This window comes from Enterococcus sp. DIV0436a, from assembly GCF_051711605.1.
Taxonomy (GTDB): Bacteria; Bacillota; Bacilli; order Lactobacillales; family Enterococcaceae; genus Enterococcus_B; species Enterococcus_B faecium.
In genome coordinates, this window is sequence record NZ_JBIONA010000001.1 from 1,849,115 (window position 1) to 1,902,500 (window position 53,386).

51 protein-coding genes, 4 tRNA genes and 2 pseudogenes (2 of these 57 cut by a window edge) are annotated in these 53,386 nt (G+C 35.6%); 14 read left to right on the top strand and 43 right to left on the bottom strand.

Annotation, left to right across the window (positions count from 1 at the left end):
• A protein-coding gene (locus tag IGL15_RS09000) for a glycoside hydrolase family 3 N-terminal domain-containing protein (RefSeq protein WP_086299760.1) crosses the window boundary here: on the bottom strand, window positions 1–396 show its beginning. The gene continues 1,809 nt to the left of window position 1, outside the view; the window shows 396 of its 2,205 coding nt (coding positions 1–396); the start codon lies at window positions 394–396; its stop codon lies beyond the left edge, outside the window.
• 206 nt (window positions 397–602) lie between these two features.
• Here IGL15_RS09000 and IGL15_RS09005 point away from each other — a divergent pair, with 206 nt between their 5' ends.
• Together IGL15_RS09005 and IGL15_RS09010 are read left to right on the top strand one after the other, a co-directional pair.
• Window positions 603–1,748 (top strand): helix-turn-helix transcriptional regulator, encoded by a 1,146-nt coding sequence (locus IGL15_RS09005; RefSeq protein ID WP_002306298.1) that lies wholly within the window; start codon window positions 603–605, stop codon window positions 1,746–1,748.
• Window positions 1,749–1,867: 119 nt separating this feature from the next.
• Window positions 1,868–2,617 (top strand): LytR/AlgR family response regulator transcription factor, encoded by a 750-nt coding sequence (locus tag IGL15_RS09010; RefSeq protein WP_002306297.1) that lies wholly within the window; start codon window positions 1,868–1,870, stop codon window positions 2,615–2,617.
• Window positions 2,618–2,700: 83 nt separating this feature from the next.
• On the opposite strand, the gene IGL15_RS09015 is transcribed toward IGL15_RS09010, so the two are convergent.
• The 8 genes from IGL15_RS09015 to IGL15_RS09050 form a co-directional block, all read right to left on the bottom strand.
• Entirely contained in the window at window positions 2,701–3,960 is a 1,260-nt protein-coding gene (locus IGL15_RS09015) for a GHKL domain-containing protein (RefSeq protein WP_081156819.1), read from the bottom strand.
• Between the two features lie 74 nt (window positions 3,961–4,034).
• Window positions 4,035–6,134 (bottom strand): lectin-like domain-containing protein, encoded by a 2,100-nt coding sequence (locus IGL15_RS09020; protein ID WP_025481064.1) that lies wholly within the window; start codon window positions 6,132–6,134, stop codon window positions 4,035–4,037.
• Window positions 6,135–7,151: a DUF916 and DUF3324 domain-containing protein gene (locus tag IGL15_RS09025; RefSeq protein WP_002331508.1), complete on the bottom strand. Its 1,017-nt coding sequence runs from the start codon at window positions 7,149–7,151 to the stop codon at window positions 6,135–6,137. It lies immediately after the preceding gene.
• A gap of 13 nt (window positions 7,152–7,164) precedes the next feature.
• Entirely contained in the window at window positions 7,165–7,875 is a 711-nt protein-coding gene (locus IGL15_RS09030; RefSeq protein WP_002306293.1) for a WxL domain-containing protein, read from the bottom strand.
• Between the two features lie 41 nt (window positions 7,876–7,916).
• The gene (locus tag IGL15_RS09035) at window positions 7,917–8,576 is read right to left on the bottom strand and encodes a WxL domain-containing protein (protein WP_002332509.1); all 660 of its coding nucleotides are present in this window, start codon (window positions 8,574–8,576) and stop codon (window positions 7,917–7,919) included.
• Window positions 8,573–8,893 carry an LPXTG cell wall anchor domain-containing protein gene (locus IGL15_RS09040; RefSeq protein WP_002332510.1) on the bottom strand — a complete coding sequence of 107 codons (321 nt, stop codon included), beginning with the start codon at window positions 8,891–8,893 and terminating at the stop codon, window positions 8,573–8,575. Before IGL15_RS09040 ends, IGL15_RS09035 begins: the two co-directional genes overlap by 4 nt.
• Window positions 8,894–9,284: 391 nt before the next feature.
• Window positions 9,285–10,166: a LysR family transcriptional regulator gene (locus tag IGL15_RS09045; RefSeq protein WP_002331511.1), complete on the bottom strand. Its 882-nt coding sequence runs from the start codon at window positions 10,164–10,166 to the stop codon at window positions 9,285–9,287.
• A gap of 20 nt (window positions 10,167–10,186) precedes the next feature.
• The gene (locus IGL15_RS09050; RefSeq protein ID WP_002331512.1) at window positions 10,187–10,564 is read right to left on the bottom strand and encodes a MerR family transcriptional regulator; all 378 of its coding nucleotides are present in this window, start codon (window positions 10,562–10,564) and stop codon (window positions 10,187–10,189) included.
• Between the two features lie 222 nt (window positions 10,565–10,786).
• Here IGL15_RS09050 and IGL15_RS09055 point away from each other — a divergent pair, with 222 nt between their 5' ends.
• Window positions 10,787–11,980, top strand: a complete 1,194-nt coding sequence (locus IGL15_RS09055; RefSeq protein ID WP_104765594.1) for an MFS transporter — start codon at window positions 10,787–10,789, stop codon at window positions 11,978–11,980.
• A gap of 193 nt (window positions 11,981–12,173) precedes the next feature.
• Here the strand turns inward: IGL15_RS09055 and IGL15_RS09060 are convergent, their stop codons facing one another.
• The 4 genes from IGL15_RS09060 to IGL15_RS09075 all read right to left on the bottom strand — a co-directional run bounded on the left by IGL15_RS09060 (window position 12,174) and on the right by IGL15_RS09075 (window position 18,807).
• Window positions 12,174–13,346: a class C sortase gene (locus IGL15_RS09060; protein ID WP_104765593.1), complete on the bottom strand. Its 1,173-nt coding sequence runs from the start codon at window positions 13,344–13,346 to the stop codon at window positions 12,174–12,176.
• Window positions 13,347–13,553: 207 nt separating this feature from the next.
• Window positions 13,554–14,984: a SpaH/EbpB family LPXTG-anchored major pilin gene (locus IGL15_RS09065; protein ID WP_181045233.1), complete on the bottom strand. Its 1,431-nt coding sequence runs from the start codon at window positions 14,982–14,984 to the stop codon at window positions 13,554–13,556.
• The gene (locus IGL15_RS09070; RefSeq protein ID WP_086319011.1) at window positions 14,981–16,483 is read right to left on the bottom strand and encodes a SpaH/EbpB family LPXTG-anchored major pilin; all 1,503 of its coding nucleotides are present in this window, start codon (window positions 16,481–16,483) and stop codon (window positions 14,981–14,983) included. The genes IGL15_RS09065 and IGL15_RS09070 overlap by 4 nt, the downstream gene beginning before the upstream one ends.
• Window positions 16,480–18,807, bottom strand: coding sequence for an MBG domain-containing protein (locus IGL15_RS09075; protein WP_104765592.1), 2,328 nt, complete (start codon window positions 18,805–18,807; stop codon window positions 16,480–16,482). The genes IGL15_RS09070 and IGL15_RS09075 overlap by 4 nt, the downstream gene beginning before the upstream one ends.
• A 573-nt stretch (window positions 18,808–19,380) precedes the next feature.
• Here IGL15_RS09075 and IGL15_RS09080 point away from each other — a divergent pair.
• Window positions 19,381–20,037: a CPBP family intramembrane glutamic endopeptidase gene (locus IGL15_RS09080; protein WP_002306282.1), complete on the top strand. Its 657-nt coding sequence runs from the start codon at window positions 19,381–19,383 to the stop codon at window positions 20,035–20,037.
• 87 nt (window positions 20,038–20,124) lie between these two features.
• Here the strand turns inward: IGL15_RS09080 and IGL15_RS09085 are convergent, their stop codons facing one another.
• Window positions 20,125–20,418, bottom strand: coding sequence for a DUF2087 domain-containing protein (locus IGL15_RS09085; RefSeq protein ID WP_002332518.1), 294 nt, complete (start codon window positions 20,416–20,418; stop codon window positions 20,125–20,127).
• Between the two features lie 502 nt (window positions 20,419–20,920).
• On the opposite strand from IGL15_RS09085, the gene IGL15_RS09090 reads away from it, so the two are divergent.
• Both IGL15_RS09090 and IGL15_RS09095 read left to right on the top strand, forming a co-directional pair.
• Window positions 20,921–21,151, top strand: a complete 231-nt coding sequence (locus IGL15_RS09090) for a hypothetical protein (protein ID WP_002293960.1) — start codon at window positions 20,921–20,923, stop codon at window positions 21,149–21,151.
• A gap of 5 nt (window positions 21,152–21,156) precedes the next feature.
• The gene (locus IGL15_RS09095) at window positions 21,157–21,456 is read left to right on the top strand and encodes a DUF5960 family protein (RefSeq protein ID WP_181045232.1); all 300 of its coding nucleotides are present in this window, start codon (window positions 21,157–21,159) and stop codon (window positions 21,454–21,456) included.
• A gap of 538 nt (window positions 21,457–21,994) precedes the next feature.
• Here the strand turns inward: IGL15_RS09095 and bsh are convergent.
• Window positions 21,995–22,969 carry a choloylglycine hydrolase gene (gene bsh, locus IGL15_RS09100; RefSeq protein ID WP_002295271.1) on the bottom strand — a complete coding sequence of 325 codons (975 nt, stop codon included), beginning with the start codon at window positions 22,967–22,969 and terminating at the stop codon, window positions 21,995–21,997.
• Window positions 22,970–23,131: 162 nt separating this feature from the next.
• Here bsh and IGL15_RS09105 point away from each other — a divergent pair, with 162 nt between their 5' ends.
• A complete protein-coding gene (locus tag IGL15_RS09105) occupies window positions 23,132–23,389 on the top strand; it encodes a hypothetical protein (protein ID WP_002295273.1) in 258 nt (85 codons plus the stop codon).
• Between the two features lie 370 nt (window positions 23,390–23,759).
• Here IGL15_RS09105 and IGL15_RS09110 read toward each other — a convergent pair.
• Window positions 23,760–23,832 (bottom strand) — tRNA-Ile (locus tag IGL15_RS09110).
• A gap of 402 nt (window positions 23,833–24,234) precedes the next feature.
• On the opposite strand from IGL15_RS09110, the gene IGL15_RS09115 reads away from it, so the two are divergent.
• Window positions 24,235–25,188, top strand: a complete 954-nt coding sequence (locus IGL15_RS09115) for an IS30 family transposase (protein ID WP_002286097.1) — start codon at window positions 24,235–24,237, stop codon at window positions 25,186–25,188.
• Between the two features lie 15 nt (window positions 25,189–25,203).
• Here IGL15_RS09115 and IGL15_RS09120 read toward each other — a convergent pair.
• From IGL15_RS09120 to IGL15_RS09145, 6 genes and pseudogenes are all read right to left on the bottom strand, one after another.
• A pseudogene (locus IGL15_RS09120) lies at window positions 25,204–25,347 on the bottom strand (acyltransferase family protein); the annotation flags it as partial.
• Window positions 25,348–25,632: 285 nt separating this feature from the next.
• Window positions 25,633–27,078, bottom strand: a complete 1,446-nt coding sequence (locus IGL15_RS09125; RefSeq protein ID WP_002330244.1) for a PTS mannitol transporter subunit IICB — start codon at window positions 27,076–27,078, stop codon at window positions 25,633–25,635.
• Between the two features lie 13 nt (window positions 27,079–27,091).
• Window positions 27,092–27,522 (bottom strand): annotated as a pseudogene (locus IGL15_RS09130) (PTS sugar transporter subunit IIA).
• An 11-nt stretch (window positions 27,523–27,533) separates the two neighbouring features.
• Window positions 27,534–28,673 carry a mannitol-1-phosphate 5-dehydrogenase gene (locus tag IGL15_RS09135; protein ID WP_002330245.1) on the bottom strand — a complete coding sequence of 380 codons (1,140 nt, stop codon included), beginning with the start codon at window positions 28,671–28,673 and terminating at the stop codon, window positions 27,534–27,536.
• A 7-nt stretch (window positions 28,674–28,680) separates the two neighbouring features.
• Window positions 28,681–29,238, bottom strand: a complete 558-nt coding sequence (gene hxlB / locus IGL15_RS09140) for a 6-phospho-3-hexuloisomerase (protein ID WP_002307014.1) — start codon at window positions 29,236–29,238, stop codon at window positions 28,681–28,683.
• 39 nt (window positions 29,239–29,277) lie between these two features.
• Window positions 29,278–29,976 (bottom strand): ribulose-phosphate 3-epimerase, encoded by a 699-nt coding sequence (locus IGL15_RS09145; protein ID WP_002330246.1) that lies wholly within the window; start codon window positions 29,974–29,976, stop codon window positions 29,278–29,280.
• Between the two features lie 185 nt (window positions 29,977–30,161).
• On the opposite strand from IGL15_RS09145, the gene IGL15_RS09150 reads away from it, so the two are divergent.
• Window positions 30,162–30,911 (top strand): DeoR/GlpR family DNA-binding transcription regulator, encoded by a 750-nt coding sequence (locus IGL15_RS09150; RefSeq protein ID WP_002307017.1) that lies wholly within the window; start codon window positions 30,162–30,164, stop codon window positions 30,909–30,911.
• A gap of 183 nt (window positions 30,912–31,094) precedes the next feature.
• Here IGL15_RS09150 and IGL15_RS09155 read toward each other — a convergent pair whose 3' ends face one another.
• Window positions 31,095–31,340: a hypothetical protein gene (locus IGL15_RS09155; protein ID WP_002307018.1), complete on the bottom strand. Its 246-nt coding sequence runs from the start codon at window positions 31,338–31,340 to the stop codon at window positions 31,095–31,097.
• Between the two features lie 320 nt (window positions 31,341–31,660).
• Between IGL15_RS09155 and IGL15_RS09160 the strand changes: the two genes are divergently transcribed.
• The gene (locus tag IGL15_RS09160) at window positions 31,661–32,422 is read left to right on the top strand and encodes a formate/nitrite transporter family protein (RefSeq protein ID WP_002295324.1); all 762 of its coding nucleotides are present in this window, start codon (window positions 31,661–31,663) and stop codon (window positions 32,420–32,422) included.
• A 170-nt stretch (window positions 32,423–32,592) separates the two neighbouring features.
• Here the strand turns inward: IGL15_RS09160 and IGL15_RS09165 are convergent, their stop codons facing one another.
• Window positions 32,593–33,765 carry an IS256-like element IS256 family transposase gene (locus tag IGL15_RS09165; RefSeq protein WP_000195429.1) on the bottom strand — a complete coding sequence of 391 codons (1,173 nt, stop codon included), beginning with the start codon at window positions 33,763–33,765 and terminating at the stop codon, window positions 32,593–32,595.
• Window positions 33,766–33,981: 216 nt separating this feature from the next.
• On the opposite strand from IGL15_RS09165, the gene IGL15_RS09170 reads away from it, so the two are divergent.
• Together IGL15_RS09170 and IGL15_RS09175 are read left to right on the top strand one after the other, a co-directional pair.
• Complete coding sequence (locus tag IGL15_RS09170; protein ID WP_002289063.1) at window positions 33,982–34,176, top strand: hypothetical protein; 195 nt, start codon at window positions 33,982–33,984, stop codon at window positions 34,174–34,176.
• Window positions 34,177–34,444: 268 nt separating this feature from the next.
• Window positions 34,445–34,744, top strand: coding sequence for a hypothetical protein (locus IGL15_RS09175; RefSeq protein WP_002318954.1), 300 nt, complete (start codon window positions 34,445–34,447; stop codon window positions 34,742–34,744).
• A 96-nt stretch (window positions 34,745–34,840) separates the two neighbouring features.
• Here IGL15_RS09175 and IGL15_RS09180 read toward each other — a convergent pair whose 3' ends face one another.
• The 8 genes from IGL15_RS09180 to ulaG all read right to left on the bottom strand — a co-directional run bounded on the left by IGL15_RS09180 (window position 34,841) and on the right by ulaG (window position 41,118).
• Entirely contained in the window at window positions 34,841–35,275 is a 435-nt protein-coding gene (locus IGL15_RS09180) for a GNAT family N-acetyltransferase (protein WP_010776864.1), read from the bottom strand.
• Window positions 35,276–35,507: 232 nt separating this feature from the next.
• The gene (locus tag IGL15_RS09185; RefSeq protein WP_104765445.1) at window positions 35,508–36,218 is read right to left on the bottom strand and encodes an L-ribulose-5-phosphate 4-epimerase; all 711 of its coding nucleotides are present in this window, start codon (window positions 36,216–36,218) and stop codon (window positions 35,508–35,510) included.
• Window positions 36,208–37,068 (bottom strand): L-ribulose-5-phosphate 3-epimerase, encoded by an 861-nt coding sequence (locus tag IGL15_RS09190; RefSeq protein WP_081156997.1) that lies wholly within the window; start codon window positions 37,066–37,068, stop codon window positions 36,208–36,210. The genes IGL15_RS09185 and IGL15_RS09190 overlap by 11 nt, the downstream gene beginning before the upstream one ends.
• A gap of 4 nt (window positions 37,069–37,072) precedes the next feature.
• Window positions 37,073–37,711 carry a 3-keto-L-gulonate-6-phosphate decarboxylase UlaD gene (locus tag IGL15_RS09195; RefSeq protein ID WP_081156998.1) on the bottom strand — a complete coding sequence of 213 codons (639 nt, stop codon included), beginning with the start codon at window positions 37,709–37,711 and terminating at the stop codon, window positions 37,073–37,075.
• Between the two features lie 14 nt (window positions 37,712–37,725).
• Window positions 37,726–38,025 (bottom strand): PTS sugar transporter subunit IIB, encoded by a 300-nt coding sequence (locus IGL15_RS09200; protein ID WP_002299656.1) that lies wholly within the window; start codon window positions 38,023–38,025, stop codon window positions 37,726–37,728.
• Window positions 38,026–38,067: 42 nt separating this feature from the next.
• The gene (locus IGL15_RS09205; RefSeq protein WP_002288827.1) at window positions 38,068–39,552 is read right to left on the bottom strand and encodes a PTS ascorbate transporter subunit IIC; all 1,485 of its coding nucleotides are present in this window, start codon (window positions 39,550–39,552) and stop codon (window positions 38,068–38,070) included.
• Between the two features lie 19 nt (window positions 39,553–39,571).
• The gene (locus IGL15_RS09210) at window positions 39,572–40,033 is read right to left on the bottom strand and encodes a PTS sugar transporter subunit IIA (protein ID WP_002295331.1); all 462 of its coding nucleotides are present in this window, start codon (window positions 40,031–40,033) and stop codon (window positions 39,572–39,574) included.
• 17 nt (window positions 40,034–40,050) lie between these two features.
• Complete coding sequence (ulaG, locus tag IGL15_RS09215) at window positions 40,051–41,118, bottom strand: L-ascorbate 6-phosphate lactonase (RefSeq protein ID WP_104765444.1); 1,068 nt, start codon at window positions 41,116–41,118, stop codon at window positions 40,051–40,053.
• 217 nt (window positions 41,119–41,335) lie between these two features.
• On the opposite strand from ulaG, the gene IGL15_RS09220 reads away from it, so the two are divergent.
• Window positions 41,336–42,106, top strand: coding sequence for a DeoR/GlpR family DNA-binding transcription regulator (locus IGL15_RS09220; protein WP_002288823.1), 771 nt, complete (start codon window positions 41,336–41,338; stop codon window positions 42,104–42,106).
• Between the two features lie 272 nt (window positions 42,107–42,378).
• Here IGL15_RS09220 and IGL15_RS09225 read toward each other — a convergent pair whose 3' ends face one another.
• On the bottom strand, window positions 42,379–43,206 hold the full coding sequence (locus tag IGL15_RS09225) for a helix-turn-helix domain-containing protein (RefSeq protein ID WP_010829708.1): 828 nt from the start codon (window positions 43,204–43,206) through the stop codon (window positions 42,379–42,381).
• Between the two features lie 574 nt (window positions 43,207–43,780).
• On the opposite strand from IGL15_RS09225, the gene IGL15_RS09230 reads away from it, so the two are divergent.
• The gene (locus IGL15_RS09230; protein WP_104765443.1) at window positions 43,781–45,016 is read left to right on the top strand and encodes a glycosyltransferase; all 1,236 of its coding nucleotides are present in this window, start codon (window positions 43,781–43,783) and stop codon (window positions 45,014–45,016) included.
• A gap of 999 nt (window positions 45,017–46,015) precedes the next feature.
• Here the strand turns inward: IGL15_RS09230 and IGL15_RS09235 are convergent.
• The 10 genes from IGL15_RS09235 to IGL15_RS09280 all read right to left on the bottom strand — a co-directional run.
• Window positions 46,016–46,276 carry a diacylglycerol kinase gene (locus tag IGL15_RS09235; protein ID WP_002295336.1) on the bottom strand — a complete coding sequence of 87 codons (261 nt, stop codon included), beginning with the start codon at window positions 46,274–46,276 and terminating at the stop codon, window positions 46,016–46,018.
• A gap of 26 nt (window positions 46,277–46,302) precedes the next feature.
• Window positions 46,303–47,604, bottom strand: coding sequence for a PTS sugar transporter subunit IIC (locus IGL15_RS09240; protein WP_002318967.1), 1,302 nt, complete (start codon window positions 47,602–47,604; stop codon window positions 46,303–46,305).
• 291 nt (window positions 47,605–47,895) lie between these two features.
• A complete protein-coding gene (locus tag IGL15_RS09245) occupies window positions 47,896–48,354 on the bottom strand; it encodes a PTS glucose transporter subunit IIA (RefSeq protein ID WP_002288815.1) in 459 nt (152 codons plus the stop codon).
• Window positions 48,355–48,366: 12 nt separating this feature from the next.
• Window positions 48,367–49,698, bottom strand: coding sequence for a maltose-6'-phosphate glucosidase (locus IGL15_RS09250; RefSeq protein WP_181044017.1), 1,332 nt, complete (start codon window positions 49,696–49,698; stop codon window positions 48,367–48,369).
• Window positions 49,699–49,708: 10 nt separating this feature from the next.
• The gene (locus IGL15_RS09255; protein ID WP_181045227.1) at window positions 49,709–51,151 is read right to left on the bottom strand and encodes a PTS transporter subunit EIIC; all 1,443 of its coding nucleotides are present in this window, start codon (window positions 51,149–51,151) and stop codon (window positions 49,709–49,711) included.
• Entirely contained in the window at window positions 51,138–51,902 is a 765-nt protein-coding gene (locus IGL15_RS09260) for a carbohydrate deacetylase (protein ID WP_104765440.1), read from the bottom strand. The genes IGL15_RS09255 and IGL15_RS09260 overlap by 14 nt, the downstream gene beginning before the upstream one ends.
• A 104-nt stretch (window positions 51,903–52,006) precedes the next feature.
• Window positions 52,007–52,882, bottom strand: a complete 876-nt coding sequence (locus IGL15_RS09265) for a PRD domain-containing protein (RefSeq protein WP_002288809.1) — start codon at window positions 52,880–52,882, stop codon at window positions 52,007–52,009.
• A 254-nt stretch (window positions 52,883–53,136) separates the two neighbouring features.
• Window positions 53,137–53,221: transfer RNA gene (locus IGL15_RS09270), tRNA-Leu, on the bottom strand.
• Between the two features lie 17 nt (window positions 53,222–53,238).
• Window positions 53,239–53,310: transfer RNA gene (locus tag IGL15_RS09275), tRNA-Gln, on the bottom strand.
• Window positions 53,311–53,319: 9 nt separating this feature from the next.
• Window positions 53,320–53,386: transfer RNA gene (locus IGL15_RS09280), tRNA-His, on the bottom strand (it continues 6 nt past the right edge of the window).

Here is a 53,386-nt window from a genome sequence, read left to right on the forward strand (position 1 = left end):
TAGAACATGCAGTCCGCTTAAATAACTCTCTTTCGCTGTTTCTTGTGCGGCTTTTTGAATCAAGTCAAAATCATACGATCCAGCTTGTGCTAACGGAATAGGAAAAATGGTTCGGAAACCATAAATAACATCTGACATAAAGAGGAGCGGAATTTTTTTATTCCTTTCTTCCATTATTTTTTTTTGGATTTTTTTTAGTTTTTCAGGTTCATTTATATTATAAATGGAACCAATCTGACTTAAATCAAAATCATCAGGAAAGCCTAATTCCTTTGTTGGTCCGGTATTCATCACATTGCTATCAGTAAATAAGTCGCCGTTCAACTGGACAGTTTGTGCGATTTTTTCTTTTATTGTCAAGGAATCGACTAATTGCTTTAATTGTTTTTCATCCATTATTTTCTCCTTTTTTGTAACCGTTTTTACACTTTTAATTATAACGATAAAATTTTCTTTGTTATACAACAAAAGAAGACTTTATATAAAAATAGAAGAGAGATACCTGAAAAAATTAATATTCAACATGTTATTTTTGCGATACAATGGAAGAAAAAGGATAGACAGGAGGAAAATAATTGAAACAGACAGCGATTTCTAAAATAATGGATTTGTTATACAAAAAATATCTGATCCCCATGGTTTTATTCGATTCAAGCGGCGAAGTTTGCCACCCGAAGATTTCATGGGAGATACAGCCTATCATGGAAAAATTCATTTCGCCTAAAGAGAATCAATCCGTATGTTTATTTAATCACTTTCCTTTTATGTTTGCTAAACTAGATTTTATTACAGACAGCAAGCCCTATTCCTTATTGATCGGCCCTTGCGGTATGATCGGAGAATCTCCTGATACTTTCCTTTTCAAAGGACATAGCTATCACTATGGTATTCACTATACGAAAGAAACAACTGCAGCTTTTGAAGAATTCGTCCAGCTTACCTATGCTTTTCTAACACACGAACTCTTGAAAAAAGAGGAATTGCACTGGGTTTACCAAAAAGAAATCAAGCAGCGATCTACCACGGATCAACGGTTAGAGGACAGTTTGTACGACCGCCGGATGCAAGAAGCCACTTTTGATTCTTATCAATTCGAACTTCGATACACGGAGTATATCAAACGGAATCAGCCAGAAAAGATTGATTGGCTCTTCAAAAAGATGCAAGAAACGTATCATGTCGAATTGTCCGAAAATGAATTAGAAGGTTTGAAGCTGAAGTTCTCTGCTTTCGTTGCCATCCTGACGCGTATTAGTATCGATGAAGGAGTCCCGATCAATCAGGCCTTCAGTTTATCTGATGCTTTGATCCAAGGCTTGTTCCGTATCCATTCTTCTAGTGAATGGCACACATATATGAAAGAAGCGACTTATCGTTTCATGCAACTGATCCATCAGCAGCCTCTAGCCGATAAATCCATGCTAGTCAAGCAACTGATCAATTATATAGACAGTCATATTTACGATCGTGTAACGCTTGACGAGCTAGCTGAGACATTTGATAAGCACAAGACACATCTTTCTGCTTTATTCAAAAAAGAAATGGGACAAACGATCCACTCCTATATCCAAGAACGGAAGATCAATGAAAGTAAACATTTATTGCTTTTTACGGACAAGAGTTATAAAGAAATCAGCGTATTGCTTTCATTTGCGAGTCAAAGTCATTTTATTCAAGTCTTTAAAAAAACAACTTCCCTTACGCCAAGAGAATATCGCGATCAACATTATGCTTATTCCGTCCATTAAAAAGATAAAATGATATATTCTCTAATTAATAAAAAAACAAATATCAATTATATGATGAAATTTATAGAAAAAATCTGTTATACTAACCGTAATGAAATCTGTCTTAGGGGAATCGAATCATGAAAATCTACTACATTGAAGATAACTTGTTTCATCAGGAACTATTTAAGAAAGAATTAATGAAACATCAAGAGCTGAGTGTCATCTCTCTTCAAATATTCCCGAACAATGAGTTGGAAACGATTTATAAGCGCTTAGATACACTGGTCTTTTCTTCTTCTGATTTGTTTATTATTGACATTGATCTGAAGACATTGCATAGCGGTATTGATTTTGCTAAAAAAATACGGAACAAAAACCCAGAATGCTCCATTATCTTCCTATCAAATGATAATACACGCGGATTAGAAATCATTAATCAGCAGATTCGTCCCGATTGTTACCTTGATAAAACGAACCTAGATGAAGTTGCGCAAACATTGAAACAACTTCTCTTAGAAAAACTGGAAGCTCATAAACAATCGTCCTCTATCATTGAACTGCAAGGTGCCGCAAAAGTCTTTTTGATTGCGCCAGACGAAGTCAATTATATTTCAACGATCAATGGTTCTCGCTCCACATTAGAATTTTATGGAACAAACGAGAACTTCGTTATTCATGATAAAATGAAAAATATCAAACAAAAATTTCAAAATTATCATTTCTTTAATGACCTGAAAAGTTTTTCTATCAACCCGTTCAATATCAAAGAAGTAGATAAACAAATGATGGAAGTCCATTTCAAAAATAAAGATACGCTTTTTTTAAGTTCTTCTAGTGTAAAAAAACTATTGCGCCATATTGACCAGCTGAAACAAACGAACAGCTGACGATTCCTTTTTTCAAACATCAAAACGGGTAGGACATCTCTGTCCTGCCCGTTTTAACTTCAATAGGCTACTTTACTAGCTATTCAAACAATTTTACTGATAGATTTCTCATAGATTGCTAATTCCAAGACAAACATTTTCGTGCGCTTTAAATATTTGATCCCGTAATTGGCGTTTAGATATTTATCCGTGATTTTCGAGAAGTTATAAAGACCGAGCCCCCCATTTTTTTTCATTGAGCTTCCTCTTTTCATCAACTTAGATAAACTTGTTGATGACATATCAGCTGGATTCTCGATTTTGAAATAAAACCGTTCGTTTGTTTGATTGATCGTGATACTGACGGGCACTTCTTTTCTTGTTTTATCACAATGTTCAATGGCATTATTCAGTGCGATAGATAAAAGACGAAGAACATCGATATAATCTGCTTTGATATTATTGATGATATTTAGAACTTGGATATCATAAGAAACACCTGATTGATTTGCTTTTTCCATAAAATGATAAAAAAGCCCGCGTACCGCTGGATCGCCGATTCGCTTCAGAGGATTATGCCTGGCATCATCGATCGCTTCTAAAGAATAATCCTTTAAATGTGTCAATAGCTTGATAGAATTCTCCTGACTGTCATTCTTCAAGCTGTATTCCAATGCAGAAATATAATTCAAATAATCATGACGGAAATCATCCAATTTCTCGTAGTAGTCTTTTGTCTCCTGATTGTCTTTCAAATAAAGTTCGATCACTTGGAACTTTTTCTTGTATATAATAAAAACAATAAAAAAAGCCGTATAAAAAATACTATATAAAAGTGTGATGATCGAAGTAAGGATGTAATCCAATGAATAAAAACTAATACCTAAATGAAAGATGTAAATCAGCACATAAATAACAACGGATAAAACTGTCAGTCCTTTCAGTTTTTTCGTGTAACCGCTGAAATAATCGAATATATCATATTTTTGGTCTGCTTTTCTGATGATTGAAAATAAGCAAGCTGCTAAAGCTAGCTCTACTGAAAGGTTCAAATAACTTGTATAAAATCCCAAATATCTTGGAATATCGATTGCTAAGAAAAAGGAAATACCTATCACATTCAATAGAAAATTCTGTAGCAGGACCGATAAAAAAATATTTTCTACCAAAAGATACAAGAACCAGCATGTCACAATATAAGCGATTGCAAAGAAAAATGACGTATATGGAACAAAGAACATATTAGCCATCATCAACCCCAAATAAAATAAGATGAATCGCCATTTTGACGTCCCTTTAAATAACATACTCATCCAAATAAACAAATTTAAATAAGCAATAAGAACAAACATGATTGACTCCATCAACTAACCCACCCTTTCGTCCTTATCATAACAAAAATAAGAAGGAAAAACAGCCGCGTTTCCCCTTCTTATTATTATGGCGCTGTTTCGATCGTCCATTCCAACTGCGACTGATATTCACCAGCATAAGCACCTGGTAAAACAGCTAACTGGAATTGATGGTTCGCATCTTGATGCAAAGAATAATCTGTCGTATTGTTTTGGACTACTGGTAATTCTATTGCTGAACTATTCGTTATTGGCAATTTTTCTTCGCCATTTAGATAAGTTAATTGCGCAGGCAACTCTCTTGTTCCGTCAGAAAAAGAGGAGGTCTGTTTGACTTTAAGCTGCCAATCTTTCGTAATTCCTGTCGTATCTTCTACAACTACCCCAACAGTTGCTTGTGGTGAAGAATAAACAGTGCTACCGGAAATAACCATATTTTGAAATTGGATCTCCGGATCGATCGATTTAAAGCTTACCTTTCCTTGATTCAATATGATTTTAAAACTTTCGTGATTAGATAGCTGACCTTCTGCATCTTTAGCATAAACTTCTACTTGATTATCGCCAAGTTTCAAATCTGTAAGAGATATATCTTGTGAAAAAGGAAGCCATGAGTCTTTTGCTGTATTGCTAACGTTGTCTTGTAAGACTCTTTCTTGACCATTTAGTTTATAAAACAATGTAACCGTATTACTGTCTTTATCCTTCCATTCCCCATTGATCGTCAATGACTGATCTGTTGGAAAAACATTGACAGTAGCATTTGCCAAAGAATCAGAAAGTTTGATTTGTGGTCTCAAAGCTTCGTTATTTAAAATTTGGTAAGTAGTCTCATACGGTTGGACTGTATAATTATCCCCAATAAATTCTGTATAGTCCTCTGCTTTAATCGTTTTTTGATTAGAATCGATGTTTTTAACTTTTACATCGAATGTTATTTCTACACTTGTCCATTTGTTTTCATGTACGTCTCCTAAATCATTGGACAATGCAGGAACGATTAGCTGATTGTTAGATGTGATCTGTGGTTCTTCCTTCGTTATCGTGCCTGTTTCTGGGTACTTAACTGCTAACGTATGGGGGATATATTCTACATATGGATTAAGAAATTCCTCTCCTACTACATCTGTCCAATTTTGAATACCGCCTAAATAAGTTGCTTTTAAAGAATAGGTCAACGTGTCACCCATATTCACATTTTTGTTAATGACACTTTCGTTATTTTTTAATACATCTGTAGTAGTTTCCACGTCAACAGCTTTTGGCAGTTCTGAAAATACGACAGCGTTGACATTAGAATCATCTCCCGTAGCCCCTGTAAATCCCCAGTAAACATAGTCACTAGAAAACTCAATTCGTGGAAGATTACAAGTTCTGCTTTGTCCATCAAATGTGTAGGAAATCTGACTTGTAAGATGATCATAATGCACTTCAAAATCATGCCATTGTCCATTGGAGAGAGAACCATTTGGTAAATTGATCGGCTCTGTCAATACATTGTGACGTACTTTTACCTTCTGTGTAAGCCAACTTGAATATACATCATAGGTCTCTGAATTTCCTGGCATAGTTGCTGCAATATGATTTGGTCCAGGTTTATAGTTGTGGCTATTTTCGTCATATGCATTACCCTTACCTTCATTTTGATGCGTATCAAATTCAATAGAAAAACTATTATGGAGTGCTTCTTGCGCTGCTTCAGCGCTATTTCTAGCATTTTGTGAAGAATAAACACCTAAGGCTCCGCCTTCTATTGAACTTGAAAAAGCACTATTACCTCTTGGATCATTTTGGAGCGTGAAAGTAATCCCATCTGCAGCTGCTCTTCCTTTATTCCCTAAATACAATTTCATTTTTGTATCAAAGTCTTTATTCAAATCTATTTGATAGTTAGTTGCTGACCACAATGCGGCTCTTTGATTCCTACTATCATCGGTTAGAATACATACGTCATTTCCATTTTTATTTTTAGCAATCGTAGCATGACTGTTACTCCCAACTGGCACTAAATTAAACGCATCTTCTAAACTTGCTCCATCTGGCGCATTAAAGATAACGTCATTTACTGATTCGGCTCTAACCTCTTGTATTTCAAAAAGAAGAAAGAGAGAAACAAGACTAAGAATCGAAAATATTTGTAAAAATAGATGGATATTTTTATTTACCCTTTTTTTCAATATTCTCACCTACTTTTTTTGTTTAAGTAATTTGTAACTTAAAAATGCGATGATCAATAATAACAAAATTCCGACTGTAATGATAGCTGTGAGATACGGGATTCCTTTATCTTCTGTCACTGCTTCTTGATTGATCTTTTTGGCTTTTTCTGACTGGATCGTAAAATCAGTTGTCAAATGCCATGTTTTATCTGTGTTGCCTTCGCTGGCATCGATTGTTACCGTGTAATCTCCAGCTTCGATCTTCTCCTTATTCAAGCTGATCGGAAAGTCGAAGTTCGTATTAGGAGCGATCGACATGTTCTCTTTTTTTGTTTCATAAAGAACATCTTTTGATCCTTTTTTTGTGATCTTTGCATCGAATTTGACTTTGCTGATAATTCCAGGTGTAGGGTTTTGTACATTAGCAAACACAGTCGTATATGAATTTTGTAGACCTGCTTTTGCTGAGTTCAGCTTCAAATCAGGTGTGACAGCATCTGTATCGTTTTGCAATTTTACACCGATCACGTATGCATATTTATTGCGGATAGCTGTCCCGTCTACTTTTTCACTGACATTATCTTTTTTGCTGATGTGTATTCCGCCAAGGATAATTCCTTTGAAACGATTTTTTGGCATGTGAACTTGGAAAGTCACATCTTTGGATTCACCAGCTTGTAATTCGATTTCTTGATTTTTAGGAGTAACGAGCTGATTCAATACATATTTAGCAGAAGAGTCCTTCTTTAGATCTGTTTGTCCGTAATCAATGACCCCATTACTGTTTGTGGCAGCATTATTAACGTCTACGCTAAAAGTTGCTTTTTCTTTTGCTGAATTTGCTAAATGGATCGAAATCTCTTCTTTTTGATCTAGACCTAATTGCAAATCAAAATAAGAAACGTTCTTATTTTTTTGAAAGTCGGGAATATTCGCACTGACGCTGTACGCTGATTCATTCGAATCAGCGTATGTCGTCAGTGGCACGACTACAACACTTAATAAACTAAGAGCAGCAACAAACAATGATTGAAGTTTGTTCATTTTTCTCTCCATCCTAAACAGTTGGCCCTGCTGTTAGTGTCCAAGTGATCGTTGCTGTGTATTCTTTTGCTTGCGCAGATCCTGAAGGGACTGATAATTGAACATTTGTATTGTTTCCTTCTTCTCCTTTAAAGACATCCAACCATGTCCCTTGACCTTTCAAACTATCAGCTGTCATGACTGTTTTTGCTTCAGTATTATTAAAAATCAAATCACTTGTTGCGGGTGCTTCACTTGTATTATCCGAAGTTTTTTCTGCTACCCCATTTTTAAATGATAATTCTGCACCTTTTAACTCTGAATGGTCACTAGCAACAAATTTTGTAGCTGCGGCTGTCAATGTCCAACCACCTTCTACTCCACGTTTATCAGTGATCTGAACATGTGGCTCTGCATTTTCAGCGTTGTATACTTGGCTAGTCGTTGAGATATCTTGTGTGCCAAATGTAATATTTGAGACATAGTCAATTGACAAAGGTCCGTTATCTCCAGTCCCGTGGTTATCTGGGTCGTCCGGATCTACTGGATTCACTGGATTATCAGGATCATCTGGGTTTACTGGATCTACAGGATCAGTGTTATCTCCTGTAAATGTGATCTTTGCTGTCGAAGTGGTAGAATCTTTTGCTGGCTCTGTTTCATCTGCTTGTACGTTCAATGCGCTTAATAATGAGCTTGATAGCAATACTGTCGCTGCTAATGTGTAGAATACTTGTTTTTTCATCGTTGTTCTTCTCTCCTTATTCGTTCATGATAAATGTTTCATTAAGCTGGTGCGTCTGATAAAGTCCAGACAAGCGTAGCTGTGTAATCACCCACTAAGTTACCTGATGGGACTTTAAGCGAAACATTTGCTGTGTCCATTTCATCTGCCCATGTTCCTAATCCTGTATTCGCAGCCGCTGTCATAATGTTTTGTGCGGCATCATTAACTACTACTTCGCTTGTAGCAGGAGGTGTAGCCTTGTTATCTGCAACACTTTTAGCAGTTCCGCTAGGTAATGTTAGTTCTGCACCACTCAATGTTTTATCTTCTGAAGTAAATCCTGGTTTTTCTGTATCGTAATTTACTTGCAAATGCCAGCCAGCACCAGTTCCTCGTAAATCTGATACTTGTGATTCTGTTAGAGATGCAGGTTTTTCGGCAATATATGTTTCTGTTTTCCCAGAAATCGTTTGAGTACCAAAGTCGATGTTTGAGATATAATCGATACGCAAGTCCCCAGTATTTCCAGTTGGATCATTTGAAGGAGGATTATCATCAGGATCGATTGGATCGATCGGGCCTACTGGATTATCTGGATCTTGTTTCGTTAGACCGATTTTTGCTGTACTCTTACCACTTAGGTCATCTGCATGTACGGCCACTGTTCCCGCTAAGATTGTTGTGCTGATTAATATTGTAGCTAAAATTGTTTTTTTCATTCTCTACTCCTCTTTCTATTCCAAAATATAAATAATAAAATAACTACTAAAAGAAATACTCCACTCCATGTAATAAATGATTGCTGTTGCTCATTGGTCTTCGGGTATTTCTCTTGTCTGGATTGATCTGCTGATTTATCAGCATCTTGCGAGGATGGTACGGATGGATCAGTTGAACTTGGCGGAACGCTTCCTTCAAAAGTGATACCTACACTACTTTTTTCACTTGCAGCAAACACCACTTGCTTGAAAGCAGAAAGTTGTATCAAGCAACTCAACGTAAAAACCAATATCAAACTTTTTCTAAATCTTTTCATGAAAGCTCCTCCCATTTTTCTTTTCGAACACCTCCAAAGTTATAACCTTCATTTCTTTATAATGATTACAATCCAGAACAACGCTTATTATAGCCGATTCCGTTCTATCCTTTTTTTATTTGTAAGCGCTTATTTAATAAGTTGTGTAAATTTTTTGATTTTTTGATTCAAAATGAAAAATAAAAAAAGGAGTGTGACAATAGTTATGTCACTCTCCTTTTTTCAAATAAACGATGTTCTAAAGCTTGTATTTGAGGTAATAAGTCGAAATTATATAAAATATTTGAAAAGCTATTTTCGTACATCTCATCTTATTTCCTGAAACTGACCACTTTTGTCACAACCTTTTTATCAATTAATATTATTGAGTTTCCTTGATTAGAAATGGTTATTACTGTTCAAAAGCTTCTTTGAAACGGTGGATCAATTCATTGACTACAGGTGACAAGATCCGATTCTTTTTCCAGACTAGCATGCAGTTCGTTTCAATCAGCGGGTCAAGCGGAACAAATCTCACTTCCTTTGAATGATTACTTACAGCCCCTTCTATGACTAAAGCAGCTCCTACCTGATTCTCAATTAGCGAGAACACATTGAAAATCAAATTGTACGTTCCTGTGATCAACAGCTGTTCTTTTTTTATACCTAACCAGTCTGCAAACATTCGTTGTATTTCTGGACGCTTAGAAATCAAAAGAGAGACATTGGAAAAGTCTTCTTTTTTTATTGCATCTTTTTGTGCTAAATCAGAAGCTTTTGAAATGAGTAATCCCCATTTTTCCTTTCTTGGCAGCAAAATCGTTTCATATTTTTCTGTATCTACTGGATCTAGCAAAATCGCTAAATCTAACAGACCTTTTTCTAGCCGCTCCGTGATGTCATCACTTGTTCCGCTATGTATATGAAATTGAACGCTGGGATAATCACGGATCAACTCTTCTAGTAATAATGCCAATGTGTCTGAATTATCAGCTTCCACACATCCGATCGTAAATCGTCCGCTGAATAATTGTTTCTTTCTGTTCTCGAATTCTTGAGTCGTTTGATTCGTCAAATCTAAGATTTCTTCTGCTCGGCTTTTTAGAAAATAACCTGCATCTGTCAAGATCATTTTACGATTTTCACGTACAAACAGTTCTATTCCTAGCTCCTCTTCTAGTTCCTTCAATTGTCGGCTTAAGGTGGGTTGTGTAAGATGCAAAACTTCTGCAGCTTGGGAAATCGTTCCTTCTTCTGCAATTGTCCAAAAATATTTTAGCAAGCGTAATTCCATAACGATGCTCCTTGATTTTTTTACTTGATACATTCCATTTTATTTCTAGATAAAACATGATCATATTTCTTGATTTTACCTTGCAAACGTTCTAAACATTCTTGCATTTCAGCAATTTTTTTCGTCAAAAGTTCACTTTCTTCAATCAAAAGCTTACGTCGTTCAGACACAGTTGCTTCTCCTTCGCTAGATAGACGAATATATTCGATCAAAGACTCAATCGATAATCCAGCGTTTCGCATACAAATCGTAAAATCGACCCATTTCAGGTCTTCTTTTGTATAATCACGAATCCCGCCTTTTGTCCGATTAACTGGCGGAATCAGCCCGATTCGTTCATAATAGCGCAATGTATCGGCCGAAATTCCCTTTTCTTCACTGACTTGTTTGATATTCATTTGATCACTCTTTCTTTTATTATCTTACCACTTCTCTTATGTATCTTATTATTCTATAACTTTAAGTGTACTCTAAGTCAATAACCATTTCTATTAAAACTGAGCTGGATCATCTATATCAGCCGGATCTACTCTATTCGGAATAAAAAAGACTTGTTTTTTTATTCTTTTTTGGATATACTTTTAACAATTTAGGAAAATTTTAGGAAAAGGGGTATAAAAATGACAAAGTATCAGCGAAAGGTATTATTATCGACATCGGCGGGAATTGCATTAGAGAATATGGACATTATGTTTTTAGCTTTTTCATTATCTTCAATGATTGCTTCTTTTCATATTAGTGGTACGCAAGCGGGGTTCATTTCAACGATCACTAATTTGGGGATGCTCATTGGAGGTATTTTTTTTGGCATCATAGCTGACAAATATGGTCGCGTGAAAGTATTTTCTCAAACGGTCCTTCTGTTTTCGATTGCTTCTTTATTGATGTATTTTGCTTCAAATATCTACTTAGTTTATCTCTTTCGCTTTATCGCAGGTGTAGGAGCAGGAGGAGAATATGGTGCATGCATGTCCTTGATTTCCGAAAGTTTTTCCAAAAAACAAATTGGCCGAGCTTCGTCGGTTGCTGGTATTGGTGCGCAGGTTGGTGCGGCTTTGGCTGCGATTTTAGCTGCTTTGATCATTCCAGCGTTTGGTTGGAAGATGCTATATGTCGTAGGTGTACTTCCGGTACTGATGGTATTATTCATTCGTCGCGGTTTGACTGAACCAAAGGAATTCAAATCTATACAATCCGCCAAAAAGAAAACCAAACTTAGCCGACTATTTGAAACAAAACATCTTGCTTGGCAAACATGTGGCCTTAGTATCATGGTGACTGTCCAAATTGCCGGTTATTTCGGGTTGATGAACTGGCTCCCTTCGATTATGCAAGATCGATTAGGACTTTCAGTTTCTGGTTCTTCATTGTGGATGGTAAGTACTATTTTAGGAATGTCTTTGGGGATGATGACTTTTGGCATGATCATGGATAAGATGGGGCCTAAACTAGCCTTTTCTTTATTTTTGATTTGTTCTTCTTTATCTGTCTATCTACTTGTATTAGCTCATAGCCAGTGGAGTTTGGTAGCCGCAGCTGTGATAGTCGGCTACTTTATCAATGGTATGTATGGTGGATATGGCGCAGTAATCAGCAGTTTGTATCCAACGGAAATCCGTGCGACGGCGAATAATTTCATTATGAATCTTGGACGAGCTGTTGGTGGTTTTTCTTCTATCGTCATCGGTTTTTTGATGGATCATTATAGTTTAACTGCCGTGATCTTGTTTTTGAGTGGTATTTACCTAGTCAGTCTGCTAGTTCTGACAACTATTACTGGTATTACAGAATTAAAGGAAAGCTTGCAGCATTAAAATTCGATGATATAAAGAACCAAAAGGGAGACTGATTAAAAAGTTATACTATAATAATAAAAATCTTCTGAAGCATAAAAAATAGAAGCTGGCGTTCCAGATAGTAAACCAAAAATAGTAGTTTACACGTCCATTTCGTCAGCTTCTCTTTTTTTATTTAGTCGGTTTCCTCTGCTTTTTTGGACATCTTCATTCATTCTTTCTCAATCAAATAGTACGCCTCTTTTTCTTTTCGCAGTTTGTATCTTCCTTTTTTCAATTTCATTGAAAACTGTTTCGAATGTTTATGTTTTACATGGATTTTAAGTAGGATCTCCTCATGTTGCAAGCGATAGTTCCCGCCCTTCAAATCGGAAAACATGACTAATCCATATTCATCAGAAGCTTTCACGAATGGAACTTTTTCTCTAGTAATATAGTGTTTGCCGTTGAGTGTTTTTACAGAAAAGACCATTCCTTCGATTGGTCGTCCGTTTTTGTTCTTTACATAAAAAGATAAAGGATAGTTTCGCTTAGCAATGGCCAAAAAATCTAAATAAGCTATGATTAACCAAATTAAGCCGATCGATCCAAGTAGTATGCCGATTTTCAATGCAAAAAATTTCCATTTTTTCCATTGATCAATTCCTTGGATTGCTTTTTTTGCCTCTTTTGTATGATAAGGAATACGATGACCAGTCACAAGCAGTCGATGTGTATTGACCATGTAAGGAGTGCAGGTAAGCAAAGTCACGAGATCCCTACCTTTTTGGATACCCAAAGAATCTACTTCATCAGGTAAGACTACTTGGATTTTTTCTACTTGATATGCCAATGTCTTTCCATTGATCTGGATGAAAAATTGGTCTTCTTTCTTCAATTTAGGCAGATCTGTAAATAATTTTGCTTCTGGAAGACCACGATGCCCAGAAAGAACGGCATGGGTGCTTTTCCCGCCAGTCGGGTAAGAGCTTCCTTCCAATAATGACGTTCCTTTTTGCAAAAATATCTCCGTTGTCTGATCAAATATGGGTAAACTGACATTGATTTTGGGGATTTCGATGACTCCAAGCATGTGTGCCATAAAAAAGGCATTACTAGGTAAATCTTTTAATACTTTTGCATCAACTGTCTGGTTGAAACTGGCTATCCCTGGTGATACATTTTTTTCTGCCAGCTGCTGGTTTTTCTTTGTCATTTTTTCTTGCTGTTTTTTTATTTCTGTTGAATTCTTTTTCGATGCTTGCTTTTGATAATGGATGATCATCTGCTGGGCAAGAAAATCATTCAGTGAATCTTCTACAAAAGGATAGGAAAAGATCCCGATCCCAACGACTAAAATGATTGCCATGAAGATGTCCAGTATTCTTATTCTGTTTTTTTTCATCATGCCCACCTGTTTTCTAATATGTATATGAAGAGGTTGTGAAATCAGCGTCTTGACCTGAGTATTAGAGAAGCAAACGGAAAAATAGTTCCTCACATTTTTCCATAAATTTGACTTAATACCAAGAGAACGACCACTTCTGTCACAACCTTTCTCCCCATCTGATTCACTGTCGTTTATTATCGTATGATTTTTGTTTCCAATAGTTTATGCTTCTATTTCTTGATGACGTTTTTTGAAGTAGATTACTGCTCCTCCCGTTAAAGAAATACCTGCTAAGATGAACGCGATGATCCCTGTACCACCAGTTGAAGGCAAGATTCCTTTAGGCTGGTTATCAATCGTTGTTTTATCAGAAGTTGTTGGATCATCATCTACTGTAAATTCAGTGTACGCTGCTTCATTCTTAGGTAACGCATAGCCTTTTGGTGCTTTTATTTCTTGTAGGCAGTACGTTCCTTGTTTCAGTCCTTCGATTGAAAATTTCCCTTCTGAATCAGAAATCAATTTCACTTCTTCCCAGTCAGAACCTGAGACTTCACTTGACCAAGCATATAGGTATTCTCCTGAGACAAGGTTTGCTATTTTCTTCATCAATTTAACGGTTGGATCTTTTGCTCTTAGAATAGAAAATTCTGCCCCTCCTAATTTTTCTTGTGTATTCACGTCTTGTTTGATGAAGTGGAAATCACCGTATTTTTGGACGTTTTCTACAGTAATCGTGTTATCTGTAGTTGTATTTTCCCGATTGACTACACCGGTTGGATTCCCAAGATTTGCTTGATCTGCCCCATGGATGATTCCGGTTGTTTGTTGCAATTTTCCGTTTTTTACTATAAAAGTAGTTTCTTTTTGTGGATCGGTTAATTGATAACCATCTGGTGCTTTTGTTTCAACTAAAGTATAATTGCCGTCTAGTAACCCATTGACACTGATGGATCCTTCAGTATCAGTTGTGAATGTCAACGCTGACTCAGCAGGATCATAGAGAGCAACACCAGTGTTTTCATCAAAACCGGTCACGAATTGATTCTCTGAATTTTTGATCTGGAATTGCGCCCCTGCTAACTTATCTACCCCTGAAAAGTTCCCAGTTTTCTGGATTTTGATATTGCTTTCTTTGATGACATTTTTAGCATATAGATGAATCGTGTCTAAAGGTTTGTCAGGGTCTGATGAATTCGGGTTATAAAAGGGTAAGCTTAACACGATATTTGGCGACGTTTCGACACCAGGCTTTGGTGTTTCTACAAAGACGTATACAGCATCTTTCCCATCAGATTTACCTGGAAGAGTCAGGTTAGCTAATCCTTCACCAGAAGTCGTTACACTTGCGAAGGGTGTAGCGTCTGCTGGAACTGCTGTGTCTTTACTTGGATAGTACGTAGCAGTGATGTCATATACGTTGAATTCAACGCCGTTCAACGGTTCGCTATTCGGAAATGTCAATTCCGTTCCGTTGTTTATTTGATTTTCTGGTGCTGACGTGAATTTCAATTTATGCAAATTAACCGTAACATTTTCTGGTGTAGGTGATACGGCTGCAGAAACCTCTGCAGTTCCTAGGCCGAGAACGAAAGGAAGCAGCATGATAGCAGTTCCTAAAAACGTCCATATTTTTGTTTTGATGTTTTTCATTTTATTTCCCTCCTATTGTTTCCTTTTTGTTGTTTTTTATAAAACCAAGCTGTCCCTGTTGAAAGGACTAGCAACAACCCTAAAATTGAGAAACCTCCAAGCATCTCTTCGCTTGTTTTTGGAAAGCTTCCTCCATTTTTTTCATCTGATGGACCATTTGTCTGCATCTGAACTGGCGTTTTTCCATTATTCGTCGGATTTGCTTTTGGTTCGTTGATGATTTCCAATGGTATAGGATGAAGCGGATCATAACTGCCTTTTTCAACTTCAAAGGGAATGGTTGATTGACTCAATATATATCCTTTAGGCGGTTTAATCTCCACTAGTTCGTAACTTCCAAAAGACAATCCATGGACAGAAAATGTTCCATCTTTACTGGAAGTAAAAATCGTTGCTCTTGAATCATCTTTGGGTACCCAATGATTTATCCCGTTTTCTTGCGCTAAGTATTGGTCATTTTTTTTGACTAGAAATTGAGCATCTGCTAGTCTTTGTTTCGTTTGCCGATCCACTTTGACAAATTGTTTGCCTCCTGTTTGGATGGCAAGATGTGTTTCTACTGTTTGATTGTCAGTCGTCAAACGTACATCGTTATCAAATGTCGTTTTTTCACTGTTTTCTTTCAATGTCATTTGGTAACGGATCGTTAATTTTTTCCCAGCAAACGAACTGAGATCTTTTCCAGAATCTGATAAGACAAAACCATGTTTTGTTTTTTGTGTGTGAAATGTATGAATCTTGTCTCCACCAATCAAAAAATCGATCGTTTCTGGTTCTAGCCATAACTGAGGATCAGCTGTATCTTTGATCGTATAGGTTCCTATCTCGTTGATGTTCTCAGTAATTGTTACGGTGATGAGATAAGGGACTTTATCCCCATCTGCAAAATCTGTGTGCTTATTCTCTACTGTTTTTGTTAATGTGAGTGCAGCAGGTATTTTTTGTTCACTCTTTGGATACAAGTGGATGGTCGTCAATTTATGATTAGATGAATCTGTCACAGGAAGCACAACGACAAATGGTGCTGATTTTTCTTTTACTTGATCTGAAGTCTTTATTTCCGCAAATCGGTAAACAGCGTCACGACCTTGCTCATCTTTGTCCGATGCACTAAAAGAAGCAATGCCCTCTTCCCCGTCTACTGTTTTTGTCACATTTTCTGCCAGTATTTTTTCACTATCACTTTTTTGTGCTAGTTTTCTTTGTGCGTCTTCCACACTACTTCCTTCTGACCGCAGCTTGTAAAATTCATCCGAGACATCATATATAGCGAAAGTAACGCCGTTCAACCCTTTTACTCCTTGAAAGTTATCTGGGATATTTATTCCGTCGTTTTGACTGATACTTGGCATCTTATCGCTTTCAAACATTCGATTATGCAAAGTAAATGTAATAGGTAATTCTCTAGCTGACACAGTCGGAGAACCTATAAAAAAGACCAGTAGGATAAAAAAGAGAACAGCAAATATATCCACACGTACATTTTTTGTTTTTTTCATCGCTGTTCACCTGCTTTTTTCTTACGATGGATAAAATAAAAGAAGCCAGAAAAAATAAAGATCAGTCCTAAAAAGACAAAGGGCAGTAGACCTATCCCGCCTGTCGAAGGAAGCAAGAGAGTCGGATTGATCGTCAACTTAGCGGTATCTGTTGCGATAATCGTATAATTATTGTTTACAGTTCCTTCGCCTAAACTAATCGTTACTATTTGTGATCCAATATCTGTCCGGCTGTTAACTGTTAGGGTATAATCCAATGATTCGCCTAAGACAACACCGGTAACGTGGACATTTCCAACCGGAATCGAGTGACTTTGGGCATCATAATTAAAAGCAGCGTCATCGACAGTAATCACTGCGTTAGCTTTATAGATGGTATAAGTTCCTGATATGTTGGCTATATCAGTAAATGACAACTTGGGATTTGCTGCTTTGACTTTGTCTATTCCGCTATTCGTTAGTTTAATTGTATAGCTGCCAGCATTAATCATATTTTTTGCTGATTGTGCATCTACTGTGTAATCCATACTGCTAAGTGCCACTTGTACTGGAGTAAGCGAACTAGTGACACCCTCTGCTAGCTTGACATGGATTGACGGGACACCTGCTTTTCCATCATATGTCTTACTGCCACCGAGCTCTACCGCACCGCTGATTTGCTTAATCGTATAGACATCAGATGTCTGCACGATAGTAAATAAATAGTTTGTTCTGGCAGCTAGTTTAGCTAGTCCGCTTTTTGTCAATTGCCAAGACGTATAGGTTCCAATTTCAGTAGGCGCAGTTACTTCAACTCCCTTTTCATTCATCGCTTTGAAATCAGTTGGATTCCATGTGATTTGATCAATACTGAGATCATTGTTTAAAAGGGATGTTGATTCTGTTTTATCATTAAAGGTATATTTAACGATCGGTACAACAGAAAGACCATCATAGTACTTACTGCCATTTGCATTGATTGATACTGTTGCATTTGTCTTATAATATAGGATGACTTCAGAAATCTGTTTTCCATTTGCGTCCTTTACGATTACATTTCCATTTGTATCTAAACTAGCTGAAACACTCATTGCTGATTGGTTCTTTGTTTCTGTCGCTGAAACAGCTGTAAAGGTATATCCGCTGATAGTAGGCGTATTAGTCGTCAGGTCTTGTGCGGCACTTCCGTAAGTAATATTCATCATTTTAGGAGGAGCAATCGTCTGTCCAAAATAGTCTTGGTACTTAATAGTGATTGGTGCTTGTTTACCTGTATAGGTCACCGTATTGACGTTACTTGCTAGAGCTGTGAGAGAACCGTTTGTTTGTGTAAAAGAATAGCCCGTTACTGCTGTTGGAGTGATAACCACTTTGTCACCCACATGGATTCCAGATAATGTAGTCCCGTACGTTCCGATTTTTGCTGCTCCACCATTGACTGTATAAGAAAAAGTTCCTGTCCGATTCGCATTGACCTGAACCGTCGCTGCTTGATAGGTTGGGAAATTTGAAACATTCCCCTTACCATCAACGATCTGCCCATTTTTGATCGAGTACCCTGTGAATGGAATATCATTTGCTAACTGTATACCGATTGAAAAAGTACTCATACCTCCTCCGGCAGGAAGCCCTCCCCATGTTGAGGGTGTAAAAGAATAACTTTTATCCGCATTGGGTGTAACTGAATCGATCGTATTTCCAGCGGTAGCCACCCCCATATAGATACTTTTTGGGAATGTGATAGTAGTACCATTTACTGTGGAGCCAATAAACAGATTATGGATATCTGGACGGTTATCAATAAAAGCGATTGCTTTGGTTACGCCTTGTAACGCAGTTTTATCCGCACTCATCGATCCGTTAACCGCAACAATGACTCCATCTTTGGCATATATCACTGTATATCCATCTGGTATGGTATGTCCGTTGAAATTCGCAGTGGCCGCAACAGCGCTAAATGTCTGGCTTCTACCTGTTTCTGAATAAGCTTTCTCCCCTGCTGCTTTTGCTGCTGTGATTTCTTTTTCTGTCGGATCAATCAGTTGAGTCGAGGATGTGGTTGAGGTTGTCTCGTTGTTGCTAGACTGTTTGGTACTTTCTGTTGACTGTACTTCAGAAGCGGGTGGACTATTTGTCTCCTCTATCGTTTGGTTAGCAAAATTTGACGTTTCTGTATAAACGTTTACATAAATACTTGATAAGCTCCCTAAGAAAGTAAAAATCAAGATGATCGAAATCATAATGGGATGTAAGTATTTTCTTTTAGATACAGCTTTGAGTCTAGAAACAAAATGTTTTTGACATATACGTTGGATTTTATTTTGAGTTTTCTTAATCATTTTCATCCCTCCTCTCAATAAAAAATCATCAAATAATCCTTTACACGTTATTCTAAATTTAATTTTTATTATTTTATTGATGTATAGAAAGTTTGGGGCTTTTTTTCTCTTTTTATTCTAAGGTTATTTTAGTCTTGTCCTTTAATACAAAGATTTTATTTTTAAATAAAAAATACTCTTTTTTTACGATTATTGAAAAAAAAAGATAAAACTTGATTAATTGAAGTATTGCTTAAATTTGGAAGCTAGGAGGGAAGAATAAAAGAGTTAGGACGGGATTATCTACTATTTTTCTTTGTTTTAAATATTTGCTATCTTTGAACATAAAAGAGAAATGTGTCGACTGCAGTGTTGTGTCCCTCATCACGAATAAACGGTGTTCAATTAGCTGATCTTGTATTCACTTAAAAAATGGTAAAGTACGAGTTGCTATTCCCCATTTTCAATTTTCTAACGCTCAGGACAAAATACTGTTTTCACAACCTCATTGGAATAAAAGCATATATATTGTTTCAAGAACGAAATCTTGTTATCTTTTTAAAGGGCATCTGTCCAAAATCTAATTTTAGGAGGTACGTTTTGGTATTTATTCGTACAAATAAAAGAGAATTATCTTTATTCATTCTTTATTTTCTATTCATAGGATTTCAATTAGGGATCCTTCCATTAGCCTTATTATCTATGGTAACGAACAGTGATTTAATACATTCAGAGTTTGTTGTGTTCGCGGTTAACTTATGTATTCCTTCTATTATTGGTATCATTTTGTTTCGTAAAGAGATCATAGAAAGTTTTTCTTACTTCAAAGAAAAAACTTGGCTGAGGATTGCTAGTATATTTTTTTGGGTAGGCTTGATCTTTTTAGTAGACGTCTTCATGCAATACATTTTAGGTCCTACTAACCAATCAGCCAATCAGGGATATTTATTGCAATTAGGAAAACAAACGCCGCTATTTTTGACTTTGATTGTTTTTGCTTTCTTTGGTCCGATTTTAGAAGAACTTATTTTTCGTCATCTTTTAATTAATTGGCTTTCTCAATCTATTGGTTTAATTTTGTCTTCTTTGATTTCTATTTTTCTATTTACATTTATTCATGTAACGCATCCAATTGATTTTTTCATGTACGCTCCTGGAACGATTTTACTGACGATTGCTTATTTAACTGCGAATCGCTCATTAGCTTTTATCATAGCTATCCATATTTTGAATAACGTTCTTGGCTTTGTATTATAGATACAGATGACAAAAAAAGTTCAAGTATGCGGTGTAGAACCAATATCGCATACTTGAACTTTTTTCAATGAGTATAAATTAAAACTTCTAATTTTCAATTCCCATCATCTGATATGCCCGACCGTCTGAACTTCTTTTGAAAAAGCCGAATGTGATTAGATAACGTCTTTGTTCGACATAATCGCCACTAGAAAATACGTTCAGCAGTATCGAATTAACCTCTGTTTCTGTATAAATCACTCCATGGTCAAAGCGTTTCAAGACTTCTTTCAATAGGATGTATTTCTTTTTTGTTGAACTTGGTACTTGTTTTACTTTTCCATCATTCATGAATGTCTCCAAAACTTTCATCTTCTCTTTCTCCGTATAAGTATAAATCATCTTCTTTCTCCTTTTGATTCTAAGAATACTCCATTTATGTTAGAATATTCTGGATTTTTTATTAAAGCGGTTACTCTTAAGAAAGATATTATCATAGTGCTCTTTTTTTTACTACTACTTATAGGTAGATTTATTCTAATCCATTATTCTCCCCTACCAATAATTAAAGAAAAAAACTGGATCAGGGTGTTCAAATTACATGCTAAGAAAAAAGAACCCTTGAATACCAAGGGTTCTTTCTCAGTCTGATAACAATGATTAACGACGGATTTCTTTGATACGAGCAGCTTTTCCGTGTAATGCACGTAAACAAAACCACTATATTCTATTATGTATCTAACACCCTCAAAACAGCTATAAATCAACAATACCGACATAAAATAAACACTATGTTCAATCTGAGATATATCAAAGGTAAACGCATTTTTGCCCCCTTTTTGCCCCTCAAATATCGCTTTACAATAAGAACGTAAGTTCGTATAATCGTTTTGAGGTGATTTTTATGATGGAAGAATTTATTAGAAAAAATATCAGTGACGAATATGCAGACTTTTATGAGAAAAGCAGCAAAAAAGATAAATTCCAGATGGATGTTTCAATCTTAGCTATATTAGCTTTTTCCGAAAATAACCAACCTGTAACTGCAAAAAAAGAAACAGTATTCTCTGAAGGCAAAATAAAAACTCGATATATATTAGAGGTAGAAACTAAGTTTAAAAATAGATCGGAGTAATGGTTATGCTTTTTAATGAGACGCAATTATGGTTTAAATTTGACCCTTCGAATAGATTTATCAAAGATTTTTATAAAGTATGGAATTCAGAAGTTTTCTTCTTAGCAATCGAAGATAGCTTATTAATCAATCTCTACTATTCCAATAAAAACTACTTTAAAATCCCTGCTGCGAAAACTAGAATGAAGAAAGATGTGTATTTTTTGTTTGATATCGTGACTGACGTGCCAGACGCACGGAGCGATCATCGACGTTATGATTATATAAAGTATACTTTCGTTGATCCAGAAAGGTATATAGATTAAAATAAGTTACCTAAAAAGGACAAATACAAATTTTATTATCTTATTCATAGTAAGAAGATAATTTTAAGATTGCGAAATACGATACTATTTGTAATCTATAGTATCAGTCCTATAAAATAAACATCTAATTAATTACTCTAAATCCTAATTATAAGCCTTTTTTCTCACTTTTTTTCAAAAATATGGTATGCTTCTTAGTGAATTCAAATATAAAAGAGTTTAAAGCGTAATACACTTATGGGGAAGTGGTTTGGGGTGCGCTTTAAACTCTTCTTTATTATTATCTCACAGCATGCTTAAAAGGTCTATGGATTAAGTTATGTAAAAAAGTGCCTCTTTAAACGTCCTAAAATCCAAACAAGGATAGCATAATATACACTATCGTTGATCCAGAAAACAGGTAAATAAATTTTGCAAAAGCAATAAGTTAAAAACATTACAAAAAAGACAAGGATATCACATCAAGAAAAAATGTTTTGAAAATATCTTTGCCTTTTTGTATTATATCTATATTAAATAATCAATCACAACACACTAACTAATTTATATATTTAATTTGTTGTTTTTCTATAATTGGATAACTAATTAACTTATGACTATCTAAGTCTTCTTTATTCATATCAATTGCAGTAATTTGACTGTCTTCATATGTTCGATAATAATAGATTCCTTTGTCAACATTACAACAAGAAGAATAAATTGTATATTCATATTTTCCATCACCAACATCACACAAACCTTTTTGTTGTTCTACTGAACCTAAGATATGGAAAAATTGACTAATACTTTCTGACTCTGAATCTCCAGATACAGAATTCAGCTTCGTAAAAGTCGCTTTAACAAAACGAGATACTGAGGATAAATCTCCAGGCAAGCCTATCCCTCCCATACCGCGGCTATAGGCATTCAAACTTATTTGATTTGAAAAATTATTTTTAGGAGTTTCACTCGATAAGACACGATAATTGTTTAAATTAAATAATTGATAGTCAAATGAAGGATTATTGGTAAGAACGCCCACAGGGTTATCATATATATGAAGTCCATCTTTCATACTTTCAATGACAATTGATTTTTCTTTATCAGCTAATAGCCAATGTAAAGGGGATAAAGGAAGTTCGTCACTATAATTTATATTTGCTAAATTGATATTTTTTAACAATTTTTTAGCTTCTCCTACTGTTGAGCATTGTCCTAAAATCCAAGGAATAAATTCAAAAGGAGATACATTGTCTTTCCCTTCTTGTATTTCTTTATAATCAGCATACCCAGAAAAATTTAGTCCAGCCATACTCAATCCTTTTTCATTTGTCGCATCGTAATAAAGAGGGTAGTCAGCTATACCAGCGGCAATACCAATCATTGCATAATGAGTATCCAAATCATTTACCTTTCGAAAATTCAACTTATAATTTCTTGGAGTAATAGTGACTACTTCATTGTAAGATATTTCATAATCAAAATTCCTTCCAAAATAATGATCACTTGTTACATAAGTAATAGACGTACACATAGTTTATTCCTCCTAAATATTTTTCTGTCCACGTTCATATTACTCCAAAGTTTTCCTCATTCCAAAAGAAAAGCACAGAATACACAAAGAAGCGTTTTTATTTGTATAAACTATATCAAAGTTCTATACTTAAATTATCAAATAAAAAGGACGTGAAGATAAATGTCAAATTTAGAAAACAAAGAAGAAAAAGTTGTAAACAAAATTGTTTCTGTTGTCAATAAACTGGATAAAGAGTTAGACGAACTTGATACGTTATCTGAAAATCCAGAAAAAAAACATAACCTAAAAAAATGGTTAGTTGAACGAAAGGCTATTCATGAAATTAAAAAAGTTCTTCATGAAGCTGATAAATATGAAAAATATGATGAAAAAGAACTTGATAAAGAATTTAAAGAAATCAATGACTTATTACTCTGATCTATTAAACGACTCATTATGAGTCGTTTTTTTATACAAAGAAACTATCTGGAGGTAATCCAAATATAAATATTGATTGTAGTACAAAAAAGAAGCGTCCGAAGACGCTTCGCTGTTTAAATGCGTAAAAAGATTGGGAAATTGATTCATCAGCTATTACGACTATTATTATAATCTCATCCTATAAAAAATCAATACTAAAAAACTATTCTTTCGAGTAGCTCTGAACAGATGTCATCATAACTTATGAAGGAAATAGACATAAGATTGTGTATAAAAAAATAACCACCCGAAGGTGGCTGAAGAAAGCTTTTATTTACATAAATACTCTTCTAAATAATTTTAACACAGAACTAACTTAATTACTATATGTACCCTGTAGGACTCAACCTACGACCGGACGGTTATGAGCCGTCTGCTCTAACCAATTGAGCTAAAGGTACGAGAAGCCATCACAACTACTGCAAACAAAAAGAATGGACATAGACTAGATAATAATGGTTTTCATTCTTTGTTGTGATGGCACATTAATTATTACACATTTAATAGCAAAAAACTAGATTGTACTTATTCTTTGTAAAATATATTATTTTATGCTATTATTTCCAAGTCATAAAAAGAAAAAAGCTTCAGATACTTATCTTTTTGGGGAAAGACTCTAGGGTGAGGGAGTATCTGAAGCTTTTTTCTATGTTTATTATCTCACATAGTTATTTTTTAGTCTATTATTTGCTTAATTTTTTATATTACGCCGTTTGTATAATTAAGCGAGACAAATAAAAAAGCCATTTATGTTACACTCAAATTGTAATACCCGCTAAAGCATACAAGGAGAGTGAACATAAATGACTTATACCCATCTTACACCAAACGAGCTTGTAATGATAGAAGCATATTTTCATCAAGAAACTCCGGTTGCTATCGTTGCGAAGCAGCTTAAACGTGGACGCCAAACAATTTACAATGTCTATAACTTTCTCAAATGTGGTGGAACAGCACTTGAATACTTTGAACAATACAAAGAAAATAAGCGACGTTGTGGGAGAACCGAAATCATTTTTCCTGCTGAGGAAAAAGAATACATTGCAAAAAGATCAACTGAAGGTTGGACCCCAGACGTCATTATTGGCCGTGCAGAGCGAACCTTCTCTTGTTCAGTAAGTACCCTCTATCGCCGGTTTAAGACGGGAGAATTCAATGTTTTACATTTACCGATGCAAGGAAAACGAAAACCAAATGGTTATAAGGAAAAACGTGGAAAACAGGCATTCAAAAGAAATATTTCTGAACGTAAAAAAGATTATGTCGTTTTCGAAGAAGAATTTGGACATTTAGAGGGTGATACGATTGTCGGCATCCACCATAAAAGTGCCGTCATCACACTCGTTGAGCGACTTTCAAAAGCCATTATCGCCTTGAAACCAGAAGGCCGTAAGGCAGTTGATATTGAAAATTCGATTAATGAATGGCTTCAATCCGTACCCAAAAATCTTTTCAAATCAATTACCTTTGATTGTGGAAAAGAATTCTCTAATTGGAAAAGTATTAGTAATACGAATGATATTGATATTTATTTCGCAGACCCAGGAACGCCTTCCCAACGGGGATTAAATGAACATTCAAACGGACTCCTCCGAAAAGATGGACTACCAAAAGAAATGGAATTCAACCAAGTCAATCAAGGATTCATCTCATCCGTTGCGTCCAAAAGAAACCATATCCCTAGAAAATCACTAAATTACCAAACACCATTAGAAGTTTTTTTGAGTTACGTAAATGGAAAGTTTTGTCTCGCTTAATTTGACAAATAATACCATTAAAAAACCAGAAACCACAAAAAAGATCGTTACTCCTTGCAATCCGCCTGGCAGCAAACTATTTGGCAAATGATAAAATATCACTGCTAAAACAGCAATGCCTCTAAAACAATCGATTTCCTTTGAATATATTTTTTTCATGTATCATCAACCTCCTTCTCTTCATGCATGTTTTAATCAAACATATTCTTCCGTATCGATTTTTTCATTTTTCTATTCGTTTCACCTTGTTTTGTAAATTAACAGTTAAAAGTATCTAAAATGTATCTTTGCCCCATCAGTTCTCGTTGATCACAAAAAATATGAACATAAAATATCCGATTAATTATTTGTGCGACAAAAAAAGGTTGCGACACAAGCCATGTCACAACCTTTTTATATTAGGCAAAATAATATTAATAAAGGTTAATCAAAAATTCCCATAAATTAGTCTTCTGTTTTTAATCCAATGATTTCTTCTGCTAATCCATTGATTACTGGATCTTGCAAATAATTCTTTAATGTCACAATTTTCATGTTAGGATGTGCTTTTCTAGTCCGTTCCTCCAAATCTTGATGTACGATCACCAAATCACTATCTTCTGGTACCTCTTCAATTCGATAATTTTTTATCTCAACATCAGTAATACCTGCTTTTTGCAATTTTTTCTTGAATATTGTTGCGCCCATTGCGCTGCTTCCCATTCCTGCATCACAAGCAAAGGAAATTTTATTCATCTCTTTTTTCTCGGTACATATTTCTCTAGCATTTTCTTCTTTTAATAATTTTCTTCCTTCTGATTTCATCGTTTTCGATTTTTGAACTGATAGTTCAAAATTTCTGTCTTCATCTGTTGATTTATCTGCTTTTAAAATTACTGATGTTACAAAAAAGGAAACCAGTGTTGCTGTGACCACTCCCGCCATGACACCCAAAAAATTTCCCCGAGGCGTTAGAGCTAAATAAGAAAAAATAGAACCTGGACTTGGACCTGCTACCAGGCCCGCATCAAATAATTCAAAAGTGATGATTCCTGTCATTCCACCAGCAATCATAGATAATATAGTGAGTGGTTTCATTAATACATATGGAAAATAAATCTCATGTATTCCGCCGAAAAAATGGATGATGATTGCACCTGGTGCTGTCTGTTTTGCTGCCTTTTTACCAAATAAAGAATAAGCTAACAATAGTCCTAAGCCAGGGCCAGGATTTGATGCTACCATGAAATAAATTGATCTGCCTGCCTCTAATGTTTGTTGCATACCTAATGGATAATAAACACCTTGGTCAATAACATTATTTAAAAATAAGACTTTTGCCGGTTCGTTGATTAAGGACAGTATCGGTAAAAAACCAGTTGAAACTAATGCTTCAATTGCACTCGTTACAAATTGATTAGCTGATTGGATTATTGGTCCAACTACCAGATAAGAAAGGCACATCAGTATGAAACCAATAATTCCTATAGAAAAATTATTGACGACCATTTCAAAACCAGCAGGAACTTTCCCATCTAAAAAATTATCTGTTTTTTTCATCATCCACCCACCAAGTGGCCCCATAATCATTGCTCCCATGAACATTGGTATGTCAGCACCAATAATCAAACCTATTGTTCCGATTGTACCTAAAACAGCTCCACGTGTACCACCAACCATCCGACCACCAGTATAGGCAAGTAGTAAGGGCAATAGATAGCTGACTGTCGGACTTACGAGTTCATTCAGAGATTCATTTGGGAACCACCCGGTTGGAATGAATAATGCAGTAACAATTCCCCATGCAATAAATGCGCCTATATTTGGCAATACCATATTTGTTAAGAAACCGCCAATCGCTTGAACTTTAGCTCGTATGGAGACTCGTTTTTTTTTGTTTGCTACCTCCATTTTCTTCTCTCCTTTACTTCTTTATCAAATCTAACAATGCTTTTTCTGTCTTCACATCGAATAACTTTTGATACATTTTTCATCACTCAGCAATTCTCCAAGATTGGCCATTAAGTCTAAATGTCCCTTTGGCGAATCAGAAGAAAAGGTAAAGAAGAATTTTACTGGTTCTTCACTTGGGAACATGACTGGCTTATCTAAACATAAAAAGCTCATCCCGACCCCTTTGCTCCCAAATTCTGGACGCGCATGAGGCATTGCTACTAGTGGCAGTAATATAATATAATTTCCGTTATCCAACACATTTTGTATCATCGCTTGTACATAGCTTTCCTCTATTATTCCCTTTCCTATCAAAGGACGCGCACTTACTCGGATTGCCTCTTGCCATGAATCGATCGCATCCATAAACATTGTATTTCCTGACAATTGTTCTTTTAGCATATTCTCCTCCTCTAAATCTGGGACTCATAAGCAGCGACAACTTCATTCAGCAGCTTACCTTCCAAACGAGAAATCTTTTTAATCGTTGCTTTCAACCCATCATTTACAATCATTCGACGTAGTTGTTCAGCTTCTGGATCAGCAAGATTCCGATAATGATATCCAGCAGCAATTACTTTTATTCCTGCATCGTAAGGTAAATGATATGAATCTAGTTTTACTATGGGAGCAATTAAACGATCATTAGGGCCTAATTTTCGAATAGGGGAACTTCCTACACGAGTAATTTCATCGGAGAGTTTCTGATTCCCATGACGGTTTAATGTTTTTTCCACAAAAGATGTTAATTCTTCTCTAGAAAAATGATATTTTTGTACAAAGTACTCTATATTCTCCATTAAAAATTGCTTGACTAGATTGAAAATCTCCATATTTTGGATTGCTTCTTGAATCGTCTTATATCCTTTCAGTGCGCCTAAATAAGCTACTGCCGCATGAGCAGCATTAACGATATAAAGCTTTCGCTCAATGTAAGGCTCCATATCATCAACCAAATTTACATTTTTCATATCAAAAGATGTAGTTGGATCTAACTGCTGTCGATCCATTATCCATTCATAATAAGGTTCGACAACAGAGATCATTTTTCCTCCAAGAACTTTTCCTAAAGATTGTCGATCGATTGCCGTATTCACAAAATATGCATATTCATCAAAATTCTCTTGTTCTTTTTCTGACAGCAAAGAATAAATTTCTTTTTTCAACACATCACTTGCATTTATCACATTTTCATTAGCTACGATATTGATGCTATGCTTTTGTTCAAATCGCTTACTTAAGGCTTGCGCAATGATCGGTGCAATTTTTACTAAATTTATTGCGCCAACAGATGTTGTTAAGATATCTGCATTTTTTGTTGCTGTAATCACCTCTTCTAGCTCGGATAAACTATTCAGTGCCACAACATGATCAATGAAATCACTCCTGTTCATTTCATCAATAATTTCGATAGTATAACCCTTATCTTGATTTAATTGATGGATCAGTTCAGGATTCGTATCAATAAAACATAGATCGAATCCATTCTGATGTAGAATTTGTCCAATAAGCCCTCTGCCGATGTTCCCTGCTCCGAAATGTACCGCTTTCATTTTTCACCTACTCTAAGTTAGCATGGTATTGCCACAACTTTGACATATCAATTGCTTTTTCTTCTATCATCACTAAAGCAATACTATCTCCTAACAAAAGAACACTTTGTTCAAACAGGCTAGTCATTGGCTGTATAGAAGAAATTTCCTCTGGTAACGCTAATTTTGTTTGTACGGGTATACGAATAAAAAGATCTGAATATTCTTTCATTGTGCTGTCTGGGTTTGATCCTATATGGGCAACTTGGGACCCAAATTCCTTTGCTTTTTTTGCAATAGTTAGTGGGAAAGCACTTTCCCCACTACCAGAACCAACAATCAATAAATCTTTATCTGTAATTGCCGGTTCAGTGATTTGTCCTACGACTACTGTCTGAATTCCTAGATGCCCTAAGCGTTTTGCCATTCCTTCTAGCGCTAACAGTACTCTGCCAACCCCCACGAAAAAAACTCGTTCCGCTTTTTCAATTTTCTTTATCAATTGTTCCACATCTTTCGAAGAAATACGGTCTAATGTTTCAGTAATTTCTCTTACAATATTTTGTTTCGCCGCCTTATAACTCAACTATTTCCCCTCCATTTCTATTATTCAGGACCACTACATCTATTGATTTTTCCTAACTGATTGCTTCATCGCTTGATAAAGTAGTTTTTGATTTTCTGCTAATGTATTTCCTTTAAGAAACAAACTTGTACTTCCTAATACCAGATTTGTTGCGCCTGCATCTAATAATCCCGGGATCGTTTCTAACGATACCCGTCCATCCACTTGGATATCTACTGCTAACTCTTTCTCATTTACTAACTGGCAAAGATCTGTAATTTTTTTTAGCGCGTAAGAAATTTGTTTTTCTGACTTGTTTGTTGCAAAACCTGGATTAATCAGCATCAAACAAATCCTATCAATCTCGGGTAAAATATATTGTAATACATTTAACGGAGTTGCTGGATTCAAAGCTATCCCTACTTTTGTTCCAGAATTCTTGATGAGCTGGATATATCGATCAATATGGAGGCTTGTTTCATAATGAAAAGTAATGCTCTCTACGCCAATTTTCAACATTTCTCCAATAAAAAATTCGTTATCCTTAGCCATGATGTGTACATCAAAATTCATTGAAGTGATTTCTCTAATTCTTTTGATTGTTTCGATCCCTAAAGGCATACTGGGACTAAAAGAACCGTCAATCACGTCAATATGCAAGGAATCCATCCCAATACTTTCTAGTTCTTGGATGCTTCCTTCCAAATTTGCTAGATCCCCACACATAAGTGAAGGCGACAAAATAATTTTTTTCTCCATACATTCCCTCCTTTAATTACTCCCTTATTGTAACCGCTTAACAAATACTAGTCAACATAAAACTGCATAAAAATATTTTGTTTTTGCTTGTTTATGCCGTTTTAGTGTATTAAAAACGGAAATTATTGACATAAAAACGCATAAATGACATGATAAACAAGAATAAATAAGAAGGAGCACGCAACATGTTGAAATTAGAACGTCATCAAAAAATTCTAGATTTATTAAACGCAGAACAAAAAGTTATCGCTAGTGATTTAAGTCAACGTTTCAATGTATCCGAAGACACGATTCGACGAGATTTGAAAGATTTGGATAGCCAAGGTCTCTTAAAAAGAGTACACAGCGGCGCTTTACGTGTTGGTCCGCCAATTACCAATTTTAACTACCGAGAAACTGTAGCTAGCGAACAAAAAACTGCATTAGCTCATAAAGCCCTCCCTTTTTTAAAAGAAGAATCTGTCATCATCATTGATGGAAGTACAACTAACTTGGCTTTAGCAAAAGAAATCCCACAAGATTTTCGTGCAACAATCATTACCAATAGCCCGCCGATTGCCATAGCATTAGCACAGCATCCTAATTTGGAAATTATCAATATTGGCGGTACTTTTTATAAACAATCTATGATCAATATTGGGGTACAAGCTTATAAGCAACTACAAAACATTCGAGCCGACCTTTATATTATGGGTATTTATAACATAGATCTAGATGTTGGAACGAGCGTGCCAACTATGCAAGAATCCGACATTAAACGTGAGATGATACGTATTTCTACTGAAGTACTTGGGATGATAACTAATGATAAATTCGGCACCATCAGTAATCATATCGTCGGTCCAATTGAAGACCTTACCTATCTTATTTCAGAAGAAATTCCTGAAAAGGTTCGTAAAGAATACAATAAACAAAAAATCGTTTTGATTGATTAAGCGAAAACTATTGGTAACTACTAAAGCAACAGATATAAAAAATCTAAAAAAGAAACACGCAATAAAGTTTTGAAATAAACTTTATTGCGTGTTTCTTTTTTTGTTTATTATCACTTGACTAGCACCACGTATAACATACTATAGCAATCATCATCCCACTTCTTTGTCTTTTGAAATACTACGTTATTTCTTTTTATTAACAAAAAACAATAGCACTAAACAGACCAAAATAGTTATGACTCTCAACGCGGGAGTAAACAGCAATGCTATCATTAAATTAGCAAGTTCACTGACGATTGAGGAATTTGATTCGTATAATACAAATAAAGGTTCTGCAAATAAATTCACATGTCTATAAACAAATTCTGTAAATAAATATACGGTTAAGCCTAAACCAATTATGGTGATATTTTTTTTAGATTTTGACATTTTTTCTCTCCTATAATAATTTTTTTCAGTTATTCATTTCCTTTTTTATAAAAAATGTAGATTGTTTTGAAGTAATAATATGCTGTAGTTTCAAGAAAATTTACGGGAAATTTGATAACTGATATTACTTACTTTTTGACCACCATATACATGACTTTTATTTTTGTTTCTTTTTTAGAATCAAATGTGATTAAATAGAAAATTTTACAATAATATGCACATATAAATAATAAGATGATATAATCAACAAAGAAAATGTGAATTTTTTCACTATATTTTATCACATGAAAATTCATTAAGAAAGTAGGAATCGAAGTATTATGCACACACCAGAAGAAATTATGGAACTCAGTATTCATCTTGGAACAAAAAAAATACATAAACCTATCTTAGCTAAACTGATTTTAGGTTTTATCGGAGGAGCCATGATTTCTCTAGGTTATTTGGCATACGTACGAGTCTCTGCTTCTATCCCAGAATCTATGGCTAGCTTGACTAGTTTAGTTGGTGCCTCGGTTTTTCCTATCGGCCTGCTGGTCATCCTTCTTGGCGGTGGTGAATTGATCACCGGAAATATGATGGCTGTGGCGATTGCCTTTATGGATAAAAAAGTCACATTCTCACAGCTGGTTAAGAATTGGTCAGTGATTACTTTTGCAAATATTATTGGTGCAATTTTCGTTGCTTATTTCTTTGGACACTTTGTTGGTTTAACTCATTCAGGTGTCTATCTCGACCAAGTGATTCATATTGCTGATCATAAAATCGCTGTTTCTTGGTGGCAAGCATTAGGCTCCGGAATAGGTTGTAATTGGTTTGTCGGTTTAGCGTTATGGTTATCATATGGAGCAAAAGATGCGGCCGGAAAAGTACTAACGATTTGGTTTCCAGTCATGATTTTTGTGGCAATCGGTTTCCAGCATAGTGTGGCCAACTGTTTTGTGATACCTGCTGCCATATTTGAAGGTCAAGCGACTTGGTTAGAATTTCTCTCGAATTTTATCCCCGTTTATATTGGAAATATCATCGGCGGAGCTATTTTTGTTTCAGGTTTTTATTACGTTAGTTATAAGCATCATTAAGACTGAAGGTAATGTTCATTCGAGCATTACCTTCAATCTCTTTATATACTATTTATATTTTAAGAACAATAGCCTTTTATTATATATATTATTCAAATTAGTTATATCGAGTGAAAAAAAAGTCAAGTCCAGACTCCTGTGTAAAATGCTATACAATGTTTTTACCATTTCTACTTATCAAAATTGATGTATTTTCTTGAAGAATAAATCCATTCATCATGTAGGTCCATAAGAACGGCTCCAATTAAGCGATTGGCTGATGTTTGATTGGGGAAGATGCGAATAATCTTTTCTCTTCTGCGTACTTCTTGATTCAGTCGTTCAATTAGATTGGTACTCTTTAGTCGATTGTGGGAATTTCCTTGTACGGTATATTGAAAGGCGTCTTCGAATCCATCATCCAATGATGCGCAAGCTTTTGAATATTTTGGTTGATCGATATAATCATGAATCAATCGATTTTTAGCCTCACGCGCTAAGTTAATATCTGTGAACTTAAAAATTCCTTTAACAGCTTCTCTGAAAGATTTTGAATTTTTTTTAGGAATGGTGGTAAAGATATTTCTTAGGAAGTGAACTTGGCATCTTTGCCAACTTACGTTGGTGAAGGATTTTCTAATGGCAGAGACTAATCCTTTGTGCGCATCAGAAATAACGAGTTCCGTACCTTGTAAACCGCGTTCTTTTAGGTATTCAAAAAATGTTGTCCAGGTCTCTTCGCTTTCGCCACTTTGAATCATGAAGCCGATAATTTCACGGTCGCCATCTTTGGTTATTCCAATCGCTATATGACAGCTTTTTGAGAGTACTCGATTTTCTTCTCGTACTTTTATATAGAGTACATCGGTCATTAAGTAAGGATAATTTTTTTCTGATAATAAACGATTCTGCCACTCGTTAACCATAGGTTCTAGCTGTTCTGTTAAGCTAGAAACGAAGGACTTAGAGACGGATTTACCACAAAGTTCTTCCACAATTTTTGATACTTTACGAGTTGAAACGCCTGATACATACATTTCCAACATTGAAGCCATGAGGGCTTTTTCGTTTCGTTGATAACGTTCAAACACTGTGGGTGAAAAATGGCCATCACGTGTTCTGGGTACTTTTAATTCTAGCGTGCCTACACGTGTCGTAAAGCTGCGCTCATAATAGCCATTTCGTTGACTTTGTCGGTTTTCTGTTCGTTCATATTCTTTTGCTTGAATATATTCTGTTCGTTGATTTTCCATTAGTTGATTAAATACCGTTGTTAAAATATTTTTAGAAACGTCATCCTTTACAGAATATTCAATAATGCTTTGAATCTCTTCGCTTTTCAGTGTAAAATGTACTTGGGTCATGTAAAAGTCCTCCTGGGTATGTTTTTGTCGTTAAAAACATTGTACCGTAAAAGGACTGTTATATGGCCTTTTTACTTTTACACAATTATACGGACTTTATCGAAAAAAACTTTCAAATTGATTCTTTTTATTTATCATAAAGATATAGATACATAATCATTTTCACTTACATATATTTGAATATTAACTAAAAACAGCAAGAAAGAAGAGGATCAAATGTATTATGTAGAAGTAAAAACAAAAGGCGTCAAAAACAAACAATATGTGAAAGGTATCAGTAACGAATATCCTTTACTTGGTTCATGGAAAGAAGCTGCTCCTTTTTCCAAACCATGTGCCATAAAAATAAAGAACGAGCTAGAAAAAGAACTGACTTGTGGCAAAGCTGTTGTAGATATCATCGAAAAGTAAATCCAATGTATAGAAAGGAAGATCACACATGAAAAGCGACGTACAAATTGCTAAGATTATAGAATTAGAAGAAGAAGACGCAGTGTTGACAATTGAAAAAAAATAAACGTTTGTATACCATATGATTATTTCAATATGTATCCTGGAATTGGAGATCTCGTAGAGCTATATCAAGATGAATCAAATATACTTGTCATTCATCATGAAATATAGAGACTTATAAAATTGTTTATTTTTATAATGTATCAGTATAGAAAGGAAATAAAACATGGATTATACTGTTGAATTTGACAGTGAACTACTTAAGCAATTTCCACAAGAAGAACATTTCATGTATAAAGAAGCAATTTCCCACAAAGTGACAGAGTATTTGGAGCATAATTTTTTTCGTATAAAGCCAGTGCGTACTCGTTCGGCAAAAAGAATATACGAGATGAAAGTCAAAATTAATAAAAAAAATTATCGCATAGCATTTGCTTTAAAAAAAAATCATGTGTTCATTTTTTATATTAGTTCGAATTTGCAAAAAATTGTATTTGATAAAGAGGTGAGTAAAAAAATAAAATAGCTGAGCATTGGAGGATAGATTGAGTGATACTAAGTCTATCCTCTTGTTTTTCTAAAGAACTAAGCTAGAATTTTTTCTTTTGTACGTTATTATATGTTATTTGTCATTACCAAAAAGCACTTTTTTTCTTCTAGTATCTATGACATAAGAAATACCACCCATTTCCTTTACTTGAACAAATCCTACTGATTCATAAAAGTTTTTTGTTTTCTCAGTATCATCTGTCAATAATTCGATTTGGACTGGTCCATAACTAGTGATCTTCTCCAAAGCTTCATTCAAAAGTGATTTGCCTATTCCTTGGCGCTGATATCTCGGATGAATGAGGATATCTTGAATAAATGCGATCGTCGCAAAATCAGTGATCCAACGAACGATTCCGATAATCTTCCCTTCCCCATTACGCTTTATCAGAGATTCAGATTGTTCAAATGCTCTAGCTAACCTTGCAGTGTCTTTTGTGTAATTCGTCCAACCAACGCTCTTATATAATTCAGAAATCTCATCGATCATAAGGGAATCAATATTCATTTTTTTCTTCCTTTCTTATACAATTCTCCCTCTAATAATACAATTCTTTGACTATTTAATCTATCACATATAACTCTCCTGTAAAGATTCTCTCGATTCCTTAAAATTCCTCTTTCCTTTTAGAATGCATCCTTTTTGATAAATAAAAAAGGTTGTGATAAATTTTCTTCACAACCTCTGTTTCTCTCTATCAAGTGTTATCTTTTAATTTTCTACCCTTACCCTAGCATCTCTATTGCCCGTAGTATGCATACTCTCCATGTTTGCGAAAATAATGTTTATCTAGTAAATATTGCGGGATTTCACATATATTGGGGTTGATCAGCTCGTTTTCTTTGGCCATCAGACAAATTTCATCTAAGATCAAACTGTTTTCTACTGCTTTCATAGGTGAATCCCCCCATGTGAACGGTCCATGTCCATAGACAAGTACTCCAGGGACTTCGTTTGGATCTAATTTTCTTTCCTTAAACGTCTCGACAATCACATTCCCTGTATGAACTTCGTAAGCTTCTCTTACTTCTTCTTTCGTCAATTGGCGTGTACAAGGAACCTTACCATAAAAAGCATCAGCATGAGTCGTGCCATAAGCTGGCAAATCGCGTCCTGCTTGCGCCCACATGACGGAGTGCGTGGAATGAGTATGAGTAATAGCAGTTATATCTTCAAAAGTTTGATACAAAACAACATGTGTGGGGAGATCTGAAGATGGTTTTAAGCTGTCTTCTTCTATTATATTTCCCGACAAATCTGTTACCACCATTTGATCTGCTTGCATGCATTCATATCTGACACCGCTTGGCTTAATGACGATGACTCCTAGCTCACGGTCCACTTCACTCACATTGCCCCAAGTCAATTTGACTAATCCGTATCGCGGCAATGCCAGATTTGCTTCAAGGACACGTTGCTTCATTGCTGCAATTTTTTCTTCACAAGACATCATAGCCAGCCTCCTTCAATTTAGAACTTAAGTAGTCTTTTGCCTGCTGGATTTCTCTTCGAAAGTCTTGGCTTTTTTCACTCCACATTTCAATCAGAAATGTTCCATCATAATCTAGACGTTTCAAATGTCTTAATAATCCAAGAAAATCAACACAACCGCTACCAAAAGGAACATCACGAAACTGGCCTGAATATTCTTTTGTTACAGGGTAAGTATCTTTTAAGTGGATAGCAGTGATATAATCGATCCCTTTCTCAAGTTCTCGAGCCGGATTATTTTCCGGCCATGCGGACAAATTGCCTAGGTCTGGATATACTTGTAGAAAAGGGGAATGAATCTGTTCTTTGATTTCTAAAAATTTTGAAATGGAGTTCATAAATGGATCATCCATGATTTCCACGGAAAGAATGATGCCATATTTAGAAGCTTCCTTTACGCTTTCTTTTATTCCTTCGATAAAGTCTTCTCTGGAATTCATTGATTTCTCTTCATAATAAACATCGTATCCAGCTATTTGGATTACTTTGACGCTTAGATTATGCGCCAAATGGATTGCTTTTTTCATTAGTTGTTTCGCTGCTTTTTTCTTTTCTGGATCAGCAGAACCATACGGAAATCGCCGATGCGCACTTAAACAAATCGAATGGATACGTACACCGGAGCTGAACATCTCTTCTCTCAGCTCAGCTATCTTTTCTTCAGACCAATCTAATCGTGCTAACCGCTCATCCGTCTCATCAATCGACATCTCGATAAAATCGAAGTCCATTTCTTTTACAAGGGAAAAACGTTCTTTCCATGAAATATCTTTGGGTAATGCTTTTTCATAAATCCCAATTTGAGCCATTTCCTTACCCCCAGATATGAATGATCTCATCTTTGAAGTTTTGTGCGGCCTTCATCGGATCATTTGCTGCTGTAATACCACGACCAGTGATAAAGGTATACACATCGATCCCTTCAAATAAGTGTAATGTGTGTGGATTTAATCCACCAGTTACAGAAACATTAAAGCCTAGTTCAATCAGTTTTTTGATCTTCGATAAATCTTTTTCACCCCAAGTTTCACCAGATAACAGCGCATCACGGCTTTGATGGTAGATTACCTGCCGGATACCGATGTTATGCCAATCCATGGCTTGTTCAAAAGTCCAATTGCCGTAGAGTTCTACTTGTAATTCACCTATTTCTTTTTGTGCTGCCTCCATAGTTGGAATCGTTGCACAACAAATGACTGTCATCCAGTCTGCTCCTGCTTTTGCAACATTACTCGCCACTGTTCCTCCAGCGTCTGCACATTTCGTATCAGCGACTAGTTTTTTATCTGGGAACATACTGCGAATACAGCGAATCGCTTTTTGTCCTTCCTGTAAGCAAAGAATTGTGCCCACTTCAATAATATCTACTACATCACCAACTTTCATAACATCTCCTAATGCATGTTCTAAGTCATTGTGATCTAACGCAATTTGCAAATTCGGCCTGCTCATCTTAGTTCCTTCCTTTACTTGTTTTTTTGGTACCACTTTGTTTCAGCAAATTTTTCACTGATTTCTTTGGCTGACATCACATTTTTGATACCGATAACTGTAACTCCTTTTTTCTCTGCCTGAGTAAACATATTCAAAAAATTGACTGGCGTAAAAACTACATCGTATTGGCCAGCTGAACTTTTCCCCTCTGAAATGGCACAATGATGGATTTTGGTAATTGGTACGTTTAGTTCTTTCATTGCTTTTTCCACACTTCTCATCATCATCAAGCTTGTTCCTGATCCATTTGCACACGATACTAAAATTCTCATCTTAATCCCTCCATTATGAGTGTTGTCTAATCAGATTTTCTTTTATACTCTCTGCTTTTCTGCATATGTGTCATAGTCTTCTACAATCAAAAAATAACCATCAGGATTTTTCCGATATTGTAACTGCGGAATAGCCAATAAACCAATGACAACTACGGCAATTCCAGCATAACCTAGGACTTTCATGATTACTGTAAACAATGGCCAAGCTGTTGCCCAGTCGAACATCCCGATATAACCACCGTATGTTGACATCCCAATCCATGTAGCGAATAATGCTGAACCGCCTACTTGTATGATTCCTGAAAGAAACGGGAACAGGCAAGCGGCTTTGAATCCACCTCGGTTATTGGCATAAACTGCTATAACGGCATTATCAAAGAACAACGGAATGAAACCGGCTATGACGATCGTTGGTGATTTCAATAAAATCAGTAAACCAATCATCAAAAACTGTCCCAAAGCACCAAACAAGAACCCAATCGTTACCGCATTTGGCGAACCAAAGCCAAAAGTAGCAGCTACGTCAATTCCTGGAACAGCTCCTGGTAAAATCGTGTTTGAGATTCCTTGGAAAGATTGAGTTAGTTCATCGACGAATGTCCGAACACCTAATTGCAAGATCGCCAGATATACCGCAAAATTTAAAGAAGTCGTCATAATGTAGAATAAGAAACTCTGTCCTTCTTGCATGAATTGCGCTTGAATCAAATAATCTTTGCCTAGTACAATCAGAATGATCCCAAAGAAAAATAGCATGAGTAACGAAGTAGCAACCATATTCTCATTGAAAATCGACAAGAATCCTGGTAATTTGATATCTTCGATTTTTTTGTCTTGCTTGATTGATCTATTTTTCTTTTCATCCCGCTTTTTCATCCACTCAGCTAATTTTGCAAATATAAAGATTCCGAACATTTGCTGATGTGCCACTGCAAATCCGGCACCTTCTGTCAATTCCTGCGTGATTCCTACTGTTAAGTTAGAAGCTACTGCCCAATAACAACCTAAAATCAGTCCCATAAAAATTAATACTTGTATCCTACCTAGATCAGGAAAGCAAAACAGTAAAATCCAAAAAGCGGTAGCTGCTTGTTGAACCTGAACGTTTCCGGTAGTGAAAACGGAACGCAGTTTCGTATATTTCTGAAAACGGACTAATAAGATATTTAAAACAAATGCAATCAGTAATAAAATCATCACATCTCCAAAGGTACGGCCAAATGTCTCCATTAATCCAGCATCCACAGCATTTTGTCCAAAATAAGGATCTGTAACCATGGCATCCAAATTGAACCGTTCCTTTAGTCCAACCAAGATTGGCCGAAAATTATTGACCAAACCACCAGAGCCAACAGTCAAAATAAAGTAACCGACCGTTGCCTTTAAGAATCCAGCGATGCATTCATGAAGCGGGCGTTTCAGCAAAATATAGCCTAATAACACGATAAAACCAATCAGGTATGCTGGCTGCGTCAAGATATTTGTTGCAAAATACGTCCAAATGCTTAACAAAAATTCCCCCATCTTTTTTCTCCTCTATCAATTAATTATATTCTGCCATCACAACTTGGTAATCATCGATGGAGTTCGTAGAGATGAGACGCTCAACCAATCCATCTGTCATTAATAATTCGGATAATTTTTGGATATTTTCTAGATGTTCTTCTGGATCTTTTGCTGCGAGTGTAAAAAACAAACTAGCCGTTTTCTCCTCATTCTCCCCTTCACTTTCAAAACGGATTGGCTGCTTCAATTTGGTAAATGAAATAGCTGTTCCAAAAACACCATCACTTTTTTCTGAAGAATGCGGCATTGCTACTTGAGGTGCAATCACAATATAAGGCCCATATTTTTCTACACAATGGATGATCTCCTCCACATACGTTTCATCAATAATTTCCTTATCGATCAATACAAGACAGCTTTCGGCGATAGCTTCACGCCAATCCGTGATTTCTTTATCTGGGTAATGAATCAATTGATGGTCAAAAAAGTATTTCAGCAAGAAACTCCCCTTCTTTCTTATAAAAACGACGGAAACGGTGTATCATTTTCAATCGAGAAGACATCTTCAAATCCTCGATAAAAATTAAACTCAAGATCATCTTTGTTTGTCGGATAGATGAATTTCCCGCCTACTTGCCAGATATAAGGTTTAAATCCATACTTCAGGCGATCCTTTTTGAATTTCCAAATTTCAGTGATCTCTTTTGGATCAGCCATAAAATTAGACCAAATATCGTAGTGGACAGGAATCACTACTTTTGCATTCAATGACTCCGCCATGCGCAGCATATCAACAGAAGTAACTTTGTCTGTTATACCGCGTGGATTTTCACCATAGGCCCCTAAACAGACATCGATTTTGTGTTCATTACCATGTTTGGCAAATAAATTGGAGTAATGTGAATCTCCTGCATGATAAAGATTCCCTCCTGATGTTTCGAATAAATAGTTTACTGCAATTTGATCCATCTCCTGAGGGATTTTTCCTTTTAATACCTCTTCTGGATCTTCACAAGTGACCAATGCTGTCCGATCAAACGCTTCTAAAGCTACTACATTGATGTCTTTGATTTTGACTGCATCACCTGGCTTTACTGTAATCGTTTTTTCTTCAGGAATTCCCCATTTTTGCCACGTGCGAACCACTTCTTTTGGCCCAATGAATGTTGCTTCAGGACAATTTTGATGAACTGCTGCGGCTGTATGGATATCTAGATGATCGGAATGGATATGTGTAACGATTAAAGCATCTACATTTTTTATCGCAAAAGGATCGATTACGAAAGGCTGAGTACGTAAATTAGGCTGCATATTTTGAACGCCACTCATACGCATCATCTGATGGCCTTTTTTCATCATGCCATTCCCATGACTACGTTTTCCCGTCCCACACCATAGATCACATAAAATATTCGTTCCTTCATGACTTTTCAGCCAAATTCCCGTACAGCCCAGCCACCACATAGCAAAAGTTCCAGGATCCACTACTTCTGTTTCGATTTCTTCATTCAAGTATGTGCCCCACTCAGGAAATGTTTCTACTAACCACTTTTCTTTTGTTACTTCATTGACAGTTTTACTCATTTGCTTGCTCCCCCCATATCGTTGTTCCAACTTACAAGTAAATATTAATGTGTATCAGCATCCATGAAAACCCTTTTATATGACCGTTTGTTTTTTATATGATTTTCTTTCAGTAATCAATGATTGTTTCAGTATAATAAAGACAGATATGAATGTTTAAATGAACAACTAGTCAAATAAATCCATGGATCAAGATGTCCCTCAGGAGGCAAAAGTCATGAAAAACTCACTTGTCAATATTGAAAAACGTCAAAAAGAAATTTTGGAACTGCTTCAGCAGACTGAACAACTATCAACTTTCGAATTAGCTGAATCCCTTGATGTATCTATTAGTACGATACGAAGAGATTTAAATTTATTAGAAGAAAAAAACGAGATCATACGCAATTACGGTTATTGTTCTTATAATTACAAAAACCAGACTGATTTTGATCAATCTGGTCCTGAAAGGATTAAACAAGCGATTGCCAGAGAAGCTAGTAAATACATTAACGATTATGATACGCTGTTTATCAATTCTAGCTCGACTGCGTTGAAAACACTGGATTTTCTTCAATCTAACCATTTGACAGTCATTACAAACAACGTGAAAATCAATTACTCTCCGCACAAAGATAATTGTAGTTATATTTTAACTGGTGGAGAGATGCGCTTTCCAAAAGAAGCACTAGTGGGCGACATCGCATTAAATACGATTTCTTCAGTCAATGCAGACATTTGTATCATTGGCTGTAGCGGAGTCGATGTAGTACATGGGGTCACAACAAAGATATTAAATGAATCAACGATCAACGAAATGATGGTCAACAAGACAATCAAATGTAAGATTTTAGTCGCTGATCATCGAAAAATCGGACTGACGTCAAAATTCAAGATTGCTGATATTTCTGTCTTTGATTATTTGATCACTGATAAATTTTGTTCTGAAAAAGTATTAGAGGAGATCAGAAATACGGGGATAAAAACCATTCAAGTAGATTCATTTTAAGAACCAGGACGTAAATATGTAAATAGGATTATCAAAAAAATGAATAACAAATTTATCGATAAATGAAAAACACGCTACGCTCAAATTGATAAAGGAATCCCAAGATGTATCCATCCAATCGATACCATCATAATCTATTGCTTCTTTTATAACCGTTATATGTTGCCTAAATAGGAATCAAACAATATCGAAAAAAGGAGGTGTGACAAAAGTCACACCTCCTTTTTTCGAATAAACGGTATTCAAATCAGAACACTGATTTCACAACCACTTTATTTCAGGTCGTTTTCAATCACCTTTACCGCGTAATCATTTCCGTTGAAACGCGCTATTTTTTTTGCGTCCATATATCTTTCTAAATAATCATCTTCTCCTAATTGCTTACGGCAAGAAGCAATTTCATAAAGCAAGTATTCCAATGCATAAGTCGATTTATGTTTCTTATTATACTCAATACCCTTCTCACATAATTGGATTGCTTTATCATAATCCTCGATTTTACGGTAATAGGTGGCGATATCATAATATACAATGCAGACCATCAGATTATCAAAATCAGTCTCACTCAATATTTTAAGTGTACGCTCCACATAAACTTTCGCAAAATCTAATTCTCCTTTTGACAAGTAGATCATTGCCACGTTTGCAGCTGCTTGTAAGTGATGGATATCTGTTTCGGTCGTTTGTTCCAACACTTGATTAAAATAAAATAATGCTGCATCTGGTTTTTTCGCATAAAGATGATCAAGCAGTCCTTGATAAAATAAAATTTGATTTAAAAGATCAGAATTACTTACTTTTTCCTGATCGATCGTTTGTAAAATTTTATAAGATTCTTGGTATTTTGATACAGAATTCAATGATTGAATCTCATTTATTTTTTTCCTGATTTTGTCTTCTTCTGTTTCTACTAATATATCGGAGATCTCGACATTCAGCTTTTTGCAAAGCGCACTTAAGATATTGATGCCTGGCGACATATTCTTGTTTTCGATATTGCTGACAGTTGCTTGTTCACAAATGCCTTCTGCTAATTGTACTTGTGTTAACCCCTTTTTCTTTCGGTATTCTTTTAGTAATGCTCCATCTACTTTAATCAAAACAATTTCCTTCCCTTTAAAAAATTATTTCTCCTTTATATCATACACAAAAAAAAGTTCTAAACAACCAAAAATGTTTAGAACAGAATAAAAATTTTAATTTTAAAATAATATTCAAATTAAACAACTGGCGTATCTGCTCCTTGATTTCTTTTTGTGTTATCTGAATAATTATCGTTTACAGTTATAACACATAGTGAAAATTGTCATGGCGAGAAAGTCTAAGAATATTTTTAAACATAACTATTTCTTTCTTACGTGTGTATAATGACGACAGCACACCTATCAATTAATATAATTATTTTATTTTTTTATGTTCTCAATCATCATGTTTATTTTTAATGACACAACTTCTCGTATTTATCTGGCACAACATATAAATCGATCAAAAAATTGTTGCGTGTTTTTTTGAAAATTGGAGTTTCAACTTGATTACAAAATTTAAATTTAGAAGTTGTGAAAACAGCGAGAGACAGTTTAATATTCAAAATATACATAGGCTACTCGAACGCTGTGTCTTTTAGTATACTAGTAAGAAACGAAGGGATAGACTCATTCCAATAAGGAGGATTTCATGAAGACAATTCTTTTTGCTCCTGCAGTATTCAATTTAGCTGAGACAACACGAATGATTGAGGTTGCCAAAGCTATGAAAGACCGTTATTACTGTGTATTCTTTGGCTTTTCTAAAACTTTTGCTCCTTTGATCACAGAAAGTGACTTTGAGTATCATTTACTAGCGCCGACCCTTACGAAAAAACAAGAAGAACAAATCATAAAATTTGACCAGTTGCGTACACTTAAAAACCCTTTTACCAAAGAAATGGTTGCCTCTCGTATCACTAGTGAACAGAGTCTGATTGCTAAGTTTGAGCCTCGACTGATTGTGACAGGTTCGAATGTGACAATTTTTTTATCGGCCCGCAGTAAAAAGATTCCTTTAGTATATGTTAAACCCTATGCTTTGAGTGAACCTTTTTTTCAATCAGAGCATGCGCTGATGCCCCACGAGTTACGTTTCTTCGGCCCTTTAAGCAATCGCCTTTGGCACTGGACAAAAAAGCGTATAGTAAATACCCGATGGATCCCCAATGCCTTCAAACACGCTGCACAAAGAGAAATGCTTCCTTTACCAAAAACAAGTTTACAAATGATGGATGCTGATCTAAATCTCATCACAACGCCTAAATTATTTTTGGAAGAAGAACAGCTGCCGGAAAATTATCGAATCGTTGGTCCAATTTTTGCTAAGCTCAGTACTTCCTTGCCTGAAGAAGTGCTAACTTTTATACAGCGAAAGCAACAAGAAAGAAAACGTATTATCTATTTCGCAATGGGTAGTTCAGGCAATCCGCGTATGTTACGCAAAATTTTGTTCTTCTTACAAAAACAATCGGATCTAGCGGTTATTGCACCTATTGACTATCTGCTTGATGACATTCAATCTGACTCAGAAGATCTTTTAATAACAGAATATCTGTCTAGTCATCTTTTGCATGAATTCATTGATTTTTCTTTTATCCACGGCGGGGAAGGGACCGTCCAAACTGCCTGTGAATCCGGCAAACCGTTTATCGGTGTGGGGATGCAATTTGAGCAAAGCTGTAATATTGACTATTGTGTAAAATACGGAAACGCAATCGCCCTCACAAAACCAGTGACTGAAAAAAAACTGCAGATTGCTCTGCGCGAAGTTTCTTCACCCAAGATTCGTCAGCAGGCACGCACGCTGCAAGCCGTTTTTCCAATAAATGGTCCACAACAAGCAATTCAAGAAATCGAAACCTTCCTGAGCAACCACCCAATATAGTTTCAAGTAGAAAAAGCTTTTTTAATAGAGACTCATCAGTAATTTCGCTATTCGAGACCCAGACAGTGAAAATACAAAAAAAGTAAATAGTGGATTGAAAAGTTAGAGTTACTTAAATTACGGTGTCTAAAAAACACAAAATCATCCTTAAAATAAAAGATCTGACGCTATCCAAATGAGCATAGGTAGCGTCTGCCATTTATTCTTAGTCAAATTCTTTGACACCTTTCTCTGGTTGGATCATCTCAACGTTTCTTCAAAAGAAAGACCATAATAATTAGGCAAATACATTTTCTTAAAATGTGTCATATAGATCTAGAAGCATCGCTTTGTAGAGATTTGTGCTGCTAGTCCCCTCAACAATTACTAAATCAAATGTAGGATTTACCACTTTATCTTTGATAATCAACCTCCCTCTTCTGTTGAGACAATGATCTCGCAATCCGATGCATACTCCTATATAAACTGCCAGCAATCCCCACATATTGAGTAGATCATGTCAGAATGTTCTATGTCGTCAGCAACGATACACTAAAAGTCACGTTCACCATGACTGATTGCTATTCCCAGCGCAATTATTTCTATACACGTTTCATGATTTGAATAAACACTCTCATCATACATATTACCATTCATACACCATACTGCAGCCCCTACTATATGGTTGTAAGCTCCCAAATCTATATTTGACTTGATCACTTTGGTAGTAGATCTACTAATTCTAAATCCATTGCTGATAAAATTTTCATTTTTGCCTCCTTCTTTCTGCCAAAACAGTTAAAACAATAATAATCTTTATGTAAAAAAGGGCTGTGACAAAAGCCTTGTCACAGTCCCATATTCCGAATAAACGGTGGTCAAAAGCTTGCATCTGCGGTAATAAGTTCAACCAAACGAAAAAATAAGCCAACATTTCACAAAAATTTAAGAAGCAATTTTCGTAAATTTCTTCTTATTTCTTGAAGCTAACCACTTCTGTCACAACCACTTTTAGAACATTTAAAGCTTCGATGTGACAAACCATCTATGCTGCTCGATCATAAAATTGATAGCAAAAATTCCACAAAGTACATATGTCCCCCATGAAAACAAAACATTCATATGCGGTACAATGATCTTTGGAAGAATCACGATCAAAAATGATGCCAGTGCCCAAATCCATCGATTGATTTGAATATGATATGTAGCTAGCATATTCAATATAAGGTGACTAGCCGTTAATAAAAAGATAAAAACAAAAAATAAAATCAGCCAATACATTGTTTCCCACCTTCTAAAAACCAAACTTAGACAGTTTGGACTTCGTTTTCTCCACGACTTTGTTCATCTGACAGCATCTTTTTATCATAAGCTTTTACAAATGGATAATAGATAATAAATGCTATCAATGTGTTGATCATGATCAAGATAACAACACGCCAGTCATTTCCTGCTGAAAGATAACCGCCGATTGGAGCTGGTAATGTCCAAGTTGGCAAAACAGTAAATCTATTGACCATTTCTAATTTGACTGCAAAATAACTGATAATAGTCAAAACTAAAGGAACTAAGTTGAACGGGATGAACATGTAAGGATTCAACATCATAGGAGCTCCAAAAATCATGGGCTCATTGATATTGAAGATACCAGGAATAATAGAAAAACGACCAACCTCTTTCAAGAATTTTGATTTACAGAAGAATATAAACAAAACAGATACCACGATCGTTGCTCCTGCACCACCAATTGTTACCGTCCATTGATAAAACTGTTCAGGAGCGATATAGGGTAATTGGGTGGCAGCTGTACCATCTGCCAATGCCTTTGCATTCTCATCCAACATGATCAGCCACATTGGACGAACAACAGCCCCTACAATACTCATACCATGGATACCAAATGACCACAACAAATGGATCAAAAACATTGGTAGTAAAACACCAAGCAAATTATTCCCTAAAATATTGGTTAAAGGCTCGAATAACGATAATAAGGCAGCGTTTACATCAAAGCCCGCGACGCTTCGAATCAGCCAAGTAATTGTTAAAATGACTGCACCTGGAATCAATGCCTCAAAACTACGGGCAACAGCAGGTGGCACTTGTTCTGGCATTTTGATAGTAATATTTCGATTTTTAAAGAAACGATATACTTCCACTGCAAAAATCATAGATAAGATCCCCGCAAACATCCCAGATGCTCCCAAAGAACTCATAGGTAAGACCCAGCCAAGAGGTGCCTCTTCAGGAGTTAAAACGTTTACAGGAACTTGTAACATAAAGAACGTTCCTAAAGATAATATACCACCTGTCACACTATCTAATCCATATGATTTAGCTAGATCCGAACCCATAACAAAAGTTGCATAAATAGCCATCAATCCCATCGTCATCCTAAAGGGTAAAACAATCGTTGCCGAATAAGGGGCAATAAATTCATTCCATCCAGGAAACGGTAAATTGATAAAGACCATAAAAAATGTCCCAATCAAAATCAATGACAATGTTGAAACAACCCCATTACGAATTGCTAATAAATGACGCTGTGTACCAATTTTTGCCATTGGTGGGACAAGTTTCTCTTCGACCCATTTCATCAGCTTTTCCACTAAAACCACTCCTTTTCAATAAAATATGAACCATTCATTGCATGACAACGCAAAGAATGTTCATAACTAATTATATAATTAAGAAATTTTATTTCAATATATTCTCTTAAATAATCAAATTTATTTTTAAGAATCCTGAAAATAAGTTTTCTAAATCATAGGAGCAACAAAAAAATTCGATAATTAACAAAAATCAAAATGATTAAATCTAGTGATTGAAACATATCATTTCAAAAAAATTTTGTAAATTCACCCATAAATATCACCCTATTTAACTTTTTTCATCGTACACTAAAATTCAAAACAACTATCTTTAATCTTTACTTCTTGGTTTTGTTTTAATAAATTTCCTTCAAAAATGCCTGGAGAAACTACAATGATCACCGTATCTTTTTGTGCTTGCTCCAACTTCTTCAAATCTATAATAGCTAACAGTGTCCCTTCTTTTACCTCCTGGTTACTTTCAACCCGTATCTGAAACGGACTTCCTTCGAGTTCAACTGTATCTAAACCCATATGGATCAGTATTTTTCTGCCAGATTCACTTTCGATCGTTATGGCATGTCGGGTAGGAAATATATTATCGATTATTCCTTTAACTGGCGCATGGATATATCCATCATGATTCGTTATAGCGTATCCAACTCCTATCATTTTTGAAGAAAAGACCTCGTCTTTTACTGCTGTTAATGGAATAATTTGACCACTAGCTACAGCTTTTAGAATGTTTCTTGTTTTAAAGAAATGCACTTTTTATCACCTCTACTTTAATGCTGGCCAATATTTTTTGTTTACTTTGATCATTTCATCTAGTATTTTTTTTGCGACTCTGGCATTTGGTACGGTTTGATTCAATGTAAATGCTTGTAAAGCTTTTTGATAAGAACCTTCAAAGTAAGCATCTACTAGTAACTTCTCTGCTGCAACTTGTGCCTCCATCAATCCTTTATGAAAATCACTGATTGGTTTTCTTAGTGTAATTGGCTCCACACCAGTTGCACCAACATATGCCGGTATTTCAACAACTGCATCTGACCGTAGATTCGGAATCGCCCCTTGATTAGGAACGATTAGCATAAAGCGACGACGATCATTATTCAACAAGGAAATAGCTATATCGACGATATATTGTCCATGCTCCCCAAAATTAAAGTTCAATACTTCTTCCACAATACCGCGGCGTATTTTATCAGCCATTTCTTTGGTATTTTTCTCTCGTCCATCCATGACCATATTAGCACGTGTATACTCTTTGTCAGTATGCTCAACGACCATATCAGGATATAAGTAATACTCTAAGTAATTATTCGGGATATTACTTGGAAAATTTTTCGTGATGACTGACATCATTTGAAAGGTTTTTTGCCAAGTTTTGTCTCCTATATTAAAATCGGCGACTTGCATTTCTTTTGTTATTAGTTTTTCAATAATCTCTGGCATAATTTCTCGTTGCAATTCTTTATCATAAATCGATGTATACCAGCCAAAGTGGTTTAAACCATAATACGTAACGATCCAATTCTTACGATCATAACCGTAATTCACTGCAATCGTTTCTTCAATTGAAATAGTCATATCACAGGCATTAATCATTTTTACATTCGGATATTTACGACGAACAGCTTCAGAAACGATCGACTCTGGATTTGTATAATTCAAAATCCATGCTTTGGGGGCATAGTCTTGTATATGATCGACAATTTCCAATAAACCTTTGATTGAGCGCATCCCATAAGCAAATCCTCCGAGTCCACACGTTTCTTGTCCTACTAATCCATGTTTAAGTGGAATCTTTTCGTCCTTTTCTCGCATCTCCAATCCTCCAACACGAATTTGTGAGAAAACAAAATCGCATCCTGTAAAAGCAAGCTTTGGATCATCCGTTGCACGAATGCGAATATTTGAAAAACCTTTTCTTTTCAGCATAAATTTAACAATCAAGTACATATCCATATTTCTTTCTTCATCAATATCATATAAACGTATTTCAGATAATGGCAACCGTTTTTCATTGTTCAAAATGGCTTGAACGATTCCTGGTGTATACGTACTCCCGCCTCCAGCTATAGTGATAATCTGTTTTTTCATCATCATCTTTTCCTTTCTATTCTTCTAATAATTTATTGAATTCTGCCATAACATAAGTCACTTCTAAGCCGATGATAATTTGATAATTTTTTTCAGTTGGTTTAATGATCCCGCTTATCCCTAATTGCTTGATTCGCTGTTCCTCGACCATGGTGGGATCCACTACCTCTACCCGTAGGCGTGTATTACAACTATAGACATCCAGGATATTGGCTTTTCCTCCAAACGCTTGTAGCATTTTTGTTGCCATATATTCATAATTTTTACTTGCTAACCCTAACTCTGTTTCTTCTAAGGTTACTTCATTGCCAAACTCTGCCTTAGCTTCACGTCCTAATGTCTGAATGTTTCTCTTATTGATCAAATAATAAAAAGTAACGTAATACAAGGCAAAAAAGAAAATTCCGATTGGAAGAATCAAAATAGCATTGGTAGCGATTCGAAAATTGATGAGATAATCAACAATACATGCTCCGAATGTAAAACCAATTCGTATATTGAATAAGTAACAGACAATCCCTGCTAAACCGGCAAAAAGTGCATGGATCACGTACAACATAGGAGAAAGAAACATGAAACTAAATTCAACAGGCTCAGTGATATTTGCAATAAATGAAGTTCCTGCACCGCTTCCCATGATTCCTTTGACCATCTCTTTATTTTCTTTATAAGCTGCTTTATAGATAGCTAGACATATAGCTGGTATACCAAACATCATTACTACAAAAAAACCTGATAAAAACAGTCCAGCCTGAGGATCTCCGTTGATAAAGCGTGTCATCTCTCCTCTGAAAACTTCCTTGCTAGGAGATGTATAGCTTCCTAAATCGTAATAAATATACGTATTCAACACATGGTGCAGTCCAAAGGGGATCAGCAAACGATTCAAAAACATAAATATCCCCACACCTGATGCTCCCATATCAACGAGCAGTTTTGCAAAATTATCAATCCCAATTTGGATGAGCGGCCAGATAAAGCCCAAAAAAACAGCTGCGATTGTTTGTAGAATCATCACCATAGTCAATGGGAATTTTTCGCCCGCAAAATAAGAAAAAACTACTGGTAATTTTTGTTCTTTAAAGCGATTATACGTCCATGCCGCTACTAAACCGGAAATAATTCCACCAAAAATCCCCATATTCACTTCTGGGTCCATAATTTCTAAGCCTTTTTTCAAGGTAGCAATCGCTAAAAAACCAGTAAGTGCAGGTATTCCTTTGTCCTTATTTTTGACAAAACCGATTGCAACTCCTATAGCAAATAAGATATCCAAGTTTCCAAAAACGGCATTTCCAGCTGCACCGATTACTGGGATGTTCAGCATATCATCAGCTGATAAACGCATGATCAATCCCGCTAATGGCATCGCTGCAACTGGAAGTAGCATCGCTCTTCCAAGCTTCTGCACATTTGATTTAACATTCATTTTTATTCCTCCTCTATTAAATATCCTCATATGTTACTAACTCAATCAAAGAATCATTTTTCACTTTTTGAGCAAATGCTGAATGAATTAAAAATTCGACTTGGTGGGTACGAGGATACACAAAACTTGAACCATTTAACAATTCCTGATCCAAATACGCTGCGTGACACATGACTTCGATCGTTTTATCTTCTCTCAATATCATGAGTAAACTTGCCAAATATTCTTCCACACTCGTATTGATTTGTCGTTTTTTTTCATCAGTTTCTCCTACGACATCGAAACAAGGCTCAAAATAATCGACATGACGAACTTCATCTTTTCGTTCAAAGTTGCTCCGAACCGGCAAATCATATTTTTTTGCTAATGTAACAACTACCTCCTGATTTTCATCCAAAGTATGAGTATGATGATGACTGTCTAAATGAGTTGGTATGATCCCCGCATGATAAATTTTTTGAATCTGAGCATTCCATTCCTGATACAGTTGATCTTTGTCAATGTTAAATGGATGCTGATAATAAGATAAGGATCTGAACTCTCCGCTTTCCATAAGAGTATCGACAGTTTTGAGGAGTGGTTTGCCACACGTCAATGTTAAATGGACTCCTACACCTAGCCTAGGCACTTCCTTTCTTAGTTTCACAGCATGCTCGAAACCCGGCATATTTGCCATCAATGTAGTTGATGTCAAAATTCCTCGCTGATAAGCATCCATAATCCCATAATTCACACCATGGCTATAGCCAAAATCATCCGAATTAAAAATCACTTTTCCCATTTCATTCTCCTTCTTTTTTCTACTAAAAATAGGCGCAACCAAATAATCATAGTCCATTTACTATGTGTCATTTGGTTGCGCCTATAGATAGTTACGCCCTTATTTTAATAGATTCTTGCTAGATGAATTGCCAAATAGATGATTTCATTTTCTTGAATGGCAAGTTGAAATTGCTGTTCGATGATATCTTTAATCTTTAGTGCTGTACAATACGCTTTGCTATGTTTAAATGTTTCAGTAAAAAAACCAATATTTTCTACTGGCGTTTCTTCCTGATAAATCAAGCGTTTAACCAGGAATTTGATATGAACCATTAAGCGATGATAAGTCAGTGATTCTTTATCATAAACGTTTGAATAGGATTTTTCTAGATGGGACAAAATCGTGGTCGTCATTTCTACTATTTTTAAGCTCTTTAAACTATTAGGCTCTCCTAGCTCAGCATTAATGATATGCATAGTGATGAATCCTACTTCATTTGACCCTAACTCGGTTTGATATCGATGATTGATTCGCTCGACCACTTCTACTGCTATATCATATTCATTTGGATAAAGGAATCTCATTTCTGGCAACATAATTGCTGTGACATCTCTATCTTCTCTTTTTCGTTGAATAGCAAAATAAATATGATCTGTCAATGTAATATAGATATTTGAATCTAATGGAGAGGAGATCCTAGCTGTTATCAGTTCAATCACTTCTTCCGCAAAATCCATAAATTCGATTGGAATCTGCGAGACTATCTCACTGAATCGTTTGATCTTTTCTTTAGAATCTAATACAAATAATTTGTCAGCATCCTCAACATCAAATGGCTTACTCACTTTAGCAGAAAAGCCAATCCCTTTCCCCATCGCAATTTTTTCTATTCCATCGTCATCGATCAATACAGCATTATGATTCAGCTTTTTCATCACATACACCGTTAATTCACCTCCTCTATATGATAAAACAAAACAACTTGCAGACTCCTTCATACATATTTTTGTCTCCAAACAATTTTTAAAGACAAAAAACGACCTAAGAAAGAACCCTTTCTTAGGTCGTGCCTAATTGAATAGTAGCACCCTACATAATTTACAAAAATAGTTTAACACATAATAAAAGCGTTATCAATATCTTTTTTACTCGTTTTATGATAATACTTGTATCGAATTGATTTGGAGGTAATTACATAAAAACAAAAAAAATATAGCAACTCTCTATAAGAAAGTTGCTATATTGATAATTATACCGGCGGCCGGGGTCGAACCGGCACGTCCTCAACGGACACTGGATTTTGAGTCCAGCGCGTCTGCCAATTCCGCCACGCCGGCAAATTTAAAAATAATAACTGGGGTAGCTGGATTCGAACCAACGCATGAGGGAGTCAAAGTCCCTTGCCTTACCGCTTGGCTATACCCCAAGAATAAAGGGCGAATGATGGGAATCGAACCCACGAATGCCGGAGCCACAATCCGGTGCGTTAACCACTTCGCCAC

Bases quoted from the DNA above. Each gene is read 5' to 3' on its own strand.
- IGL15_RS09160 (WP_002295324.1), top strand. From the start codon at position 31,661: ATGCACACACCAGAAGAAATTATGGAACTCAGTATTCATCTTGGAACA.
- IGL15_RS09085 (WP_002332518.1), bottom strand. From the start codon at position 20,418: ATGATTTATACTTATACGGAGAAAGAGAAGATGAAAGTTTTGGAGACA.
- IGL15_RS09190 (WP_081156997.1), bottom strand. From the start codon at position 37,068: ATGGCTCAAATTGGGATTTATGAAAAAGCATTACCCAAAGATATTTCA.
- IGL15_RS09025 (WP_002331508.1), bottom strand. From the start codon at position 7,151: ATGAACAAACTTCAATCATTGTTTGTTGCTGCTCTTAGTTTATTAAGT.
- IGL15_RS09175 (WP_002318954.1), top strand. From the start codon at position 34,445: ATGGATTATACTGTTGAATTTGACAGTGAACTACTTAAGCAATTTCCA.
- IGL15_RS09155 (WP_002307018.1), bottom strand. From the start codon at position 31,340: ATGTCAAAATCTAAAAAAAATATCACCATAATTGGTTTAGGCTTAACC.
- IGL15_RS09205 (WP_002288827.1), bottom strand. From the start codon at position 39,552: ATGGGGGAATTTTTGTTAAGCATTTGGACGTATTTTGCAACAAATATC.
- IGL15_RS09040 (WP_002332510.1), bottom strand. From the start codon at position 8,893: ATGAAAAGATTTAGAAAAAGTTTGATATTGGTTTTTACGTTGAGTTGC.
- IGL15_RS09030 (WP_002306293.1), bottom strand. From the start codon at position 7,875: ATGAAAAAACAAGTATTCTACACATTAGCAGCGACAGTATTGCTATCA.
- IGL15_RS09015 (WP_081156819.1), bottom strand. From the start codon at position 3,960: ATGGAGTCAATCATGTTTGTTCTTATTGCTTATTTAAATTTGTTTATT.
- IGL15_RS09255 (WP_181045227.1), bottom strand. From the start codon at position 51,151: ATGAGGATATTTAATAGAGGAGGAATAAAAATGAATGTTAAATCAAAT.
- IGL15_RS09105 (WP_002295273.1), top strand. From the start codon at position 23,132: ATGTCAAATTTAGAAAACAAAGAAGAAAAAGTTGTAAACAAAATTGTT.
- IGL15_RS09050 (WP_002331512.1), bottom strand. From the start codon at position 10,564: ATGAATATCAAACAAGTCAGTGAAGAAAAGGGAATTTCGGCCGATACA.
- IGL15_RS09010 (WP_002306297.1), top strand. From the start codon at position 1,868: ATGAAAATCTACTACATTGAAGATAACTTGTTTCATCAGGAACTATTT.
- IGL15_RS09095 (WP_181045232.1), top strand. From the start codon at position 21,157: ATGCTTTTTAATGAGACGCAATTATGGTTTAAATTTGACCCTTCGAAT.
- IGL15_RS09235 (WP_002295336.1), bottom strand. From the start codon at position 46,276: ATGTATTGGCTGATTTTATTTTTTGTTTTTATCTTTTTATTAACGGCT.
- ulaG (WP_104765444.1), bottom strand. From the start codon at position 41,118: ATGAGTAAAACTGTCAATGAAGTAACAAAAGAAAAGTGGTTAGTAGAA.
- IGL15_RS09060 (WP_104765593.1), bottom strand. From the start codon at position 13,346: ATGAAAAAAAACAGAATAAGAATACTGGACATCTTCATGGCAATCATT.
- IGL15_RS09265 (WP_002288809.1), bottom strand. From the start codon at position 52,882: ATGAAGGAGTCTGCAAGTTGTTTTGTTTTATCATATAGAGGAGGTGAA.
- IGL15_RS09150 (WP_002307017.1), top strand. From the start codon at position 30,162: ATGTTGAAATTAGAACGTCATCAAAAAATTCTAGATTTATTAAACGCA.
- IGL15_RS09115 (WP_002286097.1), top strand. From the start codon at position 24,235: ATGACTTATACCCATCTTACACCAAACGAGCTTGTAATGATAGAAGCA.
- IGL15_RS09230 (WP_104765443.1), top strand. From the start codon at position 43,781: ATGAAGACAATTCTTTTTGCTCCTGCAGTATTCAATTTAGCTGAGACA.
- IGL15_RS09180 (WP_010776864.1), bottom strand. From the start codon at position 35,275: ATGAATATTGATTCCCTTATGATCGATGAGATTTCTGAATTATATAAG.
- IGL15_RS09035 (WP_002332509.1), bottom strand. From the start codon at position 8,576: ATGAAAAAAACAATTTTAGCTACAATATTAATCAGCACAACAATCTTA.
- IGL15_RS09065 (WP_181045233.1), bottom strand. From the start codon at position 14,984: ATGAAAAACATCAAAACAAAAATATGGACGTTTTTAGGAACTGCTATC.
- IGL15_RS09045 (WP_002331511.1), bottom strand. From the start codon at position 10,166: ATGGAATTACGCTTGCTAAAATATTTTTGGACAATTGCAGAAGAAGGA.
- IGL15_RS09250 (WP_181044017.1), bottom strand. From the start codon at position 49,698: ATGATGATGAAAAAACAGATTATCACTATAGCTGGAGGCGGGAGTACG.
- IGL15_RS09055 (WP_104765594.1), top strand. From the start codon at position 10,787: ATGACAAAGTATCAGCGAAAGGTATTATTATCGACATCGGCGGGAATT.
- IGL15_RS09185 (WP_104765445.1), bottom strand. From the start codon at position 36,218: ATGTCTTGTGAAGAAAAAATTGCAGCAATGAAGCAACGTGTCCTTGAA.
- IGL15_RS09195 (WP_081156998.1), bottom strand. From the start codon at position 37,711: ATGAGCAGGCCGAATTTGCAAATTGCGTTAGATCACAATGACTTAGAA.
- IGL15_RS09090 (WP_002293960.1), top strand. From the start codon at position 20,921: ATGATGGAAGAATTTATTAGAAAAAATATCAGTGACGAATATGCAGAC.
- IGL15_RS09125 (WP_002330244.1), bottom strand. From the start codon at position 27,078: ATGGAGGTAGCAAACAAAAAAAAACGAGTCTCCATACGAGCTAAAGTT.
- IGL15_RS09220 (WP_002288823.1), top strand. From the start codon at position 41,336: ATGAAAAACTCACTTGTCAATATTGAAAAACGTCAAAAAGAAATTTTG.
- IGL15_RS09260 (WP_104765440.1), bottom strand. From the start codon at position 51,902: ATGGGAAAAGTGATTTTTAATTCGGATGATTTTGGCTATAGCCATGGT.
- IGL15_RS09200 (WP_002299656.1), bottom strand. From the start codon at position 38,025: ATGAGAATTTTAGTATCGTGTGCAAATGGATCAGGAACAAGCTTGATG.
- IGL15_RS09075 (WP_104765592.1), bottom strand. From the start codon at position 18,807: ATGAAAATGATTAAGAAAACTCAAAATAAAATCCAACGTATATGTCAA.
- IGL15_RS09005 (WP_002306298.1), top strand. From the start codon at position 603: ATGGATTTGTTATACAAAAAATATCTGATCCCCATGGTTTTATTCGAT.
- IGL15_RS09070 (WP_086319011.1), bottom strand. From the start codon at position 16,483: ATGAAAAAAACAAAAAATGTACGTGTGGATATATTTGCTGTTCTCTTT.
- IGL15_RS09170 (WP_002289063.1), top strand. From the start codon at position 33,982: ATGTATTATGTAGAAGTAAAAACAAAAGGCGTCAAAAACAAACAATAT.
- IGL15_RS09145 (WP_002330246.1), bottom strand. From the start codon at position 29,976: ATGGAGAAAAAAATTATTTTGTCGCCTTCACTTATGTGTGGGGATCTA.
- IGL15_RS09135 (WP_002330245.1), bottom strand. From the start codon at position 28,673: ATGAAAGCGGTACATTTCGGAGCAGGGAACATCGGCAGAGGGCTTATT.
- bsh (WP_002295271.1), bottom strand. From the start codon at position 22,969: ATGTGTACGTCTATTACTTATGTAACAAGTGATCATTATTTTGGAAGG.
- IGL15_RS09165 (WP_000195429.1), bottom strand. From the start codon at position 33,765: ATGACCCAAGTACATTTTACACTGAAAAGCGAAGAGATTCAAAGCATT.